Below are 56955 nucleotides of genomic sequence, written 5' to 3' on the forward strand. Positions count from 1 at the left end.
ATGAACCGCGGGTGATCATGGTCGGACGGCGGGGCTGAGTCCCGGGCCGGGTCGGGCGGTCCCGCCGTCGGTCACGAGTACGGCAGAATCATGGGGGTGGCGCTGCCAGAGACCCTCGGCCGACTGCGGCGAGTCCGCCGGCTCGGCGTCGGTGCGTTCGCCACCGTCTGGCTCTATCACGACGACGAGCTCGACTCCGACGTCGCGGTCAAGGCACTGGCGGACAACTGGGTCGACCGGCTCGACGTCGTGGAACGCTTCCTGCAGGAGGCCCGGCTGCTCCGGGCGGCGGAGTCCGAGCACGTGGTCGAGGTGCACGATCTCGGCGAGACCGCGGACGGTACGCCCTACTTCGTGATGGGTTATGCCGACCTCGGCACGGTCGCCGACCTGGTCGACCGTGGTCCGCTGGAACCCGCGGCCGCCGTCGACCTGATCGACCAGGCGGCGCGGGGGCTGGCGGACCTGCACGCCGTCGGGGTGGTGCACCGCGACGTGAAGCCGCAGAACCTGCTGCTGCGCTCGGACCGTCGGCTGGGACGCCGGCTGCTGGTGGCCGATCTCGGCCTGGCCAAGGAACTCGCGTTCGCGTCGGGCCTGACCAAGGTCGTCGGCAGTCCGGGCTACCAGGCGCCGGAGCAGGGCCGGCCGGGGGTGCGGATCGACCAACGCGCCGACGTGTACGGGCTCGGCGCGGTCGCGTACCGGCTGTTCGGCGGCCGGCCCGAGGAGCGCGACCCGGAGGCGTCGGCGCCGAACCCGGGTGCCGGGGCAGTGGCCGACGTGATCGAACGGGCGTTGCAGCCGGAACCGGACCGGCGCTGGCCGGATCCCCTGGCGTTCGCCGAGGCGCTCCGGGCGGCCGCCGCCGGTGAGCCGGACCGGACCGCCGCGGTCGTCGCGGAACCGCTGCGCCGCCGTTGGCGCTGGGTCGCCGCTGCGGCAGCGGTGTTGCTGGCAGCGCTGCTGGGATTGGGGCTGGCGGTCGGCCCGTTCGGCCGGGGGACGGCCGAGCCGCCGGTCGATCCGGCCCCGGCCGCCTACTGCGCGGGACTGGTGCAGCGGGGCGAGGCGCTCTCCGGACTGTCCGGCGCCGATCCGAAGGATCTGCGGGCGGGAACCCAGGCCGTGCACGCAATCCGCCAGTTGGCGCCGCCGGAGGTGGCCGCGGACTGGGCCAGCCTGGACGATCCGCTGCTGGCGTTCGAGGCGGTGCTGGACGAGACGGGGACCAGCTGGGAGGACTACGCCACCGACCCGGACGAGAACCCGCGGGTCGCCGAGGCGGCGATCACGATGCGCCGCGACCTGGCCGGCTCGGCGGAGACCCTCGGCCGGATCCAGCAGCACGCCCGGCAGGGCTGCCGCTGATGATCGGGCTCCGGTGCCGGGCCGGGCGGCTCAGCCGATGCCGAGCTCGATGGTGCCGTCGATGACGCGGACCGGATAGCTGCGCAACGCCAGCCCGGGGTCGGACAGGCCGGCGCCGGTGCGGAGGTCGTAGATCTCCTTGTGCAGCGGCGAAGCGATGGTCGGCGCGTCGCCGCGCGACCCGACGATGCCGCGGGCCATCACCTCCGCGCCGGTGTGCGGATCGGTGTTCGAAGTCGCATAGACGTTTCCGTCGTCGAGCCGGAACAGGGCTACTTGCGCGGGGACGCCGTGATCGTCGATGATCAACGCCGCCTCGCCCCAACCGGGCTCGAGGTCGTCCAGCCGGCACACCGGGATCCAGGTCCGGGTGGCCACGGGTTCAGTGATCGTGATCATGGTGCGGCCAGCGTAGGCGGGCGGTTGTTGCGGCCCGATGCCTGCTTCGTATCAGCGGCGTTACGACCCCCTCACAGGCCGGAGCGCGCACCGTGTGATCGCTGTCATGCCTCGGTTACATCGGGGAAATGGCCGGGTAATCGCGGCTGCTTAGCGTCGAGACATGACTCGACGAGTGGTGGTGGTCGGCGGCGGACCCGCGGCCCAGCGGTGCGTGGAACGACTCGTGTCCGGCGACCCGGCCGGCGAGTTGTCGATCATGCTCCTGACCGAGGAGCCCTGGGCGCCGTACGACCGGGTGGCGCTGTCCCGCCGGCTGACCGGTGACGTCGACCTGAGCCTCGGGGACCCGGAACTGTGGCAGCACCCGAACGTCACGCTGCGCACCGGCGAGCAGGTCACCGAGATCGACCGGGAACGCCGCTTCGTGCGGACCACGACGGCCGATCACGCGTACCACGAGTTGATCTTGGCCACCGGCTCCTATCCGCTGGTGCCGCCGATCACCGGCGCCGACGACTGCCACGTCTACCGGACGCTGGAGGACGTCGACCGGCTGCGCGGCGAACTCCTCGAGCTGCCGGCGACGCTCGGCCGCAAGCCCCGGGTGCTGGTCGTCGGCGGCGGCCTGCTCGGGCTGGAGGCGGCCGGCGGGGTGGCCGACCTCGGCGCCGAGGCGATCGTCGTGAACGCGGCCGGCTGGCTGATGAACACGCAGCTCGACCAGGGTGGCGGTGAGGCGCTGGGCCGGTTGATCGGCGACACCGGGCACACCGTGCTGCTGGACGTCTATCCGACCGAGGTCCGGGTCGACGGCGCCGGCCGTACGGTCGAGCTGAGCGACGGCCGGGAACTGTCGGTGGATCTGGTGGTCATCGCGATCGGGGTGCGGCCCCGGGACGAGCTGGCCCGGAAGGCCGAGCTGGCGGTGGGCGAGCGGGGCGGCGTGGTGATCGACGACTGCTGCCGTACCTCGGATCCGGCGATCTCCGCGATCGGGGAGGTGGCCTGCTACGACGGCCGGACCGTCGGCCTGGTGGCGCCGGCGACCGCGATGGCCGAGGTCGTCGCGGACCGGCTGACCGGCGGCGACGCGCGCTTCACCGGCTTCGACACGGCGACCAAGCTCAAGTTGTCCGGGGTCGAGGTGGCCTCGTTCGGCGACGCGTTCGGCCGGCTGCCGGGCTGCCTCGAGGTGGTGTACGCCGACCCGGCCCGCGGGCTCTACCAGAAGATCATCGTCACCGGCGATGCCAAGACGTTGCTGGGCGGGATCTTCGTCGGCGACGCCGATCCCTATCCGTCGCTGCGGCCGCTGCTCGGCCGGGACCTGCCGGAGGAGCCGGGCCGCTATCTCTCGGTGGCGGGCGGTGACCGACCGGCCACCGAGTTGCCGGACGACGCGATCCTGTGCTCCTGCAACAACGTCCCGGTCGGCACCGTCAAGAAGTTGATCAAGGAAGACGGCTGCACCGACCTGGGTGAGCTCAAGCAGTGCAGCCGGGCCGGCACCGGTTGCGGCTCCTGTGTGCCGATCCTGAAGCGGACCCTGGACGCGGAGTTGATCAAGGCCGGGATCAGTGTGTCCACGGCGCTCTGCGAGCACTTCGCGTCGTCCCGGCAGGAGCTGTTCGACGGGGTACGGGTGCTCGGGCTGACCTCGTTCGAGGAGGTGCTGGCCCGCTACGGGACCGGCAGCGGCTGCGACATCTGTAAGCCGGTGGTCGCCTCGATCCTGGCCAGCCAGGGCGGCGCGTACATCCTGGACGGCGGCCGCGGCGGCCTGCAGGACACCAACGACCGGGCGCTGGCCAACCTGCAGAAGGACGGCACCTATTCGGTGGTGCCGCGGATCCCGGGCGGCGAGATCACGCCGCAGAAGCTGGCCGTGCTGGCCCAGGTCGCCGAGGAGTACGAGCTCTACACCAAGATCACCGGCGGCCAGCGGATCGACCTGTTCGGCGCCCGGCTGGAGCAGCTGCCGGAGATCTGGCGGCGGCTGGTGGACGCGGGCTTCGAGTCGGGCCACGCGTACGGCAAGGCGGTCCGGACCGTGAAGTCCTGCGTCGGTTCGACCTGGTGCCGGTTCGGCGTCCAGGACTCGGTCGGCCTGGCCGTCGACCTCGAGCTGCGCTACCGCGGGCTGCGGGCGCCGCACAAGATCAAACTCGGTGTCTCCGGCTGCGCCCGTGAGTGTGCCGAGGCCCGCAGCAAGGACGTCGGGGTGATCGCGACCGAGTCCGGCTGGAATCTCTATGTCGGTGGCAACGGCGGCTTCCAGCCGGCGCATGCGGTGCTGTTCGCGTCGGACCTGGACACGGCGACGCTGGTCTCCTACATCGACCGGTTCCTGATCTACTACGTCCGGACCGCGGACCGGCTGCAGCGGACGTCGGCCTGGCTGGCGTCGATCGACGGCGGTCTTGATCACGTCAGGTCGGTGGTGATCGACGACTCGCTCGGCATCGCCGAGGACCTGGAGCAGGCGATGGCCGATCATGTCGATCGCTACGTGGACGAGTGGGCGGCCACGCTTGCGGACCCGGAGCGGCTGCGCCGGTTCCGGCCGTTCGTCAACGCACCCGCGGGCGGCCCGCCGGCTGGCCCGACCCTGATCTCCGGCCCGGCGATCGGACACCGGTCATGATCGGCGACCTGGACCTGACCGGCAGCGTGGTGCTGCTGATCGGCGCCGAGTCGACCTGCCGCCGGGCCGAACGGCGCTACCGGGCCGCGGGGGCGCGGGTCCGCCGGGTCGGCGCCTCGGAGCTGCCGGCCGGCGACGACCCGGTCGCCTGGCGGCTGGCGCTGCTGCCGGTGGCTCAGCTGCCGCCGTCGCGGTGCGTGATCATCGACGGTGATCCGGGACTGCCGTCGTTCCGCGTCGAGGCGGTACGGCAGCACTGCCGGCGGAACGGCGTGCCGACGGTGATCGAGCCGGCGGCCGAACCGACGGGGCGGGTGACCCTGGTCGGCGGCGGCCCGGGGCCGGAGGACCTGCTGACGGTCGCGGCCCGGACGGCGCTGGCCGACGCCGATGTGATCTTGTACGACCGGCTGGCGCCGCACGACCGGCTGGCCGAGCTGGCCCCCGGCGCGACGCTGGTCGATGTCGGGAAGCGGCCGTACCACCATCCGGTGGGGCAGGACCGGATCAACGAGTTGATCATCAACTACGCCCGGTCCGGTGCCGCGGTGGTCCGGCTGAAGGGCGGCGACCCGTACGTCTTCGGGCGCGGCGGCGAAGAGGTCGAGGCCTGCCGCGCGGCCGGCATCGAGGTCCGGGTGGTGCCGGGCGTGTCCAGCGCGATCGCCGTACCGGGCGCGGCCGGGATCCCGGTCACCCAGCGCGGCGTGAGCCGTTCCTTCACCGTGGTCTCCGGCCACGAGCCCTTGGGCGACGAGGACTTCGACGCGCTGGTCCGGGTCGGCGGGACGCTGGTGATCATGATGGGCGTGGCCAACCTGCACCAGCTGGGCGCGGGCCTGGTCCGGGCCGGGCTGGAGCCGGACACCCCGGCCGCGGTGATCGAACGCGGCCTGCGGCCCGGCCAGCGGACCACCGTCGGGACGATCGGGTCGCTGCCCGGCGAGGCGGCCCGGATCGGCGTCCGGTCGCCGGCGGTGATCATCGTCGGCGAAGTGGTCCGGGCCCACGCCGACCTGGGCCCGTTGCTGATCACGGCGGGCCTGGGCCCGACATGAGTGTCCCGCAGCGGGCGACCGGAGTCCCTGCCCTGCAGGGATTCCGGGTCGGCGTGACGTCGGACCGGCGGTCGGAGGACCTGATCACGGCGCTGGAGCGGCGCGGGGCGGAGGTGCTGCACGCGCCGTCGCTGCGGATCGCCGTGAACGAGTCGGACGCGTCCTTGATCGACGACACCCGGCAGCTGATCGCGGCCCGGCCGGACTTCGTTCTGATCACCACCGGCTACGGCATGCACCGCTGGCTCGAGGTGGCCGACGTGGCCGGGCTGGGCGCCGAACTGATCGACACCCTGGAGCGGTCCCGGGTGCTGGCCCGGGGACCGAAGGCGCTCGGCGCGATCCGGGCCGCGGGCCTGGACGAGGCCGCGTTGAGCGACTCGGAGACGACGGCCTCGCTGGTCGACGCGGTGGTCGCCGCCGGGCCGGGCCACCGGGTCGGCATCCAGCTGCACGGCTACACCGACGAGGTCCAGCTGGCCCGGTTGCGCGAGGCCAGCGCCTCGGTGCACACGGTGGCGCCGTACCGATGGGCCCCGGCCAACGGCGACGACCGTTCGCAGCGGCTGGTCGACGCGGTCTGCGACCGGGCGCTCGACGCGCTCACCTTCACCAGCGCCCCGGCGGCCGACGCCACGTTGGCGCTGGCCCGGGCCGGCGGCCGCTGGCAGGAGTTCCTGGCGGCGCTGCGGTCCGACGTGATCACGGTCGCGGTCGGCCCGGTCACCGCCGGTCCCCTGATCGAGGCCGGCATCGACGTGATCACCCCGGACCGGTACCGGATGGGCGCCCTGATCCGGCTGGTCTGCGACCGGCTGAACGCGGACCGGGTGCGCCGCTACCAGCCCCTGGTCGGCGGCGACGCGGACCTGCTCGAGCTGCGTGGGCAGACCGTCCGGGTCGGCGACCGCCAGGTGCGGCTCGGCCCGACCGCCCTGGCCCTGTTCCGCCGGCTGGCCGACGCGGAGTCGGCCGTGCTGTCCCGGGAGCAGCTGGCCGAGGGCCTGTCCGAGCAGGCCGACACCCACGCACTCGAGGTCGCGATCAGCCGGCTGCGCCGCAGCCTCGGCATCCCGGACCTGATCAGCACCGTGATCAAGCGCGGCTACCGGATGAACGTCCGCCGCCTCACAGCACCCGAAATCCCCTGTGCGCAAGAGCTAACCGGGTCGTGACCTGACCGCGCCGGTCCCGACACGACGGCTTCCTAGCGTGGTGCGCAGTACCAGTTCCATGATCATCGAGGAGACGAGATGGCGCTCGACATCGACGCGGCGGCCCAGGCCCGGACGGCGACGGCCGTCACACCGACCCGGCGGCCCGGCCGCTGGCTGGACGACTACGACCCGGAGAACGCCGAGCAGTGGGCGAACGGCGGCCGGGCCATTGCGCACCGGAATCTGCGCTGGTCGATCTTCACCGAGTTCCTCGGCTTCGTGGTCTGGGGACTGTGGAGCATCGTCGTGGTGTCGCTGCCCACGGCCGGCTTCCGGTTCAGCAACTCGGAGATCTTCTGGCTGATCTCGCTGCCCAGCCTGGTCGGCGCGACGATGCGCTTCCCGTACACCTTCGCGGTGGCCCGGTTCGGCGGGCGCAACTGGACGATCGTGTCGGGCCTGCTGTTGCTGATCCCGGCGATCAGTCTGGCCGTGGCGGTGGCGAACCCGTCGACGCCGTTCCCGGTGATGTTGCTGATCGCGGCGACCGCGGGCTTCGGCGGCGGCAACTTCGCCTCGTCGATGGCCAACATCACCTACTTCTTCCCGCGGGCGGAGAAGGGCTGGGCGCTCGGGCTGAACGCGGCCGGCGGCAACCTCGGCGCCTCGGTCGGCCAGCTGGTGGTGCCGATCGTGATCACGATCGGTGCGGCCGCCGCGGTCAACCTGCCGATGGCCGGCCTGGTCTGGATCCCGTTGATCATCGTCGCGGTGATCGGCGCCTGGCGCCGGATGGACAACCTGTCCGGTGCCCGGTCCGACGTCGCGGCCTCGCTGGCGGCGCTGCGGCAGCCGCACCTGTGGATCATCGCCGTGCTGTACATCGGCACCTTCGGCTCGTTCATCGGCTTCGCCGGTGTGTTCCCGAAGTTGATCAGTGACGCCTTCCCGACCTACGCGGGCTTCAAGGTCGGGGCGGCGACCGTGTCGCTGGCCTTCCTCGGCGCCTTCGTCGGCTCGATCGCCCGCCCGTTCGGCGGCCGGCTGGCCGACCGGTTCGGCGGCGCCCGGCTGACCGCTATTGCGTTCGTCGCGCTGGCCCTGGGTGTGTCCGGGGCGATCTTCGCGATCAGGTCGGGCAACTTCTGGATCTTCCTGGCCTGCTTCTGCTTCCTTTTCATCGCCACCGGGGTCGGCAACGGCGCGACGTACCGGATGCTGCCGGCGGTCTTCCACACCGCCGGCGGGATGAGCGGGGCCCGGCTGGCCGCGGCGTCGCTCGGCATCGTCTCCGCGATCGGCGCCTACGGCGGCTTCGTGATCCCGCAGGTGCTGCGGATCTCGTACGAGCAGACGAAGGGGTACGACCTCGCCTTCGGCTGCTTCGCCGGTGCCTATCTGATCATGCTGGCGATCACCTGGTTCTGCTACCTGCGGCCGGGTTCGGCGATGGCCGCGCGGCGGATCTGACGGTGACCATCACGGACGCGTCCGCGGGTACGGCGACGCACTGTCCGTACTGCGCCCTGCAGTGCGGGATGAGCCTGGCGCCGGGCGCGGCGGGCGTCGAGGTGGCCGGGCGCGAGTTCCCGACCAACCGCGGCGGCCTGTGCCGCAAGGGCTGGACGGCGGCCGCCGTGCTCGATGCCCCGGACCGGGTGACCGAGCCGTTGATCGCCGACGGCCGTGGCGGCTTCGCGGTCGCGGACTGGGACACGGCGCTCGACCTGATCGCCGAGCGGTTGATCAAGCTCCGGTCCGAGCACGGCCCGGACACGAACGGCGTGTTCGGCGGCGGCGGGCTGACCAACGAGAAGGCCTATCTGCTGGGGAAGTTCGCCCGACTGGCGCTCGGCACGGCCATGATCGACTACAACGGCCGGTTCTGCATGTCGTCGGCCGCGGCGGCGGCCAACCGGGGACTCGGGCTGGACCGGGGGTTGCCGTTCCCGGTCACCGATCTTGATCAGGCCGGCCAGTTGCTGTTGCTCGGCTCCAACGTCGCCGACACCATGCCGCCGTTCGTACAGCACCTGGACGGGATCCGCGCCGGCGGCGGCCTGATCGTCGTGGACCCGCGCCGGTCGGCCACCGCGGACCTGACCGCGGACGGCGGCGGCCTGCACCTGCAGCCGGTGCCCGGCACGGATCTCGCCCTGCTGCTCGGCATGATCAGGATCGCGATCGCCGAGGACCTGGTCGATCATGACTACGTCCGGGAGCACACCGAGGGCTTCGAGGCGCTGGCCCGGTCGGTCGCCGGCTGGCACCCGGCCCGGACCCAGACCGTCACGGGGGTCCCGGCACCGCTGATCCGGCGTGCGGTCCGGCTGCTGGCGTCGCGGGCCGGCAGCTACGTGATCACCGGGCGCGGCGTCGAACAGCACGCCGACGGCACCGACACGGTGACCGCGGCGATCAATCTGGCCCTGGTGCTCGGCCTGGTCGGTCGGCCGGGTTCCGGCTACGGCACGCTGACCGGCCAGGGCAACGGTCAGGGTGGTCGCGAGCACGGCCAGAAGGCGGACCAGCTGCCCGGCTACCGGATGATCACCGACCCGGCCGCCCGCGCCGCCGTCGCCGAGGTGTGGGGCGTGCCGGCCGACCGGCTGCCCGGCCCCGGTCTTCCCGCCGTACGGCTGCTGGGCTCGATCGGGGAGCCCGGCGGGATCACATCCCTGCTGGTGCACGGATCCAACCCGGTCGTGTCGGCGCCCCGATCGTTCGCGGTGGCCGAACGGCTGCGCCGGCTGGACTTCCTGGTGGTGTCCGACTTCGTCCTCTCCGAGACGGCACGGCTCGCGGACGTGGTGCTACCGGTCACCCAGTGGGCCGAGGAGGACGGCACGCTGACCAACCTGGAGGGGCGGGTGATCCGGCGCCGCGCGGCCGTGACGCCGCCGGCCGGCGTGCGCAGCGAACTGTGGATCCTCACCGAACTGGCCCGGCGGCTCGGCGAGAGCACCGGCTTCAGTGCCGACCCGGAGACCGTGTTCGAGGAATTGCGGCGGGCGTCGGCGGGTGGCCGGGCCGACTACTCCGGGATCAGCTATGCGCGACTGGACGAGGGCGAGGCCTGCTACTGGCCGTACCCGGAGGGCGGCCGGTCGACGCCGCGCCCGTTCACGGACGGCTTCCCGACCGAGAGCGGGCGGGCGAAGTTGATCACCGTCGAGTACCGGGGCCCGGCCGACCGGCTGCACCGGCGCGGCGAGCTGGTGTTGATCACCGGCCGGCTGCTGGAGCACTACCAGTCCGGGGCGCAGACCCGCCGGGTGCCGGAGCTGGCGGCGGCGCGGCCGGAGGCGATGCTGGAGATCCATCCGGCCACCGCGTCGGCGCTGGGCATCGGCGACGGCGACCAGGTACGGCTGCGCAACGACCGTGGCGAGTGCCAGGTCAGGGCCGCGTACAGCAGGGCGATCCGGCGCGACACCGTGTTCCTGCCGTTCCACTTCCCGGACCGGCAGCGGGCGAACCTGCTCACCACCGAGGAGACCGACCCGGTGTCGGGGATGCCGGAGTTCAAGGTCGCCTCGGTGCGGGTCGAGCGTGTAGAGGCCTTCGAGGAGCCGGAGGTTCCCGAACGGATGGAAGTCGGCGGACGGATGGAGGTCGGCGAGTGAACGGACCCGAGCGGGTGGTGATCATCGGCTTCGGGCCGGTGGCGGCCCGGCTGGTCGACCGGCTGCGTGCGGCCAACCGGCGTCGTCGGGAGGCCGGGGAGCCGGAGCGGTTCGCGATCACGGTGATCGGCGCCGAGCCGGAGCCGGCCTACCACCGGGTGATGATCGGCGAGCTGGCGACCGGGGTCGCCACCCGCGCCTCGCTCTGGCTGTCCGATGCGGCCGAGCTGATCGGCGACGGCGTCGACGTACGCCTCGGCGCCGTGGTCACTGAAGTGGATCGCGAGGGGCGCACGGTCGCCTTGGCAGGCGGCGAGCTGATCGGCTGGCACCGGCTCGTCTTCGCGACCGGCGCCCGCGCCTATGTCCCTTCCCTGGAAGGGTTCTCGGGCCGGATCGACCCGCGCGAGCTGACCGGCGTCCAGGTATTGCGGTCGCTCGACGACGCCGACCGCCTGCGTGACTCGGTGGCCGCGGGCCGCCGGATCGTCGTCCTCGGCGGCGGCGTGCTCGGCCTGGAACTGGTGCTCGGCCTGGCCCGGGCCGGGATCGACGCCACGCTGATCCACTCGGGCGAGCACCCGATGGCCCGCGCCCTTGATCAGGACGGCGGGCGGCTGCTGCTCCGGTCGCTTCGCGAGGCCGGCGTGTTCGTCGTGTCCGACGTGATCTGCCGGGCCCTGCTCACCGAGGCGGACGGTGATCAGGGACAGCGGTTCATCGGGATCGAGTTCAGCGACGGGCGGTTCGTCCGCGGGGACGAGCTGGTGCTGACCTGTGGCGCGCTGGCCCGGACCGAGTTGGCCGAGGCGGCCGGCCTGCGCTGCCACAACGGGATCCTGGTCGATCATGAACTCGCCTGCTGGGGTACGGATTCGATCTTCGCCATCGGCGACTGCGCGGAGGTACGGTGCGCCGCGGACCCGTACTGCGCGGAATGTGCGGACCGGCCGTTGAAGACGTCGGCACCGGCCGGCCTGATCGCGCCCGGCTGGGAACAGGCCGAGGCGCTGGCGGACCGGCTGATCGACGGCACGGCGGAACCGGTCGGCACCGGGATCGACGGGATGATCCAGCTGAAGGCGGATGATCTTGACCTGGTGGCGGCCGGCGACACGCTGGCCGGTCCGTGGACGCCGGGCCTCGAGGTAGCCCAGTGGCTGGATCCGGCCCACGGCCGCTACGTCAAGATGATCACCCGCGAGGGCCGGCTGACCGGCCTGGTCAGCCTCGGCATGCCGAACGCCGGCGCCGAGCTCTCCTGGCTCTACGACACCGGCGCCGAGCTGCCGTGGGACCGCTCGCTGCTGCTCCGCGGTGACGGCCCGGACGGTGGTGACGAGCCCTCCGGTGCGCCGGTCTGCCGCTGCAACGGGGTGCCCCGGGAGACCGTCGAGGCCGCGATCGTGGCCGGCTCCCGTACCGTGGCGGAGGTCGGCCGGGAGACCCGGGCCGGCACCGGCTGTGGTGGCTGTCGGTCCAAGATCGCGGCCTTGCTGGAGGACCGGTCGATCCAGCAGTGAAGGAGGTGCCGCGACGATCATGGGACACTTCCGATCATGGACCGCCGACGTCTCCGCGCCGAGATCTCAAGGACCGATGAGCTCGACTATCTGATCTTCACCCCGGCGAGGATTCCGGAGCCGTGGCCACTGCTGCTCTTCCTGCACGGCTCGGGGGAACGGGGCGACGATCTTGACCTGGTCACGGTCCACGGACCGCCGAAGCTGGCGGCCGAGGGAGGCGAGCTGCCGTACCTGCTGGTCGCTCCGCAGTGTCCGGCCGAGAGCTGGTGGACCTGGCACCAGGACGCGCTGATCGCCCTGCTCGACGAGGTCGAAGCCGAGTTCCCGGTCGACCCGTCCAGGATCTACCTGACCGGCCTGAGCATGGGCGGCATCGGCAGTTGGGAGTTGGCGATCCGCCATCCCGGCCGGTTCGCCGCCCTGGTGCCGATCTGCGGCGCCAGCCAGCCGTGGCTGGCGCGGCGGTTGCGCGACGTTCCGGTGCGGGCGTTCCACAACGCTCACGACGAGTCGGTCCCCGCCCGGGGCACCAGCGACATGGTCGCCGCTGTTCAGCAGGCGGGCGGGCAGGCCGAGGCAACGATCTACGATGCGCGGGGACACGACGCGTGGACGAACGCCTACCAGGACCCCGAACTCACGCGCTGGCTGCTGGCCCAGCGCCGAACCGGCTGATCCGCGAGTCGAGCCGGACCAAGATCGCTACGCTGCTCGAACAGAGAGCGGACCCTCCCCGGGTCGTGAGAGACTGGGGCCGCATCATGGATCCCGTTCTCGAAGCCTTCGCCGCGGAAGGCCGAATCCTTGTCGAGGTGGTTCGCGGTCTGACCGCCGATGATCTTGGGCGCCCGACCAACTGTCCGCCATGGGACCTGACCGAACTGATCGTGCATCTGGTCGGTGGCGTGCGGGTCGGCGAGTTCCGGACCGCTCCGCCCGGCGCCCGTCCGCGCGAGGCCGCCGACTACTATCGCCGGCCCGAGCGGGACACGGTCGAATACCGGGACAGCAACGTGCAGCAGGCCCAACAGGCCACGGCCCGGTTGGAGGGCAGCGCCGCCGAGGCCCTGGACGGATCGCTGCGGGACGCCGTCGCGTCCCTGACCGCCGATGATCTTGACCGGGTGGTCGAGATACCCCGGGTCGGCCCGATGCGGCTCCGCGAGTGGCTGACCACCCGCGTGATCGCCCTGGCTGCGCACGGCCTGGACGTCGCGATCACCTTGGGCCGACCGCCGTGGACGACGCCGTCGGCGCACGCAGTGATGGCACCCGTCTTCCGCTCGCTGCTGGGCCGGGACTGGCCGGCCGGGCCCGGTTGGAGCGAGGCCCGGGTGCTGGCCCTCGCGACCGGGCGGGCCGGGCTCACGGACGACGAGCGGGACTTGCTCGGTCGGCACGCGGCTCGGCTTCCGCTGCTGTCGTAAGGGTTTCCGCCTGTCGGCGGAGTCTGCGGTCGAACCAGACCAGCCCGACGACCGTGAGCGCGGCGATCACCGCGAGGCCTACCTGATCGACCGGGGTACGGGCCATGATGATCAGGCCCGCGATCGTGTGGGCGACCAGGGCGCCGCCGATGACGGCCAGGGAGTGCCGGTCGGACCACCGGGCCGAGCTGATCATCCGGGTCAGCACCCGGTAGGCGACCGCGACGCCGAGAATCGCCGCAGCGACGGGAATCAGCACGGTCAGGCCCACCGTGAAGGCCGGTTGCCGGGCGCCGAAGATCGGGAAGGTGAGGAAGAGGACGATCATGATCGCCAGTCCGGAACCCAGGTAGAGCACGGGCAGGCCGGGCACCGCTCCGTCGTGCGGCTGCGGAGACGCCGGCGGCAGGACCCGCAGGGCCAGCACGCCGAGGGTGATGATCACCGCCAGGCAGCCGATCAGGAACGGCAGCGGCGCCTGATAGCCGGGATCCATCGAGGGCGGCACGGTGATCCGGAGCAGGGCCACGCCGATCACCGTCACCAGCGCCGCGATGATCGTCCCGCCCCGTTTCAGGTACGGCCGCCCGCGGTGGGCCGGGAACAGCAGGTTGACGACGGCGATCGGGATGATCACGGTGAAGATGCCGTGATAGATCATCTGGGCGACCCAGTAGGGGACGTTGAAGCCGAGGATCCGGGCGCCCCATTCGGCCGCCTGGTAGAGGTTCGGGCTGGTCAGCGCCTGCAGCCCGATCCCGTCCTCCAGGAGTTCGTACGCGATCGCGAGCAGGATCAGGCTCGGCCAGCCACGACCGGTCCGGACCATCAGTTCGCGGATCAGCAGGACGCCGGCGCCGTACACCGGCATCCAGATGATCACCAGCCAGGCCATCGTCACCGGTGTCGAGCCGAGCGCCAGCTCGGCGATCAGCGGCGTGAGGACGACCAGCGTCCAGGCCGCGCCGCGATGGCCGGTCCGGGCCGGCTTCGGATTCGGGTCGGGGTTCATGTTCGTGGCCTCCGTCGATGGGTTGCCTGCCGCAGGGTGGTGATCAACTCGTCCCGGTACTGGTCCAGGTCAAGGCCGGGATCTCGTGCCCAGTCACGGATCAGGCCGTCGAGCGCGCCGCGGACGACGCTGGCCATGATCGCCGGATCGAAGGCCCGGAACTCGCCGGCTCGCTGCCCCTCCTGGAACAGGAGCGTGAGCGCATCGAGTTCGCCCTGGAGCCGGGCCGCCACCGGCCGGTAGTCCGACTTGAGGGTGCCGGCCATGATCTCGCCCAGCGCGCCGATCCGGTGCGGCTCGGCCCGGTAGAACGCGATGCTGCCGGCGAGGAAGGCGTCCAGCATCCCGGCGGCGGACCCGGACTCGTCCATGGCGGGCCGGATGGCCCGGTGACCGGCCGCGTAGCAGTCCTCGACGACGGCGTCGATGAGCGCGGTCCGGGTCCGGAAGTGATAGTTGATCAGCGCCCGGCTGACGCCGATCCGCTCCGCGATCCGGCCCATCGAAGCCGCCGCGTACCCCTGCTCGGCGATCACTCGGATCGCGGCGTCCAGGATCTGGGCGCGACGGGCGTCCTCGATGAAGGTCACCCGACCGAGGCTAACACCTTCGACAGAATCCTGACAGGGATGTCAGGATCGAGCGACCGGACCCCGGTGACAGTCGATCCGCGACCGTTGTACCCGTGCGCGACCGTTGCACCAGTCGCGGATGAGTGGAACGGTCGCGGCTGTCGGTGGTGGATCGGTGGGTGGAGAGGGGCTCAGGTCTGGGTGCGGAAGTTTTCGGCGAGCAGTTCGGGCCAGCGGGTGAAGTTGATCAACACGTCATCGGCGTGGGTGAGCTGGTCGATGGCGCCGACGCGGGGCAGCTCACGCAGCTCCGGATCGGCGATGGACTCGATGACGGAGTCGATCAAGGCGGCCGAGTTCAGCACCGGATAGGGCCGGACGGCGTCGTTGACGCCGACCTCGAACGGCGCGATTCGGAGTGGCACCGGCTTGGGCAGGCCGAGTTCGTTCTGCTGCCGGCCGACCAGGATCAACGCTTCGAGTACGGGATCGTCGGCCCGGCCGGCCGGCGGTTCGGTCATGGCCCGATCGAGCATCGGGCCGAGTTCGCGGGCCGCTTCCAGGTCGTCGAAGGCACGACTGAACCACTTGTCGTACGGCCGGTAGTGACGCTCCTGGAGGAACGCCAACTCCATGATCAACCGGCACAGTCGCGCGGTGATCAGCCGGGCGCCGCGAAGATCACCGAGCTCGGTGGCGCGGCCCAGGAAGGGCGCCTGGCTGCCGATCAGGTACCACTGTGCCGCGAGAATCCAACGCCAGACGTCGTCCGGATACCACCGGTGGGCCTTGCGCAGCCGGGTCAGCTCGCCGAGGTCGTCGCGGAAGACCCGGCCGGCGGTGAGTTGCAGAAGGTGCTGCTGCGGGAGGCTCAGCCAGGCCGCGGTGTCGGGGCTCTCGGTGGTGATCGTGGGAAGGCGGCGGGCGAGCCAGTCGGTGAGCGTACCGATCTCGAGATGGTGCGCCTCCTTGCCGGCGTCGAGGGAATACCAGCGGGTGGGCCGATCCCGGTAGTGCGACGGCAGCCCGGACTGGACCCGCTCGCGCACCGGTGCGACGTCCTCGGTGGCGAGGAAGAGCTGGAGTCGCGGTCCCCACTCGTGATCGGTGGACCGTTCGGTGTCGTACCCGAGCACCTCGGAGCCCTCACCGATCAGGCATGCCGTATGCGGACGGTCGATCAGCGGCGCCACGACGTCCTCGTAGAAGCCGTGCGCCAGTTCCAACCCCTTAACGAACGCTGCCATCTGGTCGACGCTAGTGCGGCCCCGGTCGCGGCGCGAGCGAATTGTCGCCGCGGGCCTCGTCAGGTGAGCAGGGGGTGTTGTCGGATCCTGGCCAGGATCCGGTTGTTGATCATGGGTTTCTGTTCCGGGTCGACGTACCTGGGTGGGATCCAGGCGGGGAGTCCTTGATCATCGATCTTGACCTGCCAGCCGCGGTCCAGGAAGTTGCGGTGGTGGTAGAGGCACAACAGCGTCAGGTTGCCGAGCACGGTTTCGCCGCCGTCGGCCCAGCGGATGACGTGGTGCCGTTCGCACCAGGCGGGTGCCCGGTCGCAGCCGGGGAAGGAGCAGCCGCCATCGCGGGCGACCAGGGCTATGGTCTGGTGCTTGGTGGCGATCCGGCGGGTCCGGCCGAGTTCGAGCGGGATCCCGTGGCTGGTGAGAGCGATCGGGTAGATCTCGGCTTCGCCGGCCAGTCGCAGGACCTGCGCCACCGACAGGAGCGTGCCGTCCCCGGCGGTGCCGTGACCCCGCCGGGCCCGTCGGTAGGTGGGGGCCTCAGCGGGATGATCTTGTTCGTCGAGGCGACCGGTCGTCGGTTGGTCTTGCACACCGGTCTGCCAGGTGCCGCGGGCGCCGGGGCTGACCCGAGTGATCAGGTCGTCCGCGTCGGTGGTGATCAGTACGGTGGCGGGAATGCCGCCGGTCTCGGGTAGCTCACCGGCGCGCAGCATCCGGGCGAACACCTCGTCGACCGCGTCGTGCAACCGTTGCTCGTGATTCCGCGGGTCCACCGCGCCCACGCCGGCGGCGTTGTCGATGCGTGGATGGGCGAGGGGCTCCAGGACGGCCCGGACCTTGACCGCGGTCTCGGCGGTGAGCCGGAACTCTCCGGTCAGCGCGCCCGAGGCGGTGGACCGCATCCGGAAGTGCCGCCGGTCGAGATCGAGCTGTTCGTCGGGCTCGGTGTCGTCTGGGTCGTACGCGTCGAGGTAGCTGCGGCTCACCTGTCGCAATTCGCGTGGTCCGAACCTGCGGCAGTGGGCGACCAGTTCTGTCTCGACCAGCTCCACGTTCACCGGATCGACCCGGGCCTGGTCCAGGTGCTCCAGGGTCTGGTTCACGATCATGGTCTGCTCGCCGGTGATCGCCCCGGCCGCCATGGCTTCCCCGACCGCCGGGCGCAACCGGGGGAGCGGCAGTCCGGTCATCGACTTCCGCGGCCCGACCGCCTCGGCTGCCCGCACTCGCCGCACGGCCTCTTGTGGCCCGATCAGGAACCGCCGCTCCAGCACCTTGGCCATCGAGCGTTGACATTCCCGTTCCGGAACCCCCGCATCCCGACAGGCAGCGACCAGCTCCGCGTCAACGGCCAGTAGGCGGTTCCGCAGCGTCTCGACCTCGTCCAGCAGCTCGACCAGCCCGGCCGGATCGTGATGATCAAGACCGCCCTGCCGCACCGCCGCCACCAACTCGGCTACCGACGTGCGGGTATCCCGGACCGCGGCACCGACCGGAGTCGCGGTGTCCAGGCTGGTCGTCGTCATGATCAGATTGTATTCGAATATTTGTTCGAATACAAGGGAATCCCTTGTATTCAAGGGATCAGCTCGTTCACCGCCGGATCAGGTTCAGAGGCGCGCCAGCGCTGATCGGAGGAATTCTTCGCGCCGTCGAGTGATCACCTCGACCTGGTGCCAGCCCTCGAAGTCAGTCGGGGTGTTCAGTGCGGCGACGGCGTCCCAATAGGCGACGGAGGTCGCCCTGCGGCCGGCCTGACGTTCCCATCCTTCGAGGACCGGTTGGGCTGCCTCGAGGCCGTAGCGCAGGACTGCTTGGAATCGGAGGTCGCCCAGGTCCACGCCGGGATCGCCGACGCCTGCGGTCTTCCAGTCGATCAGAGCGGTGCCGGTTTCGCTCCACAGCATGTTTCCCGGGTGCGCGTCGCCGTGCACCAAGACCGATTCCGCGCCCGGTACGCCGTGGGCGCGCACCAGCTGATCGGCTTCCTGTAGCAGTGGCGTCGTCGGCATCCGCTGTTCTCGTCTGTCCGCGGCGAAGTCGTCGACCGCGACCGGCCGGGGACGGTACGGGAGGTCCGGGCTCGGCGAGAGAGTGATCAGGTGTGCTGTGGCGATCGCGGCGCCTGCCTGTTCCAGGAGGCGAGGGTGCAACGTCGCGGGAAGCTTGGAGTTGCCAGGAAGCCAGGTCTCGAGCGTCGCCGGCGCGCCGGCCGCTTCGCCGGCAAGATCAGCAGCGATCAACTCCGGAGCGCTGAGCACATGGCTGGCGGCAACCTGCAGGGCGCGTGCGTTGGTGCCGATCATGCTCGCATCAACCTCGCCGGGCACTGGCACCTTCAGGACGAAATCACGGGGAGTCCGTCCTGTTCTGTCGATCATCCGCAGGCGGAACGTGCCCGCGGCGCGGGTCACGGGTTGGAGGCTCACTGCTTCGATGACGGCGGTGCTCTCGGCAGCTGTGAGGGCCCACTGGAGAACCGGGGGATCCGGCCTTTCGCTCATGAGCCCCAGCGTGGTCCAACCCGGGCACTGAACGAAGCCCGTTCGTCAGCGCGCCGCCCGCAGGGCATCCGAAACACTCGGGCACCGCGCCAAGACGGGCCGCACCGGATCGGGTGCGTCCACTCAGGAGGTCCAGCGGAAGGTGGCGCGGGCGGCTAGCCCGCTGATCACCAACCAGCCCGCCAGCACCAGCACCGGCCACCACAGGGCCGTACCGACCGAGGCGGCTCGCAGTCCCTCGCCGAGGGCGGCGGTGGGCAGGAACGGGAGGACGGGGCGCAGGATCGCGGGGTAGCTGTCCACCGGGACGACCAGACCACCGGCGGCGGCGAAGATCAGGTAGAGCAGGTTCGCCAGACCGAGGGTCGCCTCGGCGCGCAGCCGCCCGGCCAGCAGCAGGGCCAGGCAACTGAACGTGGCGATGGCCAGGATCATGATCACCAGCCCGGCGAGTGCGGACACCGGACCGAACTGCGGCCGCCAGCCGACCAGCAGCCCGACCACGGAGATCACGATCAGCTGCCCGACCACGATCATGATCACGGCCAGGGTCTTGCCGGCCAGCAGTCCGGACCGGCCGAGCGGGGTGGCGGCGAGCCGTTCCAGCACGCCGTACCGCCGCTCGAAGCCGGTCGCGATCGCCACCGACGTGAACGCGCTGGAGAAGACCGCCAGCCCGAGCACCGACGGCACCAGGCTGCCGAGGTCGCCGAACGGTCCGCCGACGATCCGCCCGATGATCATGACGCCGACCGGGATGACCAGGGCCAGCAGCAGTTGCTCGCCGTTGCGGACCAGCAGCTTCGCCTCGATCATCGCGTGCTGCAGGACCCGGCGGGAGGCCGGGGCGACGGCAGGGGCGGGAGTGAAGTCGAGGCTGGTCATGGCGTTCCCGGATGCGTCGACGACAGGAAGATCTCCTCCAGGCTGGCGCCGTCGGCGGTCAGCTCCGCCACCGTACCGGCGATCTTGATCACGCCTCCGTCCAGGATCGACACGTGGTCGGCCAGCGCCTCTGCCTCCTCCATCGCGTGCGTGGTCAGCAGAATCGCCACCCCGGCGGTACGGAGTTCGCGGAGCAGACCCCAGGTCGCCCGGCGGGCGTGCGGATCCATCCCGGCGGTCGGTTCGTCGAGGAAGATCAACTTCGGCCGGCCGATCAGGGCGCCGGCCAGGTTGACCGCCTGCTGCTGACCGCCGGACAACCGCCGGTACGGGATCCGGGCGTACGCGTCGATGCCCAGCCTGGCCTGCAGGGCCGCCGGGTCGAGCGGCTCGCCGTACAGGCTGCTCAGATAGCGCAACAACTCGCCGGGGCGCACCCCGGACCAGGCGCCCGTGCTCTGCGGCATCATGCCGACCCCGGCCAGTGCCGTCGGTGTCCCCGGTGCCGCGCCCAGCACCGAGATCCGCCCGCCGTCGGGCGTGATCAGGCCGGTACAGCACCGGATCAGCGTGGTCTTGCCGGCCCCGTTCGGCCCGAGCAGCGCGGTCAGCCGCCCGGGTTCGACCCGCAACTCAACCTCGGACAGGATGGTGCGGCCGCCGAGTCGTACCGACAGCCCGTCGATCGACAGGGCGGGATCCGGCTCGGGCACGGAAGCGATCCTACGGCGCCCGGATTCGGTTAGCGTGTCGACATGGACCTCCCTGTGCAACCGCCGGTCAAGCCGATGCTGGCCAAGTCGGTCAAGCAGATCCCGGCCGGCGATTTCAGTTACGAGCCGAAGTGGGACGGCTTCCGCTCGATCATCTTCCGCGACGGCGACGAGGTGGAGATCGGCAGCCGCAACGAGCGGCCGATGACCCGCTACTTCCCCGAGGTGGTCGAGGCGGTCAAGGCCAACTTCCCGGAGCGGGCCGTGATCGACGGCGAACTGATCGTGATCAGCGAGTCCGGCGACCGGCTGAACTTCGATCTGCTGCAGCAGCGGATCCATCCGGCGGCGAGCCGGGTCAAGCTGCTGTCGGGGCAGACTCCGGCGCACTTCGTGGCCTTCGACCTGATCGCACTGGGCGACGAGGACTACACCGACCGCCCCTTCACCGAGCGCCGAGCCGCGCTGGAGCAGGCGCTGGCCGGCGCGGCCGGCACGATCCATCTGACCCCGGTGACGAGGGATCCGGAGCTGGCCCAGGAGTGGTTCACCCAGTTCGAAGGGGCCGGCCTGGATGGCGTTGTGGCCAAGGGATTGGAGGTGACCTACCAGCCGGACAAGCGGGTCATGTTCAAGATCAAACACGAGCGGACCGCGGACTGCGTGGTGGCCGGCTACCGGACCCACAAGAGCGGCGACGACGCGATCGGCTCGCTGCTGCTCGGCCTGTTCAACGACGAGGGGACGCTGGCCTCGGTCGGCGTGATCGGCGCCTTTCCAGCCGCCCGGCGCAAGGAACTGTTCGCCGAACTGCAGCCGCTGGTGACCACGTTCGATGATCATCCGTGGGCCTGGGCGAAGCAGGAGGAAGGCACCCGGACGCCGCGCAACGCCGAAGGTAGCCGGTGGAGTGGCGGCAAGGACCTCTCCTTCACCCCGCTGCGGCCCGAGCTCGTGGTGGAGGTGCGGTACGAGCACATGGAGGGCGTCCGGTTCCGGCACACGGCCCAGTTCAACCGCTGGCGTCCGGACCGGGAACCGCGCTCGTGCACGTACGAGCAACTCGAAGAGCCCGTGAAGTTCGACCTCGGCGACATCCTGAACGGCTGAGTGAGCGATGGGCTTCGACGGCCTGAGGGAGCTGGTCTCCTGCCGGCTGACGGAGGTGCCGCGACCGCCACGGCAATCCGACTCGCCGGCGGACCTGGAGCGCCGCGAGGCCGCGATCACTTCGGCCTACCACGCAGGCCCGGGGCCGCTGGCCATGTGCTGGCATCGTCTTGCGTCCGACGGTCCGGTTGAGGTGCACGTCGCCGGAGCGGACCTCGTGTCGCCGATCTACGAGTCCGGCCAGGTCTCCGTCACGATTCCGACCGGCGGCCGCGGGACGGCGACGGATCCGGGCGCTCTGGACCGGACGTTGCGGGAGTTCCCGTTCTGGGCATCGATCGGCATCGCGGTCGACCCGGTTGTCGATCGTCCACCCGATCGCCAAACTCGCAGCGGAGACCGGCCGCCATCGCTCGAGGACTGCCTGCTGCAGGTTTGGCACGAGCCGTTCACCTGGCTCGCGATCGCCGAACCGGTCGCTGGTGACGAGCTGGAGGAAGCGATCGCCGGCGTGAGCAACGAACTGCGGCGGACGGCTGCTCGGTCTGGCGCGTCGCCGGAATACACGGTGACTGCGGAGCAGCTCAGGCGGCGGCACCGCGAATTGTCGTTGGCGATGACCAATGGGCTGTGGCGGGTACGTTACGCAGCCGGCAGCAACTCGGCCGAGGGCGCCCGGCGGATCGCCGCTCTCGTCTGCGCCTCGGCCGACCTCGACCAGTTGCCGTACACGCTCGTACCGGCGCGCACCGCCGGTGATCTTGATTCCGTACTGGATCAATCAGCGGAACCGGCGACGTATGTCAGCTCTCGATTCCTCGCAGCGATAGCCGCACCTCCTGCGACCGAAGTCCCTGGCCTGCACTTCCGGCTGTCGCCGACGTTCGACGTCGCCACCGAACCCGTGGCCGACTCCGGCGGGCAGCCGGGCGTCCGGCTGGGTACGGTCCTCGACAGCCATCGGCGAGCCGCCGGGGATCTGACGCTGCCGCTGCAGAGCTTGAACCGACACACCTTCGTCTGCGGCGCGACCGGCGCCGGCAAGTCGCAGACCGTGCGTGGACTGCTGGCGACCGCCACGAAGCAAGGGATCCCGTGGCTGGTGATCGAACCGGCCAAGGCCGAGTACCGCCTCATGGCGTCGCGGTTGAAGGACATCGGCCAGCCGGTGATGGCGATCCGGCCCGGTGACCCGGACCAGCCGCCCGCCGGCTTGAATCCCCTTGAACCTGCCGTCGACAAGGCCGGGCATCGCTTCCCCCTGCAGACTCATCTTGATCTTGTCCGTGCGTTGTTCCTGGCCGCGTTCGAAGCGGACGAGCCGTTTCCGCAGGTCCTGAGCACAGCGCTGACCCAGAGCTACCAGGGCCTCGGTTGGGACCTTGCGCTCGGGGAATCGGACACACCTGGAGTTGCGCCCCGTTATCCGACGCTCGGTGATCTTCAGCAGACCGCGGCTGCAGTGGTCGATGACATCGGCTACAGCCAGGAGATCACCGACAACGTACGCGGCTTCATTGCGGTCCGGCTGTCCAGCCTGCGGCTCGGCACCACTGGCCGATTCCTGGAGGGCGGGCACCAGCTCGACCTGGATGCTCTGCTGCGGTCCAACGTCGTCTTCGAGATCGAAGACGTCGGCGACGACCGGGACAAGGCGTTCCTGATGGGTACGGTCCTGATCCGCCTGGTCGAACACCTCCGACTTGATCAGAAGTACAACGGTGCACCGAGCGGGCTACGGCATCTGAGCGTGTTCGAGGAGGCGCACCGCCTGCTTCGCAACGCCACCGAGGGACCGGCGGCCCACGCCGTTGAGATGTTCGCCGGCCTCCTTGCCGAGATTCGCGCGTACGGCGAGGGCTTGATCATCGCCGAGCAGATCCCGTCCAAGCTGTTACCGGACGTGATCAAGAACACCGCCGTCAAGATCGTCCACCGGCTCCCGGCCCAGGACGACCGGGACGCGGTCGGCGCCACCATGAACCTGACCGAGGCACAGTCCGACTACCTGGTGACGTTGCCGCCAGGGCAGGCCGCGGTCTTCACCGACGGCATGGACTACCCGGTGCTGGCAGCGATGCCCGACGGCACCGGGCTGGAGGATCCGTCGGTTGCACCGGCGGACGCTGCGCCACTGATCTCCTCGCGGAGCATCACCTGCGGCCGAGCGTGCCAGAAGGAGCCGTGCACGACCAGGCAGATCATCGCAGCCGGCCGCACCCTGCGCCGCGTCCCGCACCTGGCCCTGTGGTCCGAGCTCGCCGTCGTAGCCCACCTGATCGGCAGAACCGTTCCGGTGCCGGACGATCCCCTGCTCGAATCCTTCCAGCGCATGGATCCCCGCACCCGCGACTGCGCGATCGCACATGCGGTGGATGACGCGGTGGCCTCCAGGTCAACCGGGATCTCCGATCGGATCAGTCCTGCACCGTTCGCCGATCATGTCAGCTCGACCCTGCGGGCCATGATCAGCACCGGCGGGCACCACATCCGCCACGAGCCGGAGTGGATCGCGCTGCCGTACCGCTGGACCGTGATCCGTGATCGCCTGGCCCGCATGCATCGTGATCATCCCGAGGCCGGGCGCCATCCCGACAGCGAGGCGTGGGAGCGCGATACGGGTCGGTCGATCCCCGGCCGAACCGTCCTGGAGCAGTTCCTGACAGTCACCTCCTGGGTGGACACCGACCAGCGGAACCGCCGTGAGTTGCGACTGATCACGCTCGGCGATCATCCCGAGCCGCCAATCGCCGCAGCGGTCGGAGTGCCGCCGAACCACCCCGGCTGGGACCAGCGCCTCGGCGCGATGCTGAACGCGTTCGTCGTCTGCCGTTGGCCGCTCGCACATTTCGCGACGATCGGCCTGTACGACCTGGTCAGCGGAGACTCCGAGAGGGCTGGACGTGGCGTTCGATCGGCCCGGTAGCGATCCGGAGGAGCCCGATCGAGAGGGCGACCCGTTGAAGCGAAGTACGTCGAGAAGCCTGGGTTGAGCCTGTACCGGGGCGAACGACCGCCAGTGGTCCAGAACGTTGCTGAGGTGCGGCTTCGACGACGAGATGGACCGCTATAGATCGGTGATCAAGGACGATAACAACCCCATTGCCAAATTGCGGTTGGTGACGAGCACCGAGAAGGCCGCGAACTATCTCGGTACCAGGGGCAGTCGGGATCTTGGGTCCTGATGTTGATCTTGAAATTCGGGTAGAGACTTGACCAGGAAGGAGATTCGGATGAGTAGCTCCATGACCATCTTTTCGCCGGACGGTGCATTTCGTGTCGAGTCGGAGGTGTTCGTCGCCGGGGCACGACACAACTGGGGTTCCGAGGTTCCGATTCTCACCAACCCGGACTCGAGGCCGCACAACTTGACGGTTCAGATCAAGCGGGAGGGCGGGACCAGCTTTCAAGTCTTCCATGATCGCCTTGACGAGTCGGTATTGACCGATGGTGATCCGGATCAGTGCGCCGAGGTGGCCGTGTGGGTGTTGTCCTTGTTGTCCGGACAGCTCTCGGGGCGGCTCTGGATGACCGACCAGGGATTCACCGGCCACATCGACCTGGTTCCCGGGATGACCGTCGCGGACGTCCGCGACGGCTGGATCAGTCACGCTGATCATGCGCCCGAGATCTAGGCCGCCCAGACGGTCGCGCCGAGGCCTCCTTGCGTGACAGGGTTGTCGGCAACCGATCGGAGAAGGTGGTGACGTTGGCTTTCGACAGACCCGGGAAGGATCCGGAGGAGCCGGATGAATCGCGACGCGCCGCCGACGGTCGGGATCGGGCGGCTGACCAGGTCGGGGCTGCGGCTGATAGCTCGGGTGCGGACGGCCGGGTGCGGGTGAAGGAGCTGCTGCGGGATGATGAGGACAAGGACCTGTTGGCGGCGCTGAGTCAGCGTAGGCGCTCCGCGGCTGCAGGCGCCGGTGGGGAGACTCGGGACAGTGCCGACGCTCGGACGGTCGATCCGAGGCACCTGCCGGACGAGGTGCGGACCAGGCACTCGCAGGATGGTCCAAGTGTCGACGAACCTCGGCCAGCCGGCGAGAAACGCCAGGGGGTCGAGCAGGGATCGGCCAACGTCGACCGAGCTCATGCCCGATCGGACGGTGCCAACGTTGCGGGGCAGGAAAGGGCTGCCACTGATTCGGAGCTGGACGAGGCTCCCGCCCGAGATACCGGCGCGAGACGCCCGTCGGACCTGCTCGGGCCGAGCGTAGCCAGCAGGGACGCAGATGCCGAGGATAAGGCGCCCAGGCGCAGAGAGGTGTGGTCGGGAGGACGTGGGCCTGACTCGTCTCCGCTCATTCCGACGATTGATCAGCCGAAGCCTCCCGATCGGATTCCTGAGAGTGAGAAGAAGAGTCGAGCCGACAAGGTCCTTGATCTGCTGAAAAATGAGGCCGGCTCTATTGATAAGCTGACCTCTACCGTCGGTAACTCAGTAGATAAGGCCTTGGGTCCCCGCGCGACAGGTCATCCGGAAGTCAGGTCGAGTCCGGACCACCGTCAACCAAATATTCCAAGCTCGGGGTTGGAAGCTGGGGATGCTGTTTCTAGCGTGTCGATGACAATTCTGTTCGTGGTCGAGGCGACCAAGAAGGCAATGGAAAGAATGAGAAAGGGTCGAGAAGATACATGAAGTTCACGGAAGATGTGGTTGCATCCTTGCGTGCGTTCCTGAGAGTGGATATCGCAGAATATGATCGCAGTGGAGAATTGCTGACGCCCCCCGAAAGGGAGGCACGAGGTGCATTGCTTGTGGCCGCCTTCGTTGTGGCATCTGAGAAGAGATTCGGTCACGCAGGGACGTCCGAGATTGTGGATTTTGTGGCAAGGCTCCGATCGCGCACCGAGGAAATGGCTGATCTCATCGATCCGCGCACCGCGGAGCGGTTGATCTCAGCCGCTGCCACGGAGGGGTCGGTCGACGACATCAGCACCTACGAGAAGGGCACCCACTACGGTCCGCTGCTTGCGGCGATGGTTGTCGAAGAGTCGCTCACCGACGATGAACTCGACGACTTCCTCAGCGAGTCACTCGAACTTGCCAAGGGCCTGCCTGAGGCCGGATAACTTCCTGCCGGGGATCCGCAATCGGACAGGAGTCTGCCACGGTGGTGCGCATCACTGAAGAGACCATCGCGACCTTGAAGGCCTATCTGACGGGCGACTACGAGGGAGTTGTCCGCGGCTTCGAGCGGCTCCGGTGGGGGAGTGAGCACCTGACGCGAGAAGTTCCTGGCTTTCTGGAACTACTTGCGGCTGCTCTGATTGTCGCAGCGCGGCGACACTTCGGCGATACGTATACCCGGGCCGAGATCGTGCAGTACGTCGCGACCATCCGCCGACGTGAACTGATCATGGGAGATTTCGATCCCCTCACCGGGGAGATCCTCATCCTTCGGGCACTCGGTGCTGACGATGAGGTTCTTCTTGACCTGAACAGACAGATCGTCGCGCAGATCGCCCTGCTGGAGGAGTTCGCTCGCGATGCCGACCTTGACGCGAAGCAGGTCGACGAGTTGCTCGACGAAGCCAAAGTGAACGCTCAGGTTTGGTTCCGCCGGACCGATTCCGTCGTTGCGGACATCGGCTCAGTCGCGGAGCAGGAACTGAAGACGATCTCATCGATCTACATCCCTCAGTCCGATCGCCCGATCTTTTCGTTTGCTGACATGGAGGAATTCAAGATCGGCGACGAGCGTGTGGGGACTCGGTTCGGTGTTGGGTCGAGTGGCGAGTCGTTCCTGTGGTTCACCGAGGGCAACGGCGGAATCTACGTGCAGTCGGGACCTACGGCGGTCTTCGCGAACTCGAGGCTCGAGTCCTTCACAGCATCGCTGATCTCCGTCTCCGCGCTCAGTGTGCCGCCCACCGGTGGACCGGCGGATGTAGACCGTTATCTGCTGGACGTGGAACAGGTACGGTCCGAGTTGGGCAGGATCGATTCTCAGGCAATGGATGAACGCGCTTGGTGGCCAGGCGTGCTCGACAGGTTTGCAAGGGCGGTGGCGCGATGAATGCTCCGAGTCTTGAAGAACTGGCCGATCTCGCGACGCCCTGGGCGATCCGGGTCGTGATCACGCTCGGCGTACCCGAACTGCTGGCCGACGGTACGCGATCGTCGGAAGACCTGGCCGTCGCCGCGGGCTGCGACGCCACCTATCTGCGCAGGATGCTCGCGCATCTGGCCGGTCGCGGCCTGTTCCGGCAGGAACGGCCCGGCTGGTTCGCGCTGACTGAGGCCGGACAGCAGTTGCGCGGTGACGGGGCCAGGCTCGGCTATGGCCTGGACGGGGTCGGCGGTCGGTTCGCGCACGCCTGGACGACTCTTGCCGACGCGGTCCGGGAAGGTCGGCCGGTCTATGCGGAGAAGTTCGGCCGGCCGTTCTGGGAGGACCTGGCCGCGCACCCGGAACTGTCGGCGGATTTCGACGCGATGATGGGGCCGGCCGGGCACGGCGAGCCCGATCCTCGGATCCTGCCCGAGGAGGCCTGGGCCGGCGCGAGCACGATCGTCGATGTGGGTGGCGGTGCGGGCTACAAGCTCGCCGCACTGTTGAAGGCCCGGCCGGAGCTGCGCGGGACCCTGGTCGAGCTGCCGCCGACCGCCGCCCGTGCCGAACAGGTCCTGGCCGAGGCCGGACTGGCCGACCGGAGCGAGGTCGTGGCGCAGAGCTTCTTCGACCCGCTGCCGGCGGGCGCCGACCTCTACCTGCTGTCCAGCATCATCAACGACTTCCCGGACCCGGAGGCCGCCGCGATCCTGACCCGCTGCGCCGAGGCGGCGGGCCGGACCGGGCGGGTCCTGGTGCGCGGCGCCGTCGCGGACGACGATCATCAGCCGTCCGGCCTCGAGGTCGAACTGGTCCTGCTCGGTGGCCGGGTCCGCGGCCCGGACGAGTTCGCCGCCCTCGCGGCCCGGGCCGGGCTGGCCGTACGGGCACTCCATGATCAACCGGCCGGCCTGGTGGCCGAACTCATCCCGGACTGAACCCGTGACGGGCCTCCGGGCCAGGCTCAGACGACGGCGAAGTTGGCCATCATCGCCAGGTCCTCGTGCTCGGCGTTGTGGCAGTGGAAGACGTACCGGCCGCGATAGCCGGAGAACCGGGCGATCACCTCGACCGTCTCACCGGGACGAAGATCGACCGTGTCCTTGAGCCCGCCGTCGAAGGGCGACGGCGGACCGTTCCCGCGCGACAGGACCTGGAAGTTGACCAGGTGCAGGTGGATCGGGTGGTGCATGTCGGCGACGAACCGCCAGATCTCGACATCGCCGAGTCTCGGCGCCGCGTCGATCCGGGTCGGCGAGAAGGGCTCGTTGCCGATCACCCAGGCGTGGTGGCCGTCGGCCATCCGGCGCGAGCTGAAGGCGAAGTCGCGGACGGCCGTCGCCTGGGACCGGTGCAGCGGCTCGATCTCACTGAGCCGTTCGGGGATCCGGCTGTCCTCGACTCCGGTCCGGGTGATCCGGAACAGCATCACCCGCCGCGTGCCGTCCTCGCCGAGGCGGTTGATCAACTCCACCTCCGTGCCGACCGGATAGCGTCCGAAGTCGATCACCACGTCGTACCGCTCGGCGGGCGCGATCGGCAGCTGATCATGAGCCACCGGCGCTTCGAGCAGACCATGATCGGAACCGATCTGGAGCAGTCCGGCGCCGCCCGGCGGGGGTGGGTCGAGTGCGAGGTCGTACCGGCGTGCGTTGGATCCGTTGAGGATCCGCAGCCGGTACCGGGTCGCGGTGACCTCGTGCACCGGCCAGGGTGCCCCGTTGACCAGGATCACGTCGCCGAAGACGCCTTCCAGGTAGTCCTCCTGGACCCCTGGGATGACTCGTAGCCCGGGGTCGATCGACGGATAGCGGAAGGACCCGTCCTCGGCGAACGCCCGGTCGGTGATCATGATCGGCAGCTCCCGTCCCCCGTACGGAAGCGGCAGCGACTCTTCCTCGTCGTCGCGGATCAGGTGGAAGCCGGCCAGCCCGCGGTAGACGGCCGGGCCGGTGAAGTCCATCCGATGATCGTGGTACCACAGCGTCGCGGCCCGCTGCCGCAGCGGATACGTGTAGTCGAAGCTGCCCTGGCTGATCACGGCCTCCGGGTCGGACATTCCGTGGTGGCCCGGGCGGGCCCTCGACCAGCTGCCGTCGGCGGGCAGCACCAGGTCGGTCGGATAGCCGTCCGATGCCGGCGGCGTGTGGCCGCCGTGCAGGTGGACCACGGTCGGCACCGGCAGTTCGTTGCGGTGCCGCACGATCGTCGTCCGGCCGCTGCGGGACTCGATGGTCGGCCCGGGGAAGATCCCCTGATAGCCCCAGATCGGCGTCTCCAGCCCGGGAATGATCTTCGCCGTGGCGGCCCGCTGGGTGATCTCGTACACGTCGGCATCGGGTCGCCGCTCGACCGGCTGCAGCACCGGCGGGATCGGCAACGGTTGCCGGTACGGCGCGGGCAGCGGCACCTGGCTGTGCAACAGCTCACCGGTCCCGGCCCCGGCGGCGAGCAGCTTCCCGCCGCCGAGCCCGGCCGCGACCGCCGCTCCGGACCCGGCCACCAGCCCGACGAATCGACGCCGCGGCAACCGCCCGCTCATCGCGCGATCCCGTCCGCCGCGGACCCCCGCGCCGCTTCTCCCGGCGCCGGCTCCGGCCCCGATAGAGGCTGCGACACAGAGACCCCGCGCGTCTGCGGCCGCCAGAGATTGATCACCAGCACGACGTTGCCGGCGACGATCGCGACGCCGAGCGGCACGTGCAGGTCCAGCGCCCCGGCCAAGCCCGCGACGTACTGCCCGGTCTCGGCGGCCACGACCAGCAGGGTCGCGGGCAACGGCCAGCGCGGCCCGCCGATGATCAACAAGACGATCGTGATCACCAGCTGCCCGTAACCCAGATAGGACACCAGATCGGCGCCGAGCGCGTGCAGGGCGAGCCGGTCGTACTGGCCGGAGAGATAGGCGCCGGCGAACACCGGCTGGGCGAAGACGGCCAGGCCGTGCGCCGTGGCGACCACTCGCAACAGCCCGAGGCTGACCAAGATCAACGAGCCCCGGCGCGGGGCTGACTTCTGCATGGCCCGACGCTAAAGTTCCTCGAGTCATGTCGTCCAAGACCAGTTCAGCCACACACTCATAACACAAAGGTCATAAGCGTGGACCTGCTGACCCTCCGCTATTTCCAGACCGTGGCCCGGCTGCAGCACGTCAGCCGCGCGGCCGAGCAGCTGCACGTCGCCCAGCCCGCGCTGAGCCGGGTGATCCGACGTCTGGAGGACGACCTCGGCGCGCCGCTGTTCGACCGGACGGGTCGGGCGGTGCGGCTGAATCGCTTCGGTGCCGCCTACCTGCGCCGGGTCGACCGGGCGCTCGCCGAGCTGGACGGCGGCCGCGCCGAGCTTGCCGATGCCGTCGGCCTCGACCGCGGCACGGTGACCGTCGCCGCGGAGACGCTGCGGCTGCTCACTCCGCTCGTCGCGGCCTTCCTTCGTGATCATCCCGGCGTCGACCTGCGCCTGGTCGAGTCCGATCCGCGCGGCATGACGGACCGGCTGCGCGCCGGCCAGCTCGACTTCGCCTTCGCCTCCCAACCCCTGGCAGACCCGTCGCTGCGGGCCCGGGAGCTGATCCGGGAGGAGGTGCTGCTGGTGGTGCCGGCGGGTCATCGGCTGGCCGCCGAGGCTCGGGTTCCGGTGGCCGAGCTGGCCGGTGAGCGGCTGATCACCAGCCGGCCCGGGCACTGGCTCCGGACCCTGGTCGAGCGCCTGTTCGCCGACGCCGGGATCCGGCCGGAGGTGAGTTGTGAGTGCAACGAACCGACCGTGATGCTCGACCTGATCGGGGCCGGCCTCGGCGTCGGGTTCGGCCCGAGCAGTGCCCGCTTCGCCGATCCGCGCGCCACGGTCGTGCCGACCTCGCTCGACGTCGCGGACTGTCACCGGACGCTCAGCCTGGTCTGGTGCGACGGTGCCTACCTGTCCGCCGCGGCCAGGCTGTTCCGGGACCGGGCGATCGGCCACTTCCGGCTGCCGCAATAGGTGGCCTGCGACACTTAGTGGACCCTTATTTGAATCCATGAGCGGAATAAGAGCACACTGGCGTTGTGAAAAACGCGGACGCTGATTCCTCGACCAGGCAGCGGGTCGCGTCCTCGATTCTCGAGTACGGCCCGTCGACCGCGGCGGCGCTGGCCGAACGCCTTGATCTTACGGCGGCGGCCATTCGCCGCCATCTCGACGTGCTCACCGAGCAGGGCCAGATCGAGGCCCGCGAACAGCGCGTGTACGGGCATCGCGGGCGCGGCCGCCCGGCCAAGGTGTTCGCGCTCACCGATGCCGGCCGGCAGGAGTTCTACGCCGCGTACGACGAGCTGGCGATCTCCGCGCTGGACTACCTGCGCGAGCACGCCGGGCCGGACGCGGTGGCGGCGTTCGCCGACGCCCGGATCGCCGAGACCGAGCAGCGCTACGGGCGGATCCTGGCCCAGTCCGGGCCGGAGGTCACGCCGGCCGAGGCACTGGCCGCGGCGCTGTCGGACGACGGCTACGTCGCGGCGAGCCGTCCCGCCGGCGCCGGCGAGCAGCTGTGCCAGCACCACTGCCCGGTCGCGCACGTGGCCGAGCGGTTCCCCGAACTCTGCGAGGCCGAGACCAGGGCGTTCGCCCGGCTGCTCGGCGTCCATGTCCAACGGCTGGCGACGATCGCCCACGGCGACGGCGTCTGCACCACCCACATTCCGAAGGCCACCACCGAAACCGCAACCGAAAGGTCTCACTCATGACGCAGACCCCCGACATCGCGAACCGTCCCGTCGGTACCGGTCACACCCAGGAGGAACACCTGGAGGCGCTGGGCAAATACCAATGGGGCTGGTCCGACTCCGACACCGCCGGCTCTGCTGCGCGCCGCGGGTTGAGCGATGACGTGGTCGCGAACATCTCCCGGCTGAAGAGCGAGCCGGACTGGATGCTCAACCTGCGGCTCAAGGGACACAAGCTGTTCCGGCGCAAGCCGATGCCGGCCTGGGGCGCCGATCTCTCCGGCATCGACTTCGAGAACATCAAGTACTTCGTCCGCTCCACGGAGAAGCAGGCCGCCAGCTGGGAGGACCTGCCCGAGGACATCAAGAACACCTACGACAAGCTCGGCATCCCGGAGGCGGAGAAGGCCCGCCTGGTGGCCGGCGTCGCCGCCCAGTACGAGTCCGAGGTGGTCTACCACAAGATCAACGAGGAGCTGGAGAAGCAGGGCGTCGTCTTCCTCGACACCGACACCGCGCTGAAGGAGTACCCGGAACTGTTCCAGGAGTACTTCGGCACCGTGATCCCGGTCGGCGACAACAAGTTCGCCGCGCTGAACACGGCGGTCTGGTCCGGCGGCTCGTTCATCTACGTGCCGAAGGGCGTGCACGTGGAGATCCCGCTGCAGGCGTACTTCCGGATCAACACCGAGAACATGGGCCAGTTCGAGCGGACCTTGATCATCGTCGACGAGGGTGCCTACGTGCACTACGTCGAGGGCTGCACGGCGCCGATCTACTCCTCCGACTCGCTGCACTCCGCGGTGGTGGAGATCGTCGTCAAGAAGAACGCCCGGTGCCGCTACACGACGATCCAGAACTGGTCGAACAACGTGTACAACCTGGTCACCAAGCGCGCCACCTGCGAAGAGGGCGCGACGATGGAATGGGTCGACGGCAACATCGGCTCGAAGGTGACCATGAAGTACCCGGCGGTCTACCTGATGGGCGAGCACGCCCGCGGCGAGACCCTGTCGGTCGCGTTCGCCGGTGAGGGCCAGCACCAGGACGCCGGCTCGAAGATGGTGCACTGCGCGCCGCACACCTCGTCCTCGATCATCTCGAAGTCGGTCGCCCGTGGCGGCGGCCGGGCGTCGTACCGCGGGCTGGTGCAGGTGGACGCCGGAGCGCACCACTCGGCCTCCGTGGTGAAGTGCGACGCGCTGCTGGTCGATCAGATCAGCCGCTCCGACACGTACCCGTACAACGACATCCGCGAGGACGACGTCTCGATGGCCCACGAGGCGACCGTGTCCAAGGTGAGCGAAGATCAACTCTTCTACCTGATGTCGCGCGGGCTGGAGGAGGACGAGGCGATGGCCTTGATCGTCCGCGGCTTCGTCGAGCCGATCGCCCGCGAACTGCCGATGGAGTACGCGCTCGAGCTGAACCGGCTGATCGAGCTGCAGATGGAAGGCGCGGTCGGCTGACGCCGATCGGATCCTTCGACAGGCTCAGGACACTAGACCAAAGACAGAAAGCGAAACTGTGACGACGACAACCCCGAACGTCGCTGGTGCGGTCGAGACCAGCGACCGGGTGGCCAGCCACCTGCACCCGGAAGGGTCCTTCGCGGTCGATGATCATGCCGTGCCGACCGGGCTCGAGGAGGTGTGGCGGTTCACCCCGCTGAAGCGCCTCCGCGGCCTGCACAAGGACGCCCCGTTCGGCACCGGCTCGATCAAGCTCGACACCGTGCTGCCCGAGGGCGTCACGGTGACCGAGGTGCCGGCCGACGACGCGGTGGTCGGGTCCAGCGGCTACGTGCCGGCGGACCGGATCAGCGCGCGGGCCTGGCAGGCGGCCGACACGGTGACCGTGATCAAGATCGCCAAGGAGGCCGTGGTGGCCGACGCGGCGTTGATCACCCACGTCGGGTCGAGCACCGAGACCGCGTCCGCCGGGCATGCGGTGATCGTCGCCGAGCCGTTCTCCAAGGCGACCGTCGTGCTCCGGTTCGAGGGCAGCGCGACCGTCGCCGACGTGATCGAGATCGTCGTCGGTGAGGGCGCCCAGCTGACCGTGGTCAGCGTGCAGGACTGGGCCGACGACGCGGTGCACCACACCTCGCAGCACGGACTGGTCGGGCGGGACGCGACCCTGCGGCACGTCGCGATCTCGTTCGGCGGCGACCTGGTCCGGATGAACGCCTCCGTCGCGTACGAGAGCACCGGTGGCGACGCCGAGCTGCTCGGGCTGTACTTCGCCGACGCCGGGCAGCACCTGGAGCACCGGCTGTTCGTCGATCACAACGCGCCGAAGTCGCGCAGCAACGTCGACTACAAGGGCGCGCTGCAGGGGAAGGGCGCGCACGCGGTGTGGATCGGCGACGTGCTGATCCGCAAGGCGGCCGAGGGCATCGAGACGTACGAGTCGAACAAGAACCTCGTGCTGACCGACGGCTGCCGGGCGGACGCGGTGCCGAACCTGGAGATCGAGACCGGCGAGATCGCGGGTGCCGGCCACGCCGCCACCACCGGCCGGTTCGACGACGAGCAGCTGTTCTACCTGCGCAGCCGCGGCATCGACGAGGCCGAGGCCCGGCGCCTGGTGGTGCACGGCTTCTTCGCCGACATCATCCGCAAGATCGGCATCCCGGCCGTCGAGGACAAGCTGATGCAGGCGGTGGAAGCGGAGCTCGCGATCAACATCGGCCTGCCGGCGGCATCGTGAACTACGTCAGGGCCTGCTCGGCAGCCGAGGTCGGACCGGAGTCCGCGATCCCGGTCGACGTCGATGATCACGAACTGGCGATCGTCCACTCGGGCGGCGCCTACTACGCGATCGCCGACGAGTGCTCGCACGCCGCGATCCCGCTCTCGGAGGGCGATGTCGGCGACGGCGAGATCGAGTGCTACCTGCACGGGTCCCGGTTCTCGCTGAAGTCCGGCGAGCCGCTCGGCCTGCCCGCGACCGAACCGGTCGCCGTCTACCCCTGCAAGATCGTCGACGGCGAGGTTCTGGTCGACGTCACCAATCCCAACTCTGCAACGAACTAGACCAGGAGTCACAGCGCCACCATGTCCAATCTCGAGATCCGCGACCTGCACGTGACGGTCGAGACCGAAGCCGGCACCAAGGAGATCCTGAAAGGTGTCGATCTCACGATCAACAGCGGCGAGACGCACGCGATCATGGGACCGAACGGCTCCGGCAAGTCCACGCTGGCCTACTCGATCGCGGGCCACCCCAAGTACACGATCACCCAGGGCTCGGTGAAGCTGGACGGCGAGGACATCCTCGGCCTGTCCGTCGACGAGCGCGCCCGGGCCGGCCTGTTCCTGGCCATGCAGTACCCGGTCGAGGTGCCCGGCGTCTCGGTGTCCAACTTCCTCCGTACCGCCAAGACCGCGGTCGACGGCCAGGCGCCGAAGCTGCGCACCTGGGCCAAGGACGTCAACGCGGCCATGGAGCGGGTCGACATGGACCCGGAGATGGCCAACCGCAGCCTCAACGAGGGCTTCTCCGGCGGCGAGAAGAAGCGGCACGAGATCGTCCAGCTGGAGCTGCTGAACCCGAAGTTCGCGATCTTGGACGAGACCGACTCCGGCCTCGACATCGACGCGCTGCGGATCGTCTCCGACGGCGTCAACCGCTACAGCGAGCAGGGTGACCGCGGCGTGCTGCTGATCACCCACTACACGCGGATCCTGCGCTACATCAAGCCGGACCACGTGCACGTCTTCGTCGCCGGCCGGGTCGCCGAGCAGGGCGGCGCGGAACTGGCCGAGCGGCTCGAGGCCGAGGGCTACGACCGTTACGTGAAGGCCGCGCGGGCCAGTGTCTGAGTTCGCGTTCGACGTCGACCACCTCCGGGCCGACTTCCCCATCCTGGAACGCCAGGTGGGGGGTCGGGACGTGGTCTACCTCGACTCGGCCAACACCTCGCAGAAGCCGCGCTGTGTGGTCGAGGCGATCGAAGATCATTACCTGTACCACAACGCCAACGTGGCCCGGGCGATGCACCAGCTGGGCTCCGAGGCGACCGAGGCGTACGAGGGAGCCCGGCGGATCATCGCCGGCTTCATCGGCGCGCCGCGGACGGACGAGGTGATCTTCACCAAGAACGCGTCCGAGGCGCTCAACCTGTGCGCGCACACGCTCGGCGCCAAGCTGGGACCGGGCGACGAGATCGTGATCTCGGTGATGGAGCACCACTCCAACATCGTCCCGTGGCAGCTGCTGGCCGAGCGGACCGGCGCCACGCTGCGCTGGTTCGACGTGACCGAGGAGGGCCGGCTCGACCTGGCCGGCGCGGCCGCGTCGGGCTTGATCAACGAGCGGACCAAGATCGTCTCGGTGACGTACGTCTCCAACGTGCTGGGCACGGTCAACCCGGTGGCCAAGATCGCCGAGCTGGCCCACGCGGTCGGCGCCGTGCTGGTCCTGGACGCCTCGCAGGCGGTGCCGCAGCTGCCGGTGGACGTCACGGCGACCGGAGCCGACCTGGTGGCGTTCACCGGGCACAAGATGCTCGGGCCGACCGGGATCGGCGTTCTGTGGGGCCGCTACGACCTGCTGGAGACCCTGCCGCCGTTCCTGGGCGGTGGCGAGATGATCGAGGTCGTCGAGCTGGAGCGCTCGACGTTCGCGGCGCCGCCGTACCGGTTCGAGGCCGGCACGCCGCCGATCGCGCAGGCGGTCGGGCTGGGTGCCGCGGCCGGCTACCTGACCGCGGTCGGGATGGACAAGGTGGCCGCGCACGAGCAGGAGATCACGGCGTACGCGCTGAAGGGCCTGGCCACCGTGTCCGGCCTGCGCGTCCTGGGCCCGACCGAGCCGGTCGATCGTGGCGGGGCGATCTCGTTCACGCTGAACGCCGGCGGTCTCGAGGTGCACCCGCACGATGTCAGCCAGTTGCTGGACAGCAAGGGGGTTGCCGTGCGCGGCGGCCACCACTGCGCCCGTCCGCTGCACAAGCGGTTCGGCGTTCAGTCCTCGACCCGCGCGTCGAGCTATCTCTACACCACGAGGGCCGAGATCGACGCCCTGGTGGACGCCCTGGAATATGTCGTCGGATTTTTTGGTCGTGGTAGGTCATGAACGTCGAGGACATGTACCAGGAGATCATCCTGGACCACTACCGGGAGAAGCATCACAGCGGCCTGCGCGAGCCGTACGGCAGCGAGGTGCACCACGTGAACCCCAGCTGCGGCGACGAGGTGACCCTCCGCGTGCAGCTGGACGGCGACCGGGTCGCCGACGTCTCGTACGACGGCGTCGGCTGCTCGATCTCGCAGGCGGCGACGTCGGTGATGGCCGATCTGGTGATCGGCAAGCCGTACCCGGACGGCCTGGAACTGCACCAGGAGTTCTTGGAACTCATGCAGGGTCGTGGTGAGATCGAACCGAACGAAGATCGGCTGGAGGACGGCATCGCGTTCGCCGGCGTGGCCAAGTTCCCGGCCCGGGTGAAGTGCGCGCTGCTCGGCTGGTCGGCCTTCAAGGACGCGGTGCTGCAAGCCCGTGCGAGCGAGGAGAAGTCATGACCGAACAGCAGATCCGCGACGAACTGCCGGACGTCGACCTGCCCGGCGACGGCCAGGCCGGCGCCGCGCAGCCCCCGGCACCGACCAGCAAGCCGACCGTGGAAGACCTCACCGAGGCACTGAAGGACGTCGTCGACCCCGAGCTGGGCATCAACGTGGTCGACCTCGGTCTGATCTACGGCCTGACGCTGGAGGACGACAGCTCGCTCACCATCGACATGACGCTGACGTCGGCCGCCTGTCCGCTGACCGACGTGATCGAAGATCAGACCGGCACCGCGCTGGAGGGTCTGGTCACCGACTGGCGGATCAACTGGGTCTGGATGCCGCCGTGGGGCCTGGAGAAGATCACCGACGAGGGTCGTGATCAGCTTCGCGCGCTCGGCTTCAACGTCTGAGCCGGGCCCATTCTTGTCTGAGCCGGGAAAGGATTTGGCCCCCGGCGTTCTCTGGGGAACCCTTGTTCCGTGCTAGTTGCCCATGATCTTGAGGTCCGTGCGGGTGCGCGGCTGTTGCTGGAACACGCCTCCTTCCAGATCGCTCCCGGGGACAAGATCGGACTGGTCGGCCGGAACGGCGCCGGCAAGACGACGCTGACCAAGATCCTCGCCGGCGAGGGACAGCCGGAGGCGGGGACGGTGCAGCGGCCGGGCTCGGTCGGCTACCTGCCGCAGGATCCGCGGACCGGTGATCTCGAGGTGCTCGCCCGGGACCGGATTCTGTCCGCCCGCGGGCTGGACAAGGTGATCACCCGGCTGCGCCGTGCGGAGCAGCAGATGGCCGACACCGACGACGAGGTACGCGACCGGGCGATGAACGCCTACGCCCGGGCCGAGGCGGAGTTGATCTCGGCGGGCGGCTACGCCGCGGAGGCGGAGGCGGCCCGGATCGCGAGCAACCTCGGCCTGCCCGACCGGGTGCTCGGCCAACCGCTGCGCACGCTGTCCGGCGGCCAGCGGCGCCGGGTCGAGCTGTCCCGGATCCTGTTCTCCGGCGCCGACACGCTGCTGCTGGACGAGCCGACCAACCACCTCGACGCGGATTCGATCATCTGGCTGCGCAGCTTCCTGCAGACCTATCCGGGCGGGATGGTGGTGATCAGCCACGACGTCGCGCTGCTCGACCAGACGGTGACCAAGGTGTTCCATCTGGACGCGACGCGCGCGGTGCTGGACGTCTACGCGATGAACTGGAAGCGCTACCTGCTGCAGCGGGAGACCGACGAGAAGCGCCGGAAGCGGGAGCGCAAGAACGCCGAGAAGAAGGCCGACCAGTTGATCACCCAGGCGGCGAAGATGGGCGCCAAGGCGACCAAGGCCGTCGCCGCGCAGAACATGGCCCGCCGCGCCGAGCGGCTGCTGTCCGGCCTGGAAGAGGTGCGGGTCGCCGACAAGGTCGCCAAGATCAGGTTCCCGGAGCCGGCTCCGTGCGGCAAGACGCCGCTGACCGCGAGTGATCTGAGCAAGAACTACGGGTCGCTCGAGGTGTTCACCGGAGTCGATCTTGCGATCGACCGGGGCAGTCAGGTCGTCGTGCTCGGACTGAACGGCGCCGGAAAGACCACCCTGCTGAGGATCCTGGCCGGCATCGAGGAGTCCGACACCGGCGCGGTGCACAACGGCCACGGGCTGCGGCTCGGCTACTACGCCCAGGAGCACGAGACGCTGGAGCTGGACCGTTCCGTGCTGGACAACATGAAGTCCGCCGCTCCTGATCTTGGTGAGACCGAGGTACGCAAGGTGCTCGGCTCGTTTCTCTTCTCCGGCGACGATGTGGAGAAGCCGGCCGCCGTCCTGTCCGGGGGCGAGAAGACCCGGCTGGCGTTGGCGATGTTGGTCGTCTCCAGTGCCAACGTGCTGTTGCTCGACGAGCCGACGAACAACCTCGATCCCGCTTCCCGTACCGAGGTGCTGAACGCGATCAGGACGTACCGCGGAGCCGTCGTGCTGGTCACCCACGACGAGGGTGCCGTGCATGCTCTTGATCCTGATCGAGTGCTCGTGCTGCCCGACGGAACCGAAGATCTTTGGAGCCCGGAGTACGCGGAGTTGATCTCGCTCGCGTGATCAAGATCGCCGGTCGGAGCAGTTGATCACCCCTCATTCGAGGCGGAATCGCCGCTGATCTTGGTGCGAATTGGAAAAAAGTTCGCGAAAAGTGCTACAAATGATTGATCACTGATCTTGAAATGTCGATCATAAGTCCTGTAAGTCATCGGGCGACCCTGCGCGATGATCCCAAAGTACGAGGAGGGCATGGTGGCCAAGGCACTAGCTAAAGGCTCACGCATCACGGGCGCCCAGCGTGACACGCTGGCCAGCCAGTTTTCCAAGCGGTACGCGTCCGGGGAGAGCATCCGCAAGATCGCTGACGACGCGGGCCGCTCGTTCGGCTTCGTGCACGGCGTGCTGGTCGAGGCCGGGGTAGAGCTCCGCGGCCGCGGCGGCGCGACCCGTGGTGCAGCGAAGAAGGCGCCGGCCAAGAAGGCTGCCGCCAAGAAGGCACCTGCGAAGAAGGCGCCGGCGAAGAAGGCTCCGGCGGCGAAGGCTCCTGCGAAGAAGGTTGCCGCCAAGAAGGCTCCGGCCAAGAAGACGGTGGCCAAGAAGGCACCGGCGAAGAAGGCTCCGGCCAAGAAGGTCGCCGCCAAGAAGGCCCCGGCCAAGAAGGTCGTGGCGAAGAAGGCTCCGGCCAAGAAGGCGGCGCCGGCGAAGAAGGCTCCGGCCAAGAAGGTCGTGGCCAAGAAGGCCCCGGCCAAGAAGGCGGTGGCCAAGAAGGCACCGGCGAAGAAGGCTCCGGCCAAGAAGGCTCCGGCGAAGAAGGCGGCGCGCAAGCGCTGACGCCGGTCCGGCACGTTTCTTGATCAGGCCCGGGTGGGGACTCCCACCCGGGCCTGATCATGTTCGCGTGTTGATCACCGGGCTCGGGCGGCGCGTGCCTTCCGCTCGCGAAGATCACCGCGGATGAAGACCACGATGCCGGCCACACCGATCGCGGTGAACATGAACCACTGGACCGCGTACCAGAAGTGCGGGCCGTCGGACAGCTCCGGCAGCCGGACCGGGGTCAGGCCGCCCTCCTGCGGCGGGTCGACGGTGATCGCCCCGATGTAGCCGTCCGGCACCGGGTACGGCAGCGCCTTCGCGAGGGCCGGCGAGTTGATCAAGCGGACCTGGCCGTCGGACGGCTGCACGGCGCCGCCGCTGCCCTCCTCGTTGCGCCGGACGTGGCCGATCACCCGGACCTGGCCGGACGGCGGGGCCGGTGCCGCGGTCGGCAGCGGTTCCCCGGTCGGCACCGCGACGAAGCCGCGGTCCACCAGCACCCAGCCGGCGTCGGTCCGCAGCGGCGTGACCACCTCGTAGCCCTTCGCCTCGGCGCCGTTCGGATCCGTGCCGTTGCGGAACCGGACCACGAACTGATGGTCGGCATCGAAGGTGCCGACCGCCTCGACCCGCTGCCACTGATCGTCTTCGCCGATCGGGTGGGTGAACACCTCGGTGTACGGCCGCACCGGCGCCTGCTCGTTCGCGATCGTGTGCTCGTTGTGGCCGCGCCGCTCGTCCAGCCGGGCCAGCTGCCAGCGGCCGAGCAGGACGAAGGCGGTGCCGAGAACGATCACGAAGACGATCAAGGCCGTCCAGCGCACCCAGAGCGGGCGGGCGGGACGATCTTCCTCGACGGCGGTGCTGCCGGGCTCAGACACCCGCCGGTCCGTCCTCGGTGGCGGCCGCGGGGCCGGGCTCCGCCGATCCGGTCTCGGACAAGATCAGCTCGGTCGCCTGCGCGGCGACCGCACCGAGCGCCGCGCCGCGACCGACCGCGACGCCGACCAGGAACGCGGTCAGCGGTGCCGCCGGGCGCTCCACCTCGTGCGCCGCGTCGCGGGCCAGGTCGAGCACGATGTGCATGGCATCGTCATCCATCGGGATGTCCTCGGTGCCGATCTGGGCGGACAGGGCGGCCAGCCATTCATCGCGGTCCATGACTGACGAGGATAATTCCCCTTATGGGACGGCTCACTCGCAGGCATCCGGTCCTCCGCCTGACGGCCGAGGAGGAGCGGCGCCGGATCGACGTCCTCGCCGTCGAGGAACCGCTGGAACTCCGGATCAACGGCGAACCCTTCGTGGTCACGATGCGCACGCCGGGTGATGATCTCGACCTGGTGCACGGCCTGCTGCACGCCGAGGGCCTGATCACGGGTGTCGCCGACATCGGCACGGCCCGCTACTGCGGCGGGGCGGGGGAGGACGGCGAGAACCCGTACAACCAACTCGACGTGGCCCTGGCTCCCGGGGTCGCGCCGCCGGAGGCCGCTCAGCGGCGCCAGGTGCTCACCAGCAGCGCCTGCGGGCTGTGCGGGGCCACTTCCATCGACCAGGTGCTGCGGGACGGCAGGTTCGAGCTGACGGACGCGCTGCGGATCGACCGGGCGGTGATCGCGGCGGCACCGGACCGGCTCCGGGAACGGCAGCGGACGTTCGAGAAGACCGGCGGCCTGCACGGGGCGGGCCTGATGGACGCCGCCGGCGAGCTGGTCTGCGTCCGGGAGGACGTGGGCCGGCACAACGCGGTCGACAAGGTGATCGGCTGGGCGCTCCGGCAGGACCGGCTGCCGGCCCGCGACCTGGCCCTCGTGGTGTCCGGCCGCGCCTCCTTCGAGCTGACCCAGAAGGCGGTGCTGGCCGGGATCGCGATGCTGATCGCCGTCTCGGCGCCGAGTTCGCTCGCCGTCGAACTCGCCGAGCGCTCCGGGCTGACCCTGGCCGGCTTCGTCCGCGGCGGATCGATGAACGTGTACACCCACCCGGACCGGGTGCTGGTGGGCGAGCGTAGTAGCGTCGCACAGTGATGGCTGAGCAGGGAAGAAGCCGAGAGGAGAAGCATGGGATCCGCACGTGATCTTGGTCTGCTGGTGCTGCGGCTCGGCATCGGGGGCGCGGTGTTCGCCCACGGCGCGCAGAAGCTGTTCGGATGGTTCGGCGGCGCCGGCCCGGAGGCGACGGCGGCCAGCATGGAGAGCATGGGGTTCGAGCCGGGTGACCGGAACGCCCTGCTGTCCGGGGTCGGCGAGACGGTGGGCGGCGCGATGATCGCCGCCGGTCTCGGCACCGGCCCGGCCGCGGCCGCCGTGTCCAGCTCGATGGCCGTCGCCTCGACGACCCACGTCGACAACGGCTACTTCAACAGCAAGGGCGGCTTCGAACTGCCCGCCGCGTACGCCATCTCGGCGACCGCGATCGCGATGACCGGACCGGGCAAGTTCTCGCTCGATCACGCGACGCGTAACGTGTTCAACAAGAAGTGGATGCGGCGGCTGGCGTACCTGGTCACCTTCGGGCTCGCCGCGTACGTGATCAGTGAGCGGCAGGCCACCCTGGACAGCCGGTCGATGGATCGGGCGAGATCGTAGGGAGGGCGGCAGATGCGTGCGCTGGCTGACCACTACGGCAGAGTCGCCACGGATCTGCGGGTATCCCTGACCGACCGCTGCAACCTGCGCTGCGACTACTGCATGCCGGCCGAGGGGCTGGACTGGCTGGGCCGGGACGAGTTGCTCACCGACGAGGAGACGGTCCGGCTGATCGGGATCGGGGTGCGCGAGCTCGGCATCCGTACTGTCCGGCTGACCGGCGGCGAACCGTTGCTGCGGAAGAACCTGGAGGGCCTGGTCGCCGCCATCGCCGAGCTCACGCCACGGCCGGAGATCGCCCTGACGACGAACGGGATCGGGCTGGACCGCCGGGCCTGGGCGCTGCGCCGGGCCGGGCTGGACCGGATCAACGTCTCCCTGGACACGCTGGACGACGACATCTTTGCCAAGATCACCCGCCGGCGCCGGCTGTCCGACGTGCTGGCCGGGATCCGGGCCGCCCGGGACGCCGGACTGTCGCCGGTCAAGATCAACACCGTGCTGCTGCGCGGCGTCAACGATCATGAGGCGCCGGACCTGCTGGCCTGGGCGCTGGCCGAGAACGTCCGGCTGCGGTTCATCGAGCAGATGCCGCTGGACGCGCAGCACGGCTGGCGGCGGACCGAGATGATCACCGCCGAGGAGATCCTGGCCCGGCTGTCCGAGCGGTACGAGCTCGTCGAGGACCCGGCCGAGGCCCTGCGCCGGGGCAGTGCGCCCGCGGAGACGTTCCGGGTGGCCGGCACCGACCACACCGTCGGCGTGATCGCGTCGGTGACCCGGCCGTTCTGCGGCGCCTGCGACCGGGTCCGGCTGACCGCCGACGGCCAGCTCCGCAACTGCCTGTTCGCCCGCGAGGAGTCGGATCTGCGGACCCCGCTGCGGACCGGCTGGACCGACGACCGGATCGCCGACCGCTGGGTCGCCGCGCTCGCCGGCAAGCGGCCCGGCCACGGCATCGACGACCCGACGTTCCTCCAACCGGACCGCCCGATGTCGGCCATCGGCGGCTGAATTCCGCTTGGAAAGCCCTTGCCTTAGGCGTGGCAACGCTTAGGGATCTCTTGAGTCAGCTTTGACCCTTATTGAACGTCGCCGCGGTTAGAGTTTTACCTATCAGGTCCGTTATCCCGGGTTCCCGCAGACTCGGTTGAGAGCGGGCCTGATCACTTTTCCGGCCCTGATCACTTCCGGCGCCGGGGCGCAGGGATCAACCTTCCAGGGAACTGCCGGCCCAGCGCTGGTACAGCGGCTGCGACACCACCTCGACCGCGACGTCGAGGACCTGCGCGGCCGGCGGCTGTTCGCGGAGGCCGGACCCGGCCAGCGCGACGTCGAGCGCGTTCCGGAAGCCGGCCACCTCGACGAGGCGGCCGACGAGCACCAGGGTGGGGTCGTCGATCAGCCGGGCCGCCGCGGCGCAGGTCGCGACGACGTCCCGCGCGCACCGATCGACCAGCTCGGCGGCCTCCCGGTCCCCGGCGGCGGCCAGGTCGCAGACCACCAGGGCGAAGGTGGCCAGTCGTTCGACCCGATTCGGCGTCGCGAGCAGTTCGATCACAGCCGGGATGTCGGGTCGCCGCCCGAACCAGGCCGTCGCCGCGGCCAGCAGGCCGGGCGCGGCGGCGACGCCGTCGACCGTGGAGCAGGCGAGCCGGAGCCCGGCCCGCCCCAGGTCGCCGGCACTGCCGCGGTCGCCGAGGTCCGGCCCCCAGGCATCGAACCGGTGCAGCCGCCCGGCCGCGTCACAGCCGACGATCGCCGTCCCGGTCCCGACGGCGGCCACGGTGCCGGGCCCGCCGAGGGCCGCGGCATGGTTGAGCACTCCGTCGGTGAGGACGGTGATCCTGGCTCCCGGGAACAGGTCGCCGAGCCTGCGGACGGCCTCGTCGATGGCAGGCCGGCTGGGCAGGAACGTGGTGCCGATGGTGACCGTCGAGACCGGCCCGGCGCTCGGTGCCGCAGCCCACGGCCCGCGAACGAGCTCGAAGAGCAACGCTCCGGCCTCGGGGCTGCCGGCACGCTCCGGCGGTGCACCCGGCCCGGTGAGGGTGTCGCCCAGGTCCTGGCGCCGGATCCGGGTGCCGGACTTGCCGATGTCGACGACGACATGGCCGGACCGGCGGCCGAGGTCGGGCCCAGGGCGGTTCATCGGCCCTGGTCCAGGACGGTGACGCGACGGATCAGTTCGAGCGTGTCGGCCGCCGTCAGCGGCGAGGCGTCGGCCTCGTAGCTCCGTTCGGCATGGCCGGCCGGGTCGGCGAAGTAGCCGACGTAGCCGTCCGCGCAGCTGATCAACCTGGTGTCGTGATCACCGGTCGCCAGGCCGAGGCCGAACGACGCGACGACCTCGCCCGGGGCCGTGAGCCACCGGTGCGAGCCTACGGCGATCGCAGCGATCGGCATCGACTCCGTGACCGGTGCGGCCCAGCGCGAGGGCAGCGTGACGGTGTCGCGGACCAGCCGCACCTCCGTGCCGGTCAGCGGCTCGGCCCGTTTCAGCGCGGCCAGGAGCTGCTCGGCGACCAGGGCGCCGAGTCGCTCGACCTCGGACGGGGTCCGTCCCTCGCGGTGGTGGCGGGTGCTCACGTCACCGGCGCAGCCCTGCGCGAACACCACCGGCAGGGCGGCCCCGAGCCCTCGGCGCAGCCCCGCCCTGGCCGCGCCCACCCAGTCGGCCGACACCAGGCGGTTGTCCGGACCGAGGACCGTCGGATGGCAGGCGAAGTCGTACAGCAGCGCGGCCGGGGTCCCGTCCGGCTCCCGGGCCAGCAGACAACGTGCGCTCGGGTCGAACGGTCCGTCAAGCCGGGCGCGATTCGCACCGATGCCGTCGATCCGGGTGGTGATCGTCTCCAGCCGTACCTCCGTCCGGCGCAGGGGCATGCCGCGGATCGCGTCGGCCAGGTCGGCCAGCAGTTGGTCGTCGACCGGTGCGGGCAGGCTGGGCAGGATCTGACCGACCCAGCCCGAGGGCGCGGCGTGGGTGTGGGACGCCGTCACGACGACGTGGTCCGGGTCGCACCCGGTGACCGCGGCGACCGCGTCGACCACGACCCGGCGCAGTTCCGGCTTCACGGCCAGCGCGTCGATCGCCACCCAGGTCAGGGTCCCGTGGCCCGGCGCGGTGAGCGCCGCGAGGTTGAGTTCGAGGTCGTCGAGGACGCCGGTGGTCTCGCCGGACCGGTCGGCGAAGCCGCCGAGTGACACCGGCTGCCTCGGCGTGATGGCCACGGTTCCCGCGGTGAGACTCCAGCCGGCCGCCGTGGGTGGTGGGACGGTCATGCATCCTCCGGTGGGCTAGTCCAGAATGTCGTCAAGCTCCGTCGGCGCCAGCTCGCGGGCGGCGGGCAGTCCGCCGGCCTGGCCGATCGGACCGCGGCTGATGTCGAGGTCGTAGCGGTCGCCGCGGTAGATCGAGCGGCCCACTTCGATCACGTGCCCGGACAGGTCCCGCTGCGCCAGCGTGACCTGCAGACAGGGGGCCGCGGGGTCGATCTTCAGCAGCTCGGCCTCCTCGGCGGTGGGCAGGATCGCCGTCACGTGGGCCTGCACGCTGCTGGGCTCGGCGCCCCAGCGGGTGCGGATGGTCTCGTACAGCGAAGCCTGTTCGAAGTTCACCGACTCCAGGCCGGGGAAGCGTTCCAGGGAGAGCGTCGACCGTTCCACCCCGGTCGGTGCGCCGTCGGTGGTGCGGACCCGGACCAGGCGCAGGGCGCGGGTGCCGACGGCCACCTCGAGCAGGGCGGCCAGGCGGCTGGTCACGCGGAGCACGTTGTGTTCCTGCACGATGGCGCCGGCCCGTTGGCCGCGTCGGGCCAGTTCCTGGGCGAACGAGTAGCCGACTCCGTACCGCGGGGCGGCGGGGTCGGCCACCTCTGCCGCGACCCCGGTCCGGATTCGGATCACTCCGTCCGCGGCCAGCCGCCGGACCTCTCCCCGTACGGTCATCCTGGCGACGCCGTACGTCTCGGCCAGCTGTCGCTCGGACGGCAACCGGGCGCCGGGGCCGAGCCGGAACGCCAGGCTCTCCAGCACCTCCCGCAGCTGGTCGCCCTTGGGGCGGTCGTCGTCCAGCCGGTCCGGCAGCCCGAAGGCCGACGGGTCGAACGGATCGTTGGGTCGGCGCGCCACGCTGCTCGGTCCTCCCTGCCCTTACCAGGCGTCCTGCGGGCCATTGCCATAGTGGGCTAGCCCACTTTACGATAACAGGGCTCGACAAGAGCAGGCGGATGCCGCGGGCCGCGTCACATCCAGGTTCAGGAGGAACACCATGTCCGAGCCGCACGACTCGGCCCGTCGGCTGCAGCGGGTCACTCTCGATCGGCGACAGTTGCTGGCAGGTGCCGGCGGCGCAGCGGCAGCGCTGGGCCTGGCGGCGTGCGCTCCGGGCACCGTCGGGCCGGCTCCGTCGACCGACCGGCCCACCGGGCCCGCCGAGATCAAGGGCGAGATCGTGTTCTGGACGATCAACCTCAAGGAGGTCTACTCCGACTACGTCACCGGCTTGATCAGCGCGTTCGAAGCCGCGCACCCGGGGACCAAGGTCAACTGGGTCGACGTGCCGGGCAATCAGATCGAGCCGAAGTTCCTCACCGCCCTGGCCTCGTCGGAGGTTCCCGATGCGGTGAACATCACCAACCTGCAGGTGGCGGGAGCCGCCAACCAGCTCGTCGACCTCGGCACGCTGCTGCCGGCGGACCAGTTCACGGACTACGTGCCGGGCATGCTCGACCCGTTCAAGATCGACGGCAAGCAGGTGGCCATCCCCTGGTACCACGGCGGTGCGCCGATCATGTTCTACCGCAAGTCGGTGCTGGCGAAGGTTCCGGGATTCGACTACGCCGCGTCGCCGAAGGACTATCCGGAGGTCGTCGAGCTGGCCCAGAAGATCTACGACGCCACCGACGTCTACGGGACCACGGTGATGCCGTCCGGCACGGTGATGCGGTACCACGGGATCGGCATGATCTCCGATGACAAGAAGACGGCCGCCTTCAATTCACCGGAGGCCGTTGCCGTGATCGAGCGCTACAAGGACGCGTACGGGAAGAAGGCGATCTCACCCGCGGCCATCTCGTCGACGGCCAATGCCACCTATCAGGTGTTCGACACCGGGCAGGTGGGTTTCATGATCAGCACGCCGTACATCCTGGCGTTCCTGAAGAAGAACTCGCCCAAGGCGTACGCCGATCTCGAGATGACGCCGGCGCCGAGGACGGCCGAGGGCAAGTTCCTGCTGGACGGGATGCAGACGTTGGTCGTCCCGGCGAAGTCCAAGAATCCGGCGACGGCCGCGGCGTTCATCCAGTTCATCACCAACGCCAAGAACCAGGTCGATTTCTGCAAGCTGGTGCCGATCTATCCGTCGTCGCTGGAGGCCATCGCCGACCCGTTCTTCAAGGAGGAGACGGGGAACGTCCTGGAGGACCGGGCCAAGCAGATGATCGCCGAGGAACTGCCCGACACCGTGTACGTGTCGTACGGCACGAAGCACGACGCGGAGCTGACCAAGGTGTTCGACGACGGGATGAAGGCCTACCTCGGCGGCTCGACGCCGGCGGCGACCGCGCTGGCCGACCTGGCCGACAAGTGGAACACGATCCTGGCGGATTGACCGGTGACTCAGACCCGACGCTCCCGGTGGCTGGCGCCGCTGGACCGACCGATCGGGCAGCGCCGGTCGACCCCGTACCTGTTCCTGGTGCCCGGCCTGCTGCTCTTCGCCGTCTTCATCGTGTGGCCGGCGAGTTCGGCGATCCAGTTGGCCTTCTACGACTACGACATCTTCGACCCGCCGACCTTCGTCGGTCTGGAGAACTTCCAGCGGCTGTTCCAGAGCAAGGAGTTCTGGGAGGCGTTTCGTAATTCGATCGGGTACCTGGTCGGGATGATCCCGTTCACGGTGGTGTTCCCGCTGCTGTTGGCGATCTTGGTGAACCAGAAGATCCGGGCGATCCAGTTCTTCCGGACGATCTACTTCCTTCCCGTCGTGACCTCGATGGTGGCCATCGCAGTCGCCTGGAACTTCGTCTACGACGATCTTGGAGTGATCAACGGCATCCTGCGCGGCATCGGCTTGATCGACGAGCCGATCCACTTCCTCTCCGACCAGAACACGGCCCAGGCCGCGGTGATCATCGTCGAGGGCTGGAAGGTGACGGGGACGTACATGATGATCTTCCTCGCCGGGCTGCAGACGATCCCGAGTGACCTGTACGAGGCGGCCACGGTCGACGGCGCCGGTGCCTGGAGCCGGCTCTGGCACGTCACGCTCCCGTTGATCAGGCCGTTCATGGCGGTGGCGTTGACGCTGGAGATGATGGGGGCGATGCAGGTCTTCACCTCGGTGTACATGCTCACCGACGGAGGTCCGGCCAACCGGACGGCGTCGCTCGGCTTCTTCATCTACAAGCAGGCCTTCGTCGGCAACCGGATGGGGTACGCGAGCGCGGCGGCTCTGGTGATGGCGCTCTTCCTGGTGCTCCTGTCGGCCTTCAACCACCGTCTCGGCAAGCTGGCGGACTCCTGACATGGCCACCGAAGTCGAGACCCGTCCCCGCGCGGCCTACCGCACCGCGCCCGCTCTGAAGCGAGCGGTTCCGGTCGGCAAGGTCGTGCGGCGGATCGCCATGTATCTGCTGCTGGCCGCGATCGGGGCCGTGTTCATCGTGCCCTTCCTGGTGCTGCTGTCGACCGCGCTCAAGCCGGGGTTCCAGGACGTGTTCAGCAACCCGCCGGACCTGATCCCGCGGCCGCCGATCTTCGACGCCTTCGTCCGGGCCTGGACGACAATCGAGTTCCCGCGGTACCTGCTGAACTCCTTCCTGCTGATCGTCCTGATCGTCCCGGCCAACGTGGTGATCAGCGCGCTGACCGCCTATCCGTTGGCCAGGATGAACTTCCGCGGCCGGACGTTGATCTTCTTCGGGCTGATCGCCGCCATGTTCCTGCCGATGGAGGTGATGCTGATCCCGCAGTACCTGATCGTCAACCAACTCGGGCTGGTGAACAGCTACGGCGGGGTCGTGCTGCCGAACCTGCTCACGGTGTTCGCGATCTTCCTGCTCCGACAGGCGTTCACCGCGGTGCCGAAGGAGTTGGCTGACGCGGCCCGGATCGACGGGTGCAACGAATGGCAGGTGTTCTGGCACGTGATGCTGCCGGTGACCCGGCCGACCTTGGCGATCGTCGCGATCTTCGGCTTCATCAACGTCTGGAACGATTTCCTGTGGCCGCTGGTGGTGTTGAGCGACGAGCAGCTCTACCCGGTGGCGCTGGGAGTCGCCTATCTGAAGGGGATCGGCGGGGTCGACCTGCGGCTGATGGGGGCCGGCACGGTGATCTCCGTGCTGCCGATCATCGTGTTCTTCATCATTCTGCAGCGCCAGATCATGGAGAGCGCCCAGGGCGCGGTGAAGGGCTGACCTCAGCCGGCGGTGACGGGCTCGATGTCGCGGAGGAAGCCGCGGGCCGACAGGAAGGCGGCCAGGGACTCGCGGTGGTCCGGGCAGGCCAGCCACTCCTTGCGGCGGTCCGGGGTGTGGATCTTCGGGTTGTTCCAGAGCAGCGTGTAACCGGCCGGCTCCTGGCAACCCTTCGCCGAGCAGATCAGCTGTTCCCCGGCCTCGTCAGGCTGCGTCATCGCGCTTTCGGTCCTCCGGTTCCGGGTCCGGTTCGATGATCCGGACGGACTCCAATTGGGGCAGGTCCGGCTCGGCGGCGGGTTCCGCGGCCGGCTGACTGGGGCCGCCGATGCGCCGGGAGTCGACCTGGTTGGCCAGGATCACCGCGATGTAGGGCAGGAAGACCGCGCCCGCGCCGAGCACCCAGCGCCAGACGCCGGGGACGAAGAAGATCGCGACGAAGCAGGCCAGCCGGAACAGCATCGTGATCACGTACCGCTTCTGGCGCCGGCTCAACTCCGCACTCGCGGCGCCCGGCGCGTCGGTGATCACGACGGCCTTTCTCACAAGGTCAGCCTACGCGTTCGCCCACCCGGTCGCGGAGTCGGTAGCGTGTCCGCCGTGACTGCAGCAGAACAGGAAGCGTCAACCGAGTCCCGGGTCGTGCTGGTGACCGGCGGCAGCCGGGGGATCGGGCGCGGGATCGCCGAACGGATGGTCCGGGCCGGCCACCGGGTCGCGGCGACGTCCCGGTCCGGCGAGGCACCGGCCGGCGTGCTCGGCATCGAGTGCGACGTCACCGACGCGGGCCAGGTCGAGGCGGCGTTCGCCCAGGTCGAGGCCGCGTACGGTCCGGTCGAGGTGCTGGTGGCCAACGCCGGCATCAACCGGGACACCCTGGTGATGCGGATGTCCGACGAGGACTGGGACGCCGTGATCGCGGCGAACCTGACCGGCGCCTTCCGGGTCGCCCGCCAGGCCGCCCGGCCGATGATCAGGAACCGGTTCGGCCGGATCGTGTTCATCTCCTCCGTCGTCGGGCTGCTCGGATCGGCCGGCCAGGTCAACTACGCGGCGTCGAAGGCGGGCCTGGTCGGGATGGCCCGGTCGCTGGCCCGCGAGCTCGGGTCGCGCGGCGTGACCGCCAACGTGGTCGCCCCCGGCTTCATCAAGACGGCGATGACCGACGAACTGGACGACAAGCTGGTCGCGAAGTACGCCGAGCAGATCCCGCTCGGCCGGTTCGGCGAGGTCGACGACGTCGCCGGCGTGATCGAGTTCCTGGCCGGGCCGGCGGGTGCGTACGTCACCGGGGCCGTGATCCCGGTCGACGGCGGCCTCGGCATGGGCCACTGAGGCGAAGAGACGAGAACGGGGAACAGCGATGGGAATCCTGCAGGGCAAGAACATCCTGGTGGCCGGCGTGACGCTGGACACCTCGCTCGGCTTCGCGACCGCCAAGATCGCGCAGGCCGAGGGTGCGAACGTGATCATCTCCAACTTCGGCCGGGCGATGAGCCTGACCCGGCGGGTGATCAAGAAGCTGGACCCGGTGCCGCCGCTGCTCGAGGTGGACGTCTCGAACGAAGATCATCTGGCCGGCCTGGCGGACGCCCTGCGGGAGCACACGGACCGGATCGACGGGGTGGTCCACTCGATCGCGTTCGCGAACCCGGAGACCGCGCTCGGCGGCGGCTTCCTGACCACGCCGTGGCCCGATGTGGCGACCGCGGTCCAGGTGTCGGCGTACTCGCTCAAGTCGCTGACGATGGCCTGCAAGCCGCTGTTCGGCGAGACCGCCTCCGTGGTCGGCTTCGACTTCGACGCCACCGTGGCCTGGCCGGTCTATGACTGGATGGGCGTCTCCAAGGCCGCCCTGGAGAGCACCTGCCGCTACCTGGCGCGCTACCTCGGGCCGGAGGGCGTCCGGGTCAACCTGGTCGCCGCCGGGCCGCTGGACACGCTGGCCAAGCGCGCGATCCCCGGCTCCGAGGAGTTCAACGAGGTCTGGGCCTCCCGGGCTCCGCTCGGCTGGGACACCAAGGACCTGGAGCCGGCGGCCCGGGCCGCGGTCGCGCTGATGAGCGACTGGTTCCCGAAGACGACCGGCGAGATCATCCACGTCGACGGCGGCGTGCAGATGACCGGCGCCTGAGGACCGAATTCAGCTGAGGGCCGGGTTCAGCGGAGCCGGGACGCGATCGAGGTCATGGCCCGGCGGACCGGGTGCGGGCGCTTGCCGGTCCGGTCCGGCACCAGAACGGGCTCCGGGCGGGCCTCGAGCTCGGCGATCCGGTGGTTCAGCCGGGTGACCTGATCCGCCAGCTGCCGCAGGAGGGCAGGCTCGGCCTGGGCGGGTTCCGGGGTCGGCGCCTGCTGGCCGAGCATCTTCGGGCTGGTCACGACCCCCTGGGTGTCCCGGCGCAGGTGCGAGGCGAGCGGATGGTCGCCGTCCTTGAACCTCGGGACGGGTTCGCCGTCGCCCTTCCGTGCCACGACGTAGACCGACCAGTGCTCGCGCCAGCCGCCGAACTGGTCCACCGGGACCGAGTCCTTGCCGCTGGGCCACTGGCCCGGTTGGTCGGTCCGCCGCTGGCTCAGGTCGTAACCCTTCTCCAGCACGGTCAGCCCGTCGAACAGGAACTCCAGGCACTCCGGTGAGTAGCGCCAGTAGTCGATCGGGCACGGGTGGTTGCGCCACGCCCACAGCGTGTGGTGCACGGTGATGCCGCCGGGCTTGAGGATCCGGGCGATCTCCTGCGCCGCCAGCCACGGCCGGTCGATGTGCTCGAACACGTCGGACGAGAAGATGAAGTCGAACGAGTCGTCCGGGATCTCGTTCTTGCAGTCGGTGATGTCCGCGATGATCGTGTTCGGGATGTCCGACGGGACCAGGTTGAGGTCGTGATAGACGTACCGGGGCTCAGGAAAATGCCTGATCGCGCACTGTTTCAGGTTGTGCCCGCCGATCTCCAGGACGTCGCCGGAGACGTCGAGGCGGTCGAGATAGTGGGCCATCAGGGCCAAGGTGGTGTTCCGCACGGTCGACACTGACACGGCCGGCCCGGACCATCCGGATCGGCGGGGTCGGGCGCGGCCGGATTCGGCGGAGCTTCACCGTGCCGTCATCCGGGCGGCGGTCCGCGTTCACCGGACCAGGACTTTCGCGGCCACGTGAGGTGATGCGCGATCGTGACGTCCCCGGCGGCCGGTGCGAGCCGGGCTGGGGGACAATTGGGAAAGGGCCTTCCATATTAAGTTCCAGGGGGACCCGCCGGACCTGTCCCCGTTCTGTACTTGGGGGTGCGGGGACGGTTCCGGCCAAGACCAGTGCCGAGCGACCCCGGCCGATGCCTCGAGCTCGGCGGGATCAGCCGAAGTCGTGCCGGCCGGCGTCCAGCAGTCTCGACTCGGCCCCGGCGACGGTGACCCGGAGCGGCCGGTCGTTGATCACCGTCGTGCGCAGGCGGTTCCCGTCTCGTTGCCAGGAGACCTCGACCCGATGCTCGGCGTCGATCGGCAGCACGCCTCGGGCCCGTTCCAGTGAGCCCGGGTTCGGCCGGATGATCAACTCGGTCCCGCCGATCACCTGTGCACCGAGGACGTACCGGGTCAGTTGCCAGGTCGGCGCGCCGCTCCAGAAGTGGCAGTGGCTCCACCGGTCGTCGAAGACCTCCCACCAGGTGGTCGCGCCACGGTCCAGCATCCAGCCCCAGCCCTGTTTCCAGAAGCCGATCGCGTCGTCGGTACGGCCCGCGTCGAGCAGCACCGGCATCGAGTAGTTGGTGAAGTACGGGGTCACGACGGACGCGTCGACCCGGGCCGGGTCGCGCAGCCGCGGCGCCTCCGGGCGGAACGGGAAGCCGTGCCGGAGATGATCATGGACCACCGGTACGGCCCGGTCCAGCGGCACCAGCCCGGCGAGGTGCCCGAGGGCGGCCTCGTGGTAGCCCAGCGGGCGGCCCGGCCGGCCCAGTTCCTGCCGGAGCAGCCCGGCCAGCTGGTCCCGGCGCGTCCGTACCTCATGATCATCGGTGCGGCCCAGCCGGTGCTGCCAGGCCAGCCAGGCCGTCAGCCCGCGCAGCACGTGCAACAGCACCGCGGTGTCCGGCCGGTCCGGCTCGGAGGCGTAGCCCCAGTCGACGAAGCTCCGTTGCATACCGGTCGATCCGTCGGAGTCGATCATGGCGAGCAGGGCCTGGACGTTGGCCCGGCCGTCCGGCTCGAACTCCAGCAGGGCGGCGTCGTCGCCGGTCACGTCGGCCAGCCGCAGGCAGAGGTTGATCCACTGCGCCGCGTACGTGCCGTGGAAGATCGGCTCGCCGGGCACACAGCCGGCCACCAGGCCGTCGGCGCGGGCGCAGCCGGCGGCGTGCAGCAGGGTGCGGTGCACCAGCCGGTGATCACCCCAGCCGGCCGCGATCAGGTCGAGCGCCGAGCAGGCCACGTCGCCGACCCACTCGCCGCGCTCCCGGACCGAGTCGACCAGGACGTCCTCGGCGCAGGTGCGGAGCGTGTCCAGGCCGACCTGCCAGATCTGGTTCAGCCGTTCGTCGTCGCACTCGAAGGTGCCGCGCGGCGGGCCGAGGAAGTCCCGGTCCCGGAAGCCGGCCTCGCGGATCCGGGCGTCGCCGGTGACCCGGACCTCGACGTAGCGGCCGCCGATGGCGCCGAACGGCTCGATCCGGGAGCGGCCCTGGGCGACCGCGTAGCGCTGGATCATCCGGGTCGGCCCGGTGGACAGCGCGACCACCGGCGCCACCCGGCCGTGCGGGTCCAGCCGGTCCGCGTAGCCGAGCGTGATCACCGCCGGCCGGTCCGTCTCGACGGTCAGCTCGAGGTGCCCGATCCGGATCCGGCCGAGGTCGTACCGGACCCAGCTGCCGTCATGATCATCGTGGGCCGGCGGGTCGAGATCGGCCAGCAGGAACTGCATCGCCGGATCGTCGAAACGGTAACCGGTGAAGGGTTCCCGGAACCTGCCGCGGCCGAGTTCGCGGGGCTCGACCAGGGGCAGATCGGGCAGGTTGATCACGGCGGCCCGCGGCTCGCCGAGCGCCTCGGCCAGGCCGGTCGCCGGCACCGGGGCGACCCAGTGATCATGGTCCAGCTCGCTCACCGGGGTGGTCCGCCAGGCCGGATCGAGCGGCTCGTCCAGCCACTCCAGCCAGTCCAGCAGGGGACTGCTGCGCAGCCCGGTCGCGGTGTACTCGCCGAGCCGCCGGCAACGCCAGTCCAGGTCCAGCACGGTGCCGTCGTCGGTCACGGCCTCGACCCAGAGGAACGACGGCAGCCCCGGCGTCATCCGGCCGACCAGCCCGCCGCCGGCCGCCTGGACGGCGAGCCGGTGTGGCCCGGCCGGCAGCCGGACCCGCTGGCTCGCGTACTCCGGCCGGGTGGCCGCGTAGCGCAGCGGCCCGTACCCGATCGGGGTGCCGTCGGCCCAGAGCCGGAAGTTCGCCGCGGCCTGGATCCGTACCGTCACCTCGGCCGGTTCGGCCAGCTCGAAGTCGGCCCGGAACGCGGCCTGGACGTCGCCGTCCGGGGTGTCGGGCAGCCAGCTGCCGTCGAACATGATCACTGCTCCCAGGAGTCGAATCGGCCGGGTCCGGTGATCATGGCCGTGCCGCCGCCCAGCTCGTCCGGTACGGTCACGTCGGCGACCACGCCCGCCGGCAGCGTGATCACCAGGCGGTTCTGCTGCGGATCGAGGTGCACCTGCACCGCGCCGTGCGGCGTCATGGTCCAGCCCGACACGTACGGCAGCCCGGCGGTGGTCGGCCGGATGATCAACCGGTCGCCGCCCGGCTCGGCCAGTTCGACGCCGAGCAGGGTGTCGTGCAGCCAGAGCAGCGGCATCGCGGCCCAGCCGTGCGACCCGGTGACGTCGACCGGCTGGGTCGGATTGACCTCGCCGTCGGCGAGCCCGAGGTCCTCCCGGCTGATCCAGTACTCCGGCAGCGGCCCGCCGTACGGGCCCTGCAGCTCGACCGGGGTCGGGTTCCGCGGATGCCCGGGCAGGTACGGCGCGTACCGCTCCTTGAGGTGGGCGACGGCGCGGTCGCCGAAGCCGTGCCGGGTCAGGCCGCGCAGCACGCGGTAGCTCCAGGTCGGGTTGTTCCAGCGCGCGATGCCGTCCGGTGGGGTGCCCTCGGGAGCGGGGAACGCGGTCTCGATCACCTGCCGCGCCTCATCGTCGGTGAGCAGCCCGTCCAGCAGCGGCATCGCCTGCCCGGCCTGGCTGAAGCCGCGGTCCGCGGCCGGCAGCGAGGGTCCCCAGCGATCGGCGACGATCACGCCGAAGTCCGGGTGGTCGGCGACCAGGTGGTGCCGGCGGAACGCCGCCCGCATCGCGTCCGCCGCGGTCGCCCAGCGGGCGGCGTGATCATGGTCGCCGGCCGCCCGGGCCAGCTCGGCACTCCAGGTCAGCCGGTCGATGATCCACGGCGTGACCACGCCGCTGGACCCGCCCTCGGGCACCTGTGCGTTGACCCGGATGTCGGCGAAGACGTGGCCGGTGCGCCACAGCCCGTCGTCGCCGAGATGCTCCAGCAGCGCGTCCCAGTAGCGGACCAGCCCGGGCAGGTAGGTC

54 protein-coding genes (1 of these 54 cut by a window edge) are annotated in these 56955 nt (G+C 69.8%); 34 read left to right on the forward strand and 20 right to left on the reverse strand.

Translation table 11 applies throughout. The features are described from left to right. The first annotated feature begins 96 nt into the window (after positions 1-96). The gene (locus tag ACFQU4_RS22145) at positions 97-1371 is read left to right on the forward strand and encodes a serine/threonine-protein kinase (RefSeq protein ID WP_377496003.1); all 1275 of its coding nucleotides are present in this window, start codon (positions 97-99) and stop codon (positions 1369-1371) included. Between the two features lie 30 nt (positions 1372-1401). Here the strand turns inward: ACFQU4_RS22145 and nirD are convergent, their stop codons facing one another. Next, positions 1402-1770 carry a nitrite reductase small subunit NirD gene (nirD, locus tag ACFQU4_RS22150; RefSeq protein WP_377496005.1) on the reverse strand — a complete coding sequence of 123 codons (369 nt, stop codon included), beginning with the start codon at positions 1768-1770 and terminating at the stop codon, positions 1402-1404. Positions 1771-1933: 163 nt separating this feature from the next. Between nirD and nirB the strand changes: the two genes are divergently transcribed. The 8 genes from nirB (at position 1934) to ACFQU4_RS22190 (ending at position 13211) form a co-directional block, all read left to right on the forward strand. Then, on the forward strand, positions 1934-4417 hold the full coding sequence (nirB, locus tag ACFQU4_RS22155; protein WP_377496007.1) for a nitrite reductase large subunit NirB: 2484 nt from the start codon (positions 1934-1936) through the stop codon (positions 4415-4417). Further along, complete coding sequence (cobA, locus tag ACFQU4_RS22160; protein WP_377496009.1) at positions 4414-5475, forward strand: uroporphyrinogen-III C-methyltransferase; 1062 nt, start codon at positions 4414-4416, stop codon at positions 5473-5475. The genes nirB and cobA overlap by 4 nt, the downstream gene beginning before the upstream one ends. Beyond that, positions 5472-6650: a uroporphyrinogen-III synthase gene (locus tag ACFQU4_RS22165; RefSeq protein ID WP_377496011.1), complete on the forward strand. Its 1179-nt coding sequence runs from the start codon at positions 5472-5474 to the stop codon at positions 6648-6650. Before cobA ends, ACFQU4_RS22165 begins: the two co-directional genes overlap by 4 nt. 78 nt (positions 6651-6728) lie before the next feature. Continuing rightward, complete coding sequence (locus ACFQU4_RS22170) at positions 6729-8102, forward strand: MFS transporter (RefSeq protein WP_377496013.1); 1374 nt, start codon at positions 6729-6731, stop codon at positions 8100-8102. A 2-nt stretch (positions 8103-8104) separates the two neighbouring features. Beyond that, positions 8105-10258: a molybdopterin oxidoreductase family protein gene (locus tag ACFQU4_RS22175; protein ID WP_377496015.1), complete on the forward strand. Its 2154-nt coding sequence runs from the start codon at positions 8105-8107 to the stop codon at positions 10256-10258. Next, positions 10255-11781, forward strand: a complete 1527-nt coding sequence (locus ACFQU4_RS22180; protein ID WP_377496017.1) for an FAD-dependent oxidoreductase — start codon at positions 10255-10257, stop codon at positions 11779-11781. The genes ACFQU4_RS22175 and ACFQU4_RS22180 overlap by 4 nt, the downstream gene beginning before the upstream one ends. Before the next feature lie 36 nt (positions 11782-11817). Next, positions 11818-12459: an alpha/beta hydrolase-fold protein gene (locus ACFQU4_RS22185; RefSeq protein ID WP_377496019.1), complete on the forward strand. Its 642-nt coding sequence runs from the start codon at positions 11818-11820 to the stop codon at positions 12457-12459. An 86-nt stretch (positions 12460-12545) separates the two neighbouring features. Continuing rightward, positions 12546-13211, forward strand: coding sequence for a maleylpyruvate isomerase N-terminal domain-containing protein (locus tag ACFQU4_RS22190; protein ID WP_377496021.1), 666 nt, complete (start codon positions 12546-12548; stop codon positions 13209-13211). Here ACFQU4_RS22190 and ACFQU4_RS22195 read toward each other — a convergent pair. The 7 genes from ACFQU4_RS22195 to ACFQU4_RS22225 form a co-directional block, all read right to left on the reverse strand. Further along, positions 13150-14223 (reverse strand): hypothetical protein, encoded by a 1074-nt coding sequence (locus ACFQU4_RS22195; protein WP_377496023.1) that lies wholly within the window; start codon positions 14221-14223, stop codon positions 13150-13152. The genes ACFQU4_RS22190 and ACFQU4_RS22195 overlap by 62 nt on opposite strands. After that, positions 14220-14813: a TetR/AcrR family transcriptional regulator gene (locus ACFQU4_RS22200; RefSeq protein ID WP_377496025.1), complete on the reverse strand. Its 594-nt coding sequence runs from the start codon at positions 14811-14813 to the stop codon at positions 14220-14222. Before ACFQU4_RS22200 ends, ACFQU4_RS22195 begins: the two co-directional genes overlap by 4 nt. A 173-nt stretch (positions 14814-14986) precedes the next feature. Then, complete coding sequence (locus ACFQU4_RS22205) at positions 14987-16042, reverse strand: DUF4037 domain-containing protein (RefSeq protein WP_377496027.1); 1056 nt, start codon at positions 16040-16042, stop codon at positions 14987-14989. 59 nt (positions 16043-16101) lie between these two features. Then, the gene (locus ACFQU4_RS22210) at positions 16102-17568 is read right to left on the reverse strand and encodes a DUF222 domain-containing protein (RefSeq protein WP_377496029.1); all 1467 of its coding nucleotides are present in this window, start codon (positions 17566-17568) and stop codon (positions 16102-16104) included. A gap of 84 nt (positions 17569-17652) precedes the next feature. After that, positions 17653-18546 (reverse strand): aminoglycoside phosphotransferase family protein, encoded by an 894-nt coding sequence (locus ACFQU4_RS22215; protein ID WP_377496031.1) that lies wholly within the window; start codon positions 18544-18546, stop codon positions 17653-17655. Between the two features lie 123 nt (positions 18547-18669). Next, the gene (locus ACFQU4_RS22220; RefSeq protein ID WP_377496033.1) at positions 18670-19431 is read right to left on the reverse strand and encodes an ABC transporter permease; all 762 of its coding nucleotides are present in this window, start codon (positions 19429-19431) and stop codon (positions 18670-18672) included. Beyond that, positions 19428-20144: an ABC transporter ATP-binding protein gene (locus ACFQU4_RS22225; RefSeq protein ID WP_377496035.1), complete on the reverse strand. Its 717-nt coding sequence runs from the start codon at positions 20142-20144 to the stop codon at positions 19428-19430. Before ACFQU4_RS22225 ends, ACFQU4_RS22220 begins: the two co-directional genes overlap by 4 nt. Before the next feature lie 42 nt (positions 20145-20186). Between ACFQU4_RS22225 and ACFQU4_RS22230 the strand changes: the two genes are divergently transcribed. The 6 genes from ACFQU4_RS22230 (at position 20187) to ACFQU4_RS22255 (ending at position 28251) form a co-directional block, all read left to right on the forward strand. Beyond that, on the forward strand, positions 20187-21254 hold the full coding sequence (locus ACFQU4_RS22230; RefSeq protein ID WP_377496037.1) for an ATP-dependent DNA ligase: 1068 nt from the start codon (positions 20187-20189) through the stop codon (positions 21252-21254). Between the two features lie 7 nt (positions 21255-21261). Continuing rightward, complete coding sequence (locus tag ACFQU4_RS22235) at positions 21262-24180, forward strand: ATP-binding protein (protein ID WP_377496039.1); 2919 nt, start codon at positions 21262-21264, stop codon at positions 24178-24180. A 286-nt stretch (positions 24181-24466) separates the two neighbouring features. Next, positions 24467-24889, forward strand: a complete 423-nt coding sequence (locus ACFQU4_RS22240; protein WP_377496041.1) for a hypothetical protein — start codon at positions 24467-24469, stop codon at positions 24887-24889. A gap of 1003 nt (positions 24890-25892) precedes the next feature. Continuing rightward, positions 25893-26330, forward strand: coding sequence for a hypothetical protein (locus ACFQU4_RS22245; RefSeq protein ID WP_377496043.1), 438 nt, complete (start codon positions 25893-25895; stop codon positions 26328-26330). 41 nt (positions 26331-26371) lie between these two features. Next, positions 26372-27277, forward strand: coding sequence for a hypothetical protein (locus tag ACFQU4_RS22250; RefSeq protein WP_377496045.1), 906 nt, complete (start codon positions 26372-26374; stop codon positions 27275-27277). Continuing rightward, the gene (locus ACFQU4_RS22255) at positions 27274-28251 is read left to right on the forward strand and encodes a methyltransferase (RefSeq protein WP_377496047.1); all 978 of its coding nucleotides are present in this window, start codon (positions 27274-27276) and stop codon (positions 28249-28251) included. Before ACFQU4_RS22250 ends, ACFQU4_RS22255 begins: the two co-directional genes overlap by 4 nt. Before the next feature lie 26 nt (positions 28252-28277). On the opposite strand, the gene ACFQU4_RS22260 is transcribed toward ACFQU4_RS22255, so the two are convergent. Next, positions 28278-29855, reverse strand: a complete 1578-nt coding sequence (locus ACFQU4_RS22260) for a multicopper oxidase family protein (protein WP_377496049.1) — start codon at positions 29853-29855, stop codon at positions 28278-28280. Then, the gene (locus tag ACFQU4_RS22265; protein WP_377496051.1) at positions 29852-30334 is read right to left on the reverse strand and encodes a hypothetical protein; all 483 of its coding nucleotides are present in this window, start codon (positions 30332-30334) and stop codon (positions 29852-29854) included. The genes ACFQU4_RS22260 and ACFQU4_RS22265 overlap by 4 nt, the downstream gene beginning before the upstream one ends. Before the next feature lie 78 nt (positions 30335-30412). On the opposite strand from ACFQU4_RS22265, the gene ACFQU4_RS22270 reads away from it, so the two are divergent. The 11 genes from ACFQU4_RS22270 to ACFQU4_RS22320 all read left to right on the forward strand — a co-directional run bounded on the left by ACFQU4_RS22270 (position 30413) and on the right by ACFQU4_RS22320 (position 40381). Then, positions 30413-31294: a LysR family transcriptional regulator gene (locus ACFQU4_RS22270; protein ID WP_377496053.1), complete on the forward strand. Its 882-nt coding sequence runs from the start codon at positions 30413-30415 to the stop codon at positions 31292-31294. 65 nt (positions 31295-31359) lie between these two features. After that, positions 31360-32037: a helix-turn-helix transcriptional regulator gene (locus tag ACFQU4_RS22275; protein WP_377496055.1), complete on the forward strand. Its 678-nt coding sequence runs from the start codon at positions 31360-31362 to the stop codon at positions 32035-32037. Further along, the gene (sufB, locus tag ACFQU4_RS22280) at positions 32034-33485 is read left to right on the forward strand and encodes a Fe-S cluster assembly protein SufB (RefSeq protein ID WP_377496057.1); all 1452 of its coding nucleotides are present in this window, start codon (positions 32034-32036) and stop codon (positions 33483-33485) included. Before ACFQU4_RS22275 ends, sufB begins: the two co-directional genes overlap by 4 nt. Before the next feature lie 58 nt (positions 33486-33543). Beyond that, positions 33544-34728: a Fe-S cluster assembly protein SufD gene (sufD, locus tag ACFQU4_RS22285; RefSeq protein ID WP_377496059.1), complete on the forward strand. Its 1185-nt coding sequence runs from the start codon at positions 33544-33546 to the stop codon at positions 34726-34728. Then, positions 34725-35054 (forward strand): non-heme iron oxygenase ferredoxin subunit, encoded by a 330-nt coding sequence (locus ACFQU4_RS22290; RefSeq protein ID WP_377496061.1) that lies wholly within the window; start codon positions 34725-34727, stop codon positions 35052-35054. The genes sufD and ACFQU4_RS22290 overlap by 4 nt, the downstream gene beginning before the upstream one ends. A 21-nt stretch (positions 35055-35075) precedes the next feature. Then, complete coding sequence (sufC, locus tag ACFQU4_RS22295) at positions 35076-35843, forward strand: Fe-S cluster assembly ATPase SufC (RefSeq protein WP_377496063.1); 768 nt, start codon at positions 35076-35078, stop codon at positions 35841-35843. Next, the gene (locus ACFQU4_RS22300; protein ID WP_377496065.1) at positions 35836-37098 is read left to right on the forward strand and encodes an aminotransferase class V-fold PLP-dependent enzyme; all 1263 of its coding nucleotides are present in this window, start codon (positions 35836-35838) and stop codon (positions 37096-37098) included. The genes sufC and ACFQU4_RS22300 overlap by 8 nt, the downstream gene beginning before the upstream one ends. After that, positions 37095-37544, forward strand: coding sequence for a Fe-S cluster assembly sulfur transfer protein SufU (gene sufU / locus ACFQU4_RS22305; protein ID WP_377496067.1), 450 nt, complete (start codon positions 37095-37097; stop codon positions 37542-37544). The genes ACFQU4_RS22300 and sufU overlap by 4 nt, the downstream gene beginning before the upstream one ends. Beyond that, positions 37541-37942, forward strand: coding sequence for a metal-sulfur cluster assembly factor (locus tag ACFQU4_RS22310; protein ID WP_377496069.1), 402 nt, complete (start codon positions 37541-37543; stop codon positions 37940-37942). Before sufU ends, ACFQU4_RS22310 begins: the two co-directional genes overlap by 4 nt. A gap of 69 nt (positions 37943-38011) precedes the next feature. Further along, entirely contained in the window at positions 38012-39610 is a 1599-nt protein-coding gene (gene abc-f / locus ACFQU4_RS22315) for a ribosomal protection-like ABC-F family protein (RefSeq protein ID WP_377496071.1), read from the forward strand. Between the two features lie 189 nt (positions 39611-39799). Continuing rightward, positions 39800-40381 carry a helix-turn-helix domain-containing protein gene (locus ACFQU4_RS22320; RefSeq protein WP_377496074.1) on the forward strand — a complete coding sequence of 194 codons (582 nt, stop codon included), beginning with the start codon at positions 39800-39802 and terminating at the stop codon, positions 40379-40381. Between the two features lie 74 nt (positions 40382-40455). Here ACFQU4_RS22320 and ACFQU4_RS22325 read toward each other — a convergent pair whose 3' ends face one another. Both ACFQU4_RS22325 and ACFQU4_RS22330 read right to left on the reverse strand, forming a co-directional pair. After that, positions 40456-41247, reverse strand: coding sequence for an SURF1 family protein (locus ACFQU4_RS22325; RefSeq protein WP_377496076.1), 792 nt, complete (start codon positions 41245-41247; stop codon positions 40456-40458). After that, a complete protein-coding gene (locus tag ACFQU4_RS22330; RefSeq protein WP_377496078.1) occupies positions 41240-41527 on the reverse strand; it encodes a DUF6457 domain-containing protein in 288 nt (95 codons plus the stop codon). Before ACFQU4_RS22330 ends, ACFQU4_RS22325 begins: the two co-directional genes overlap by 8 nt. Positions 41528-41550: 23 nt before the next feature. On the opposite strand from ACFQU4_RS22330, the gene fdhD reads away from it, so the two are divergent. From fdhD to moaA, 3 genes are read left to right on the forward strand one after another with little or no spacing between them, the layout of a single operon-like run. Continuing rightward, positions 41551-42396, forward strand: a complete 846-nt coding sequence (gene fdhD, locus ACFQU4_RS22335; protein WP_377496080.1) for a formate dehydrogenase accessory sulfurtransferase FdhD — start codon at positions 41551-41553, stop codon at positions 42394-42396. Positions 42397-42429: 33 nt separating this feature from the next. Beyond that, entirely contained in the window at positions 42430-42957 is a 528-nt protein-coding gene (locus tag ACFQU4_RS22340; protein ID WP_377496082.1) for a DoxX family protein, read from the forward strand. Between the two features lie 12 nt (positions 42958-42969). Continuing rightward, complete coding sequence (moaA, locus tag ACFQU4_RS22345; RefSeq protein ID WP_377496085.1) at positions 42970-43971, forward strand: GTP 3',8-cyclase MoaA; 1002 nt, start codon at positions 42970-42972, stop codon at positions 43969-43971. 196 nt (positions 43972-44167) lie between these two features. On the opposite strand, the gene ACFQU4_RS22350 is transcribed toward moaA, so the two are convergent. From ACFQU4_RS22350 to ACFQU4_RS22360, 3 genes are read right to left on the reverse strand one after another with little or no spacing between them, the layout of a single operon-like run. Beyond that, positions 44168-45109 carry a BadF/BadG/BcrA/BcrD ATPase family protein gene (locus ACFQU4_RS22350; RefSeq protein WP_377496087.1) on the reverse strand — a complete coding sequence of 314 codons (942 nt, stop codon included), beginning with the start codon at positions 45107-45109 and terminating at the stop codon, positions 44168-44170. Continuing rightward, positions 45106-46242 (reverse strand): hypothetical protein, encoded by a 1137-nt coding sequence (locus ACFQU4_RS22355; RefSeq protein WP_377496089.1) that lies wholly within the window; start codon positions 46240-46242, stop codon positions 45106-45108. The genes ACFQU4_RS22350 and ACFQU4_RS22355 overlap by 4 nt, the downstream gene beginning before the upstream one ends. Positions 46243-46257: 15 nt before the next feature. Next, the gene (locus ACFQU4_RS22360) at positions 46258-47091 is read right to left on the reverse strand and encodes a GntR family transcriptional regulator (RefSeq protein WP_377496091.1); all 834 of its coding nucleotides are present in this window, start codon (positions 47089-47091) and stop codon (positions 46258-46260) included. A gap of 139 nt (positions 47092-47230) precedes the next feature. On the opposite strand from ACFQU4_RS22360, the gene ACFQU4_RS22365 reads away from it, so the two are divergent. From ACFQU4_RS22365 to ACFQU4_RS22375, 3 genes are read left to right on the forward strand one after another with little or no spacing between them, the layout of a single operon-like run. Continuing rightward, positions 47231-48574 (forward strand): ABC transporter substrate-binding protein, encoded by a 1344-nt coding sequence (locus ACFQU4_RS22365; protein WP_377496093.1) that lies wholly within the window; start codon positions 47231-47233, stop codon positions 48572-48574. Between the two features lie 3 nt (positions 48575-48577). After that, a complete protein-coding gene (locus tag ACFQU4_RS22370) occupies positions 48578-49489 on the forward strand; it encodes a carbohydrate ABC transporter permease (protein WP_377496095.1) in 912 nt (303 codons plus the stop codon). Position 49490: 1 nt separating this feature from the next. Further along, entirely contained in the window at positions 49491-50384 is an 894-nt protein-coding gene (locus tag ACFQU4_RS22375; RefSeq protein WP_377496097.1) for a carbohydrate ABC transporter permease, read from the forward strand. Between the two features lie 2 nt (positions 50385-50386). Here ACFQU4_RS22375 and ACFQU4_RS22380 read toward each other — a convergent pair whose 3' ends face one another. After that, complete coding sequence (locus ACFQU4_RS22380; RefSeq protein WP_377496099.1) at positions 50387-50602, reverse strand: acetone carboxylase; 216 nt, start codon at positions 50600-50602, stop codon at positions 50387-50389. Further along, positions 50589-50930, reverse strand: a complete 342-nt coding sequence (locus tag ACFQU4_RS22385; RefSeq protein ID WP_377496101.1) for a DUF3099 domain-containing protein — start codon at positions 50928-50930, stop codon at positions 50589-50591. Before ACFQU4_RS22385 ends, ACFQU4_RS22380 begins: the two co-directional genes overlap by 14 nt. A gap of 54 nt (positions 50931-50984) precedes the next feature. Here ACFQU4_RS22385 and fabG point away from each other — a divergent pair, with 54 nt between their 5' ends. Further along, entirely contained in the window at positions 50985-51719 is a 735-nt protein-coding gene (gene fabG / locus ACFQU4_RS22390; RefSeq protein ID WP_377496103.1) for a 3-oxoacyl-ACP reductase FabG, read from the forward strand. Between the two features lie 28 nt (positions 51720-51747). After that, the gene (gene fabI, locus ACFQU4_RS22395) at positions 51748-52518 is read left to right on the forward strand and encodes an enoyl-ACP reductase FabI (protein WP_377496105.1); all 771 of its coding nucleotides are present in this window, start codon (positions 51748-51750) and stop codon (positions 52516-52518) included. 26 nt (positions 52519-52544) lie between these two features. Here the strand turns inward: fabI and ACFQU4_RS22400 are convergent, their stop codons facing one another. The 3 genes from ACFQU4_RS22400 to ACFQU4_RS22410 all read right to left on the reverse strand — a co-directional run. Continuing rightward, complete coding sequence (locus ACFQU4_RS22400; RefSeq protein WP_377496107.1) at positions 52545-53405, reverse strand: class I SAM-dependent methyltransferase; 861 nt, start codon at positions 53403-53405, stop codon at positions 52545-52547. A gap of 328 nt (positions 53406-53733) precedes the next feature. Further along, positions 53734-55938, reverse strand: a complete 2205-nt coding sequence (locus tag ACFQU4_RS22405; RefSeq protein ID WP_377496109.1) for a hypothetical protein — start codon at positions 55936-55938, stop codon at positions 53734-53736. A gap of 2 nt (positions 55939-55940) precedes the next feature. Further along, positions 55941-56955 carry the final stretch of a hypothetical protein gene (locus ACFQU4_RS22410; protein ID WP_377496111.1) on the reverse strand. The gene runs 1478 nt beyond the window's last position, so 1015 of the gene's 2493 nt are visible here — the last part of the coding sequence; its start codon lies off the right edge, out of view — the gene reads right to left on this strand; it ends in the stop codon at positions 55941-55943.

Source organism: Microlunatus sp. GCM10028923 (assembly GCF_042666975.1).
Classification (GTDB): domain Bacteria; phylum Actinomycetota; class Actinomycetes; order Propionibacteriales; family Propionibacteriaceae; genus Microlunatus.

Excerpts from the sequence above, each read along its gene's own strand:
- ACFQU4_RS22220 (WP_377496033.1), bottom strand. The coding sequence starts at position 19,431 with ATGACCAGCCTCGACTTCACTCCCGCCCCTGCCGTCGCCCCGGCCTCC.
- ACFQU4_RS22195 (WP_377496023.1), bottom strand. The coding sequence starts at position 14,223 with ATGAACCCCGACCCGAATCCGAAGCCGGCCCGGACCGGCCATCGCGGC.
- ACFQU4_RS22235 (WP_377496039.1), top strand. The coding sequence starts at position 21,262 with ATGGGCTTCGACGGCCTGAGGGAGCTGGTCTCCTGCCGGCTGACGGAG.
- ACFQU4_RS22255 (WP_377496047.1), top strand. The coding sequence starts at position 27,274 with ATGAATGCTCCGAGTCTTGAAGAACTGGCCGATCTCGCGACGCCCTGG.
- ACFQU4_RS22310 (WP_377496069.1), top strand. The coding sequence starts at position 37,541 with ATGACCGAACAGCAGATCCGCGACGAACTGCCGGACGTCGACCTGCCC.
- ACFQU4_RS22215 (WP_377496031.1), bottom strand. The coding sequence starts at position 18,546 with ATGAGCGAAAGGCCGGATCCCCCGGTTCTCCAGTGGGCCCTCACAGCT.
- nirD (WP_377496005.1), bottom strand. The coding sequence starts at position 1,770 with ATGATCACGATCACTGAACCCGTGGCCACCCGGACCTGGATCCCGGTG.
- ACFQU4_RS22205 (WP_377496027.1), bottom strand. The coding sequence starts at position 16,042 with ATGGCAGCGTTCGTTAAGGGGTTGGAACTGGCGCACGGCTTCTACGAG.
- ACFQU4_RS22245 (WP_377496043.1), top strand. The coding sequence starts at position 25,893 with ATGAAGTTCACGGAAGATGTGGTTGCATCCTTGCGTGCGTTCCTGAGA.
- ACFQU4_RS22260 (WP_377496049.1), bottom strand. The coding sequence starts at position 29,855 with ATGAGCGGGCGGTTGCCGCGGCGTCGATTCGTCGGGCTGGTGGCCGGG.
- ACFQU4_RS22265 (WP_377496051.1), bottom strand. The coding sequence starts at position 30,334 with ATGCAGAAGTCAGCCCCGCGCCGGGGCTCGTTGATCTTGGTCAGCCTC.
- ACFQU4_RS22320 (WP_377496074.1), top strand. The coding sequence starts at position 39,800 with ATGGTGGCCAAGGCACTAGCTAAAGGCTCACGCATCACGGGCGCCCAG.
- ACFQU4_RS22185 (WP_377496019.1), top strand. The coding sequence starts at position 11,818 with ATGGACCGCCGACGTCTCCGCGCCGAGATCTCAAGGACCGATGAGCTC.
- ACFQU4_RS22375 (WP_377496097.1), top strand. The coding sequence starts at position 49,491 with ATGGCCACCGAAGTCGAGACCCGTCCCCGCGCGGCCTACCGCACCGCG.
- ACFQU4_RS22190 (WP_377496021.1), top strand. The coding sequence starts at position 12,546 with ATGGATCCCGTTCTCGAAGCCTTCGCCGCGGAAGGCCGAATCCTTGTC.
- nirB (WP_377496007.1), top strand. The coding sequence starts at position 1,934 with ATGACTCGACGAGTGGTGGTGGTCGGCGGCGGACCCGCGGCCCAGCGG.
- cobA (WP_377496009.1), top strand. The coding sequence starts at position 4,414 with ATGATCGGCGACCTGGACCTGACCGGCAGCGTGGTGCTGCTGATCGGC.
- ACFQU4_RS22355 (WP_377496089.1), bottom strand. The coding sequence starts at position 46,242 with ATGACCGTCCCACCACCCACGGCGGCCGGCTGGAGTCTCACCGCGGGA.
- ACFQU4_RS22230 (WP_377496037.1), top strand. The coding sequence starts at position 20,187 with ATGGACCTCCCTGTGCAACCGCCGGTCAAGCCGATGCTGGCCAAGTCG.
- ACFQU4_RS22350 (WP_377496087.1), bottom strand. The coding sequence starts at position 45,109 with ATGAACCGCCCTGGGCCCGACCTCGGCCGCCGGTCCGGCCATGTCGTC.
- ACFQU4_RS22170 (WP_377496013.1), top strand. The coding sequence starts at position 6,729 with ATGGCGCTCGACATCGACGCGGCGGCCCAGGCCCGGACGGCGACGGCC.
- sufU (WP_377496067.1), top strand. The coding sequence starts at position 37,095 with ATGAACGTCGAGGACATGTACCAGGAGATCATCCTGGACCACTACCGG.
- ACFQU4_RS22210 (WP_377496029.1), bottom strand. The coding sequence starts at position 17,568 with ATGACGACGACCAGCCTGGACACCGCGACTCCGGTCGGTGCCGCGGTC.
- ACFQU4_RS22380 (WP_377496099.1), bottom strand. The coding sequence starts at position 50,602 with ATGACGCAGCCTGACGAGGCCGGGGAACAGCTGATCTGCTCGGCGAAG.
- fabI (WP_377496105.1), top strand. The coding sequence starts at position 51,748 with ATGGGAATCCTGCAGGGCAAGAACATCCTGGTGGCCGGCGTGACGCTG.
- ACFQU4_RS22165 (WP_377496011.1), top strand. The coding sequence starts at position 5,472 with ATGAGTGTCCCGCAGCGGGCGACCGGAGTCCCTGCCCTGCAGGGATTC.
- moaA (WP_377496085.1), top strand. The coding sequence starts at position 42,970 with ATGCGTGCGCTGGCTGACCACTACGGCAGAGTCGCCACGGATCTGCGG.
- fdhD (WP_377496080.1), top strand. The coding sequence starts at position 41,551 with ATGGGACGGCTCACTCGCAGGCATCCGGTCCTCCGCCTGACGGCCGAG.
- sufB (WP_377496057.1), top strand. The coding sequence starts at position 32,034 with ATGACGCAGACCCCCGACATCGCGAACCGTCCCGTCGGTACCGGTCAC.
- ACFQU4_RS22365 (WP_377496093.1), top strand. The coding sequence starts at position 47,231 with ATGTCCGAGCCGCACGACTCGGCCCGTCGGCTGCAGCGGGTCACTCTC.
- sufC (WP_377496063.1), top strand. The coding sequence starts at position 35,076 with ATGTCCAATCTCGAGATCCGCGACCTGCACGTGACGGTCGAGACCGAA.
- ACFQU4_RS22330 (WP_377496078.1), bottom strand. The coding sequence starts at position 41,527 with ATGGACCGCGATGAATGGCTGGCCGCCCTGTCCGCCCAGATCGGCACC.
- ACFQU4_RS22340 (WP_377496082.1), top strand. The coding sequence starts at position 42,430 with ATGGGATCCGCACGTGATCTTGGTCTGCTGGTGCTGCGGCTCGGCATC.
- ACFQU4_RS22405 (WP_377496109.1), bottom strand. The coding sequence starts at position 55,938 with ATGTTCGACGGCAGCTGGCTGCCCGACACCCCGGACGGCGACGTCCAG.